The 57,326-nt window shown below is 59.9% G+C and carries 52 protein-coding genes and 1 riboswitch; of the genes, 41 read left to right on the forward strand and 11 right to left on the reverse strand.

Annotated elements, in window-relative coordinates; translation table 11 throughout:
- Window positions 1-24: 24 nt before the first annotated feature.
- The 30 genes from arcA (at window position 25) to DXA43_RS04885 (ending at window position 33,498) form a co-directional block, all read left to right on the forward strand.
- Window positions 25-1,266 carry an arginine deiminase gene (gene arcA / locus DXA43_RS04740; protein ID WP_117806415.1) on the forward strand — a complete coding sequence of 414 codons (1,242 nt, stop codon included), beginning with the start codon at window positions 25-27 and terminating at the stop codon, window positions 1,264-1,266.
- Window positions 1,267-1,376: 110 nt separating this feature from the next.
- The gene (gene argF / locus DXA43_RS04745) at window positions 1,377-2,372 is read left to right on the forward strand and encodes an ornithine carbamoyltransferase (RefSeq protein WP_117584234.1); all 996 of its coding nucleotides are present in this window, start codon (window positions 1,377-1,379) and stop codon (window positions 2,370-2,372) included.
- A 138-nt stretch (window positions 2,373-2,510) separates the two neighbouring features.
- Window positions 2,511-3,998, forward strand: coding sequence for a YfcC family protein (locus tag DXA43_RS04750; protein WP_369832560.1), 1,488 nt, complete (start codon window positions 2,511-2,513; stop codon window positions 3,996-3,998).
- Between the two features lie 557 nt (window positions 3,999-4,555).
- Window positions 4,556-6,037, forward strand: a complete 1,482-nt coding sequence (locus tag DXA43_RS04755) for a DUF1846 domain-containing protein (protein WP_006234276.1) — start codon at window positions 4,556-4,558, stop codon at window positions 6,035-6,037.
- A 256-nt stretch (window positions 6,038-6,293) separates the two neighbouring features.
- Window positions 6,294-6,632 (forward strand): hypothetical protein, encoded by a 339-nt coding sequence (locus DXA43_RS04760; protein ID WP_040358312.1) that lies wholly within the window; start codon window positions 6,294-6,296, stop codon window positions 6,630-6,632.
- Window positions 6,633-6,810: 178 nt separating this feature from the next.
- Complete coding sequence (locus DXA43_RS04765) at window positions 6,811-8,472, forward strand: CTP synthase (protein WP_117635384.1); 1,662 nt, start codon at window positions 6,811-6,813, stop codon at window positions 8,470-8,472.
- Window positions 8,473-8,474: 2 nt separating this feature from the next.
- The gene (xerD, locus tag DXA43_RS04770; protein WP_199407928.1) at window positions 8,475-9,416 is read left to right on the forward strand and encodes a site-specific tyrosine recombinase XerD; all 942 of its coding nucleotides are present in this window, start codon (window positions 8,475-8,477) and stop codon (window positions 9,414-9,416) included.
- Between the two features lie 462 nt (window positions 9,417-9,878).
- Window positions 9,879-10,313, forward strand: a complete 435-nt coding sequence (locus tag DXA43_RS04775) for a division/cell wall cluster transcriptional repressor MraZ (protein ID WP_006234269.1) — start codon at window positions 9,879-9,881, stop codon at window positions 10,311-10,313.
- Between the two features lie 20 nt (window positions 10,314-10,333).
- On the forward strand, window positions 10,334-11,299 hold the full coding sequence (gene rsmH, locus DXA43_RS04780) for a 16S rRNA (cytosine(1402)-N(4))-methyltransferase RsmH (protein ID WP_117584231.1): 966 nt from the start codon (window positions 10,334-10,336) through the stop codon (window positions 11,297-11,299).
- A 90-nt stretch (window positions 11,300-11,389) separates the two neighbouring features.
- Window positions 11,390-11,860 (forward strand): hypothetical protein, encoded by a 471-nt coding sequence (locus DXA43_RS04785; RefSeq protein WP_117584230.1) that lies wholly within the window; start codon window positions 11,390-11,392, stop codon window positions 11,858-11,860.
- A gap of 182 nt (window positions 11,861-12,042) precedes the next feature.
- Window positions 12,043-13,743, forward strand: a complete 1,701-nt coding sequence (locus DXA43_RS04790) for a peptidoglycan D,D-transpeptidase FtsI family protein (protein ID WP_370448004.1) — start codon at window positions 12,043-12,045, stop codon at window positions 13,741-13,743.
- 127 nt (window positions 13,744-13,870) lie between these two features.
- On the forward strand, window positions 13,871-15,295 hold the full coding sequence (gene murF, locus DXA43_RS04795; RefSeq protein ID WP_117806416.1) for a UDP-N-acetylmuramoyl-tripeptide--D-alanyl-D-alanine ligase: 1,425 nt from the start codon (window positions 13,871-13,873) through the stop codon (window positions 15,293-15,295).
- Between the two features lie 3 nt (window positions 15,296-15,298).
- Entirely contained in the window at window positions 15,299-16,318 is a 1,020-nt protein-coding gene (mraY, locus tag DXA43_RS04800; RefSeq protein ID WP_117806417.1) for a phospho-N-acetylmuramoyl-pentapeptide-transferase, read from the forward strand.
- A gap of 9 nt (window positions 16,319-16,327) precedes the next feature.
- Window positions 16,328-17,734, forward strand: a complete 1,407-nt coding sequence (gene murD / locus DXA43_RS04805) for a UDP-N-acetylmuramoyl-L-alanine--D-glutamate ligase (RefSeq protein WP_117806418.1) — start codon at window positions 16,328-16,330, stop codon at window positions 17,732-17,734.
- A 36-nt stretch (window positions 17,735-17,770) separates the two neighbouring features.
- The gene (ftsW, locus tag DXA43_RS04810) at window positions 17,771-19,264 is read left to right on the forward strand and encodes a putative lipid II flippase FtsW (RefSeq protein ID WP_117806419.1); all 1,494 of its coding nucleotides are present in this window, start codon (window positions 17,771-17,773) and stop codon (window positions 19,262-19,264) included.
- Window positions 19,254-20,369: an undecaprenyldiphospho-muramoylpentapeptide beta-N-acetylglucosaminyltransferase gene (gene murG / locus DXA43_RS04815; RefSeq protein WP_117806420.1), complete on the forward strand. Its 1,116-nt coding sequence runs from the start codon at window positions 19,254-19,256 to the stop codon at window positions 20,367-20,369. Before ftsW ends, murG begins: the two co-directional genes overlap by 11 nt.
- Before the next feature lie 97 nt (window positions 20,370-20,466).
- Window positions 20,467-21,885, forward strand: a complete 1,419-nt coding sequence (murC, locus tag DXA43_RS04820; RefSeq protein WP_117636008.1) for a UDP-N-acetylmuramate--L-alanine ligase — start codon at window positions 20,467-20,469, stop codon at window positions 21,883-21,885.
- Window positions 21,886-21,890: 5 nt separating this feature from the next.
- A complete protein-coding gene (gene murB / locus DXA43_RS04825) occupies window positions 21,891-22,802 on the forward strand; it encodes a UDP-N-acetylmuramate dehydrogenase (protein WP_117640323.1) in 912 nt (303 codons plus the stop codon).
- A gap of 424 nt (window positions 22,803-23,226) precedes the next feature.
- Window positions 23,227-24,015, forward strand: coding sequence for a cell division protein FtsQ/DivIB (locus DXA43_RS04830; RefSeq protein WP_226812441.1), 789 nt, complete (start codon window positions 23,227-23,229; stop codon window positions 24,013-24,015).
- A gap of 199 nt (window positions 24,016-24,214) precedes the next feature.
- Window positions 24,215-25,369 (forward strand): cell division protein FtsZ, encoded by a 1,155-nt coding sequence (gene ftsZ, locus DXA43_RS04835; RefSeq protein ID WP_055251674.1) that lies wholly within the window; start codon window positions 24,215-24,217, stop codon window positions 25,367-25,369.
- Window positions 25,370-25,579: 210 nt separating this feature from the next.
- Window positions 25,580-26,380 carry a polyphenol oxidase family protein gene (locus DXA43_RS04840; protein WP_117806422.1) on the forward strand — a complete coding sequence of 267 codons (801 nt, stop codon included), beginning with the start codon at window positions 25,580-25,582 and terminating at the stop codon, window positions 26,378-26,380.
- A complete protein-coding gene (locus DXA43_RS04845) occupies window positions 26,377-27,213 on the forward strand; it encodes a phosphate ABC transporter substrate-binding protein (RefSeq protein ID WP_055251678.1) in 837 nt (278 codons plus the stop codon). Before DXA43_RS04840 ends, DXA43_RS04845 begins: the two co-directional genes overlap by 4 nt.
- A 1-nt stretch (window position 27,214) precedes the next feature.
- Window positions 27,215-28,141 carry a phosphate ABC transporter permease subunit PstC gene (pstC, locus tag DXA43_RS04850; protein ID WP_117776690.1) on the forward strand — a complete coding sequence of 309 codons (927 nt, stop codon included), beginning with the start codon at window positions 27,215-27,217 and terminating at the stop codon, window positions 28,139-28,141.
- A gap of 3 nt (window positions 28,142-28,144) precedes the next feature.
- On the forward strand, window positions 28,145-29,050 hold the full coding sequence (pstA, locus tag DXA43_RS04855; protein ID WP_006234250.1) for a phosphate ABC transporter permease PstA: 906 nt from the start codon (window positions 28,145-28,147) through the stop codon (window positions 29,048-29,050).
- Window positions 29,051-29,062: 12 nt separating this feature from the next.
- Window positions 29,063-29,866 carry a phosphate ABC transporter ATP-binding protein PstB gene (gene pstB, locus DXA43_RS04860; protein ID WP_117806423.1) on the forward strand — a complete coding sequence of 268 codons (804 nt, stop codon included), beginning with the start codon at window positions 29,063-29,065 and terminating at the stop codon, window positions 29,864-29,866.
- A 92-nt stretch (window positions 29,867-29,958) separates the two neighbouring features.
- Window positions 29,959-30,816, forward strand: a complete 858-nt coding sequence (locus DXA43_RS04865; RefSeq protein WP_117800724.1) for a PhoU domain-containing protein — start codon at window positions 29,959-29,961, stop codon at window positions 30,814-30,816.
- Between the two features lie 119 nt (window positions 30,817-30,935).
- On the forward strand, window positions 30,936-31,673 hold the full coding sequence (locus DXA43_RS04870) for a YggS family pyridoxal phosphate-dependent enzyme (protein WP_117806424.1): 738 nt from the start codon (window positions 30,936-30,938) through the stop codon (window positions 31,671-31,673).
- Between the two features lie 60 nt (window positions 31,674-31,733).
- A complete protein-coding gene (locus DXA43_RS04875; protein ID WP_055251691.1) occupies window positions 31,734-32,456 on the forward strand; it encodes a cell division protein SepF in 723 nt (240 codons plus the stop codon).
- A gap of 57 nt (window positions 32,457-32,513) precedes the next feature.
- Window positions 32,514-32,759, forward strand: coding sequence for a YggT family protein (locus DXA43_RS04880; RefSeq protein WP_227790178.1), 246 nt, complete (start codon window positions 32,514-32,516; stop codon window positions 32,757-32,759).
- A 61-nt stretch (window positions 32,760-32,820) separates the two neighbouring features.
- Window positions 32,821-33,498 carry a DivIVA domain-containing protein gene (locus DXA43_RS04885; RefSeq protein ID WP_117806425.1) on the forward strand — a complete coding sequence of 226 codons (678 nt, stop codon included), beginning with the start codon at window positions 32,821-32,823 and terminating at the stop codon, window positions 33,496-33,498.
- A gap of 165 nt (window positions 33,499-33,663) precedes the next feature.
- Here the strand turns inward: DXA43_RS04885 and DXA43_RS04890 are convergent, their stop codons facing one another.
- The 3 genes from DXA43_RS04890 to DXA43_RS04900 all read right to left on the reverse strand — a co-directional run bounded on the left by DXA43_RS04890 (window position 33,664) and on the right by DXA43_RS04900 (window position 36,221).
- Window positions 33,664-34,194 (reverse strand): nitroreductase family protein, encoded by a 531-nt coding sequence (locus DXA43_RS04890; protein ID WP_117806426.1) that lies wholly within the window; start codon window positions 34,192-34,194, stop codon window positions 33,664-33,666.
- Between the two features lie 286 nt (window positions 34,195-34,480).
- Window positions 34,481-35,104, reverse strand: coding sequence for a DUF47 domain-containing protein (locus DXA43_RS04895; protein ID WP_055251695.1), 624 nt, complete (start codon window positions 35,102-35,104; stop codon window positions 34,481-34,483).
- Window positions 35,105-35,171: 67 nt separating this feature from the next.
- Window positions 35,172-36,221, reverse strand: a complete 1,050-nt coding sequence (locus tag DXA43_RS04900) for an inorganic phosphate transporter (RefSeq protein ID WP_117779351.1) — start codon at window positions 36,219-36,221, stop codon at window positions 35,172-35,174.
- 250 nt (window positions 36,222-36,471) lie between these two features.
- On the opposite strand from DXA43_RS04900, the gene DXA43_RS04905 reads away from it, so the two are divergent.
- From DXA43_RS04905 to DXA43_RS04925, 5 genes are all read left to right on the forward strand, one after another.
- Window positions 36,472-36,810, forward strand: a complete 339-nt coding sequence (locus tag DXA43_RS04905) for a hypothetical protein (RefSeq protein ID WP_117854961.1) — start codon at window positions 36,472-36,474, stop codon at window positions 36,808-36,810.
- Window positions 36,811-36,890: 80 nt separating this feature from the next.
- Entirely contained in the window at window positions 36,891-37,586 is a 696-nt protein-coding gene (locus DXA43_RS04910) for a Bax inhibitor-1 family protein (protein WP_117806427.1), read from the forward strand.
- Window positions 37,587-37,726: 140 nt separating this feature from the next.
- Window positions 37,727-38,860, forward strand: coding sequence for a TIGR02452 family protein (locus DXA43_RS04915; RefSeq protein ID WP_117779349.1), 1,134 nt, complete (start codon window positions 37,727-37,729; stop codon window positions 38,858-38,860).
- 78 nt (window positions 38,861-38,938) lie between these two features.
- Window positions 38,939-39,598 carry an SGNH/GDSL hydrolase family protein gene (locus DXA43_RS04920; RefSeq protein ID WP_117584214.1) on the forward strand — a complete coding sequence of 220 codons (660 nt, stop codon included), beginning with the start codon at window positions 38,939-38,941 and terminating at the stop codon, window positions 39,596-39,598.
- Between the two features lie 79 nt (window positions 39,599-39,677).
- Window positions 39,678-40,289 (forward strand): pentapeptide repeat-containing protein, encoded by a 612-nt coding sequence (locus DXA43_RS04925; protein ID WP_117779347.1) that lies wholly within the window; start codon window positions 39,678-39,680, stop codon window positions 40,287-40,289.
- Window positions 40,290-40,434: 145 nt separating this feature from the next.
- Here DXA43_RS04925 and thiD read toward each other — a convergent pair whose 3' ends face one another.
- Complete coding sequence (thiD, locus tag DXA43_RS04930; RefSeq protein WP_117806429.1) at window positions 40,435-41,265, reverse strand: bifunctional hydroxymethylpyrimidine kinase/phosphomethylpyrimidine kinase; 831 nt, start codon at window positions 41,263-41,265, stop codon at window positions 40,435-40,437.
- A 177-nt stretch (window positions 41,266-41,442) separates the two neighbouring features.
- Window positions 41,443-42,777, reverse strand: a complete 1,335-nt coding sequence (gene thiC / locus DXA43_RS04935; RefSeq protein WP_099431544.1) for a phosphomethylpyrimidine synthase ThiC — start codon at window positions 42,775-42,777, stop codon at window positions 41,443-41,445.
- Window positions 42,770-42,885: riboswitch (TPP riboswitch) on the reverse strand. It overlaps the preceding gene by 8 nt.
- Window positions 42,886-42,948: 63 nt before the next feature.
- On the opposite strand from thiC, the gene DXA43_RS04940 reads away from it, so the two are divergent.
- Complete coding sequence (locus DXA43_RS04940; protein WP_117736398.1) at window positions 42,949-43,464, forward strand: hypothetical protein; 516 nt, start codon at window positions 42,949-42,951, stop codon at window positions 43,462-43,464.
- A gap of 40 nt (window positions 43,465-43,504) precedes the next feature.
- Here DXA43_RS04940 and DXA43_RS04945 read toward each other — a convergent pair whose 3' ends face one another.
- Window positions 43,505-44,314, reverse strand: a complete 810-nt coding sequence (locus DXA43_RS04945) for a YaaA family protein (RefSeq protein WP_117806430.1) — start codon at window positions 44,312-44,314, stop codon at window positions 43,505-43,507.
- Window positions 44,315-44,418: 104 nt separating this feature from the next.
- Window positions 44,419-45,816: an aminopeptidase gene (locus tag DXA43_RS04950; RefSeq protein WP_117806431.1), complete on the reverse strand. Its 1,398-nt coding sequence runs from the start codon at window positions 45,814-45,816 to the stop codon at window positions 44,419-44,421.
- A gap of 166 nt (window positions 45,817-45,982) precedes the next feature.
- Here DXA43_RS04950 and polA point away from each other — a divergent pair, with 166 nt between their 5' ends.
- On the forward strand, window positions 45,983-48,727 hold the full coding sequence (gene polA, locus DXA43_RS04955; RefSeq protein ID WP_117806432.1) for a DNA polymerase I: 2,745 nt from the start codon (window positions 45,983-45,985) through the stop codon (window positions 48,725-48,727).
- Between the two features lie 345 nt (window positions 48,728-49,072).
- Here the strand turns inward: polA and DXA43_RS04960 are convergent, their stop codons facing one another.
- Window positions 49,073-49,900, reverse strand: coding sequence for a Cof-type HAD-IIB family hydrolase (locus DXA43_RS04960; protein ID WP_117806433.1), 828 nt, complete (start codon window positions 49,898-49,900; stop codon window positions 49,073-49,075).
- On the reverse strand, window positions 49,860-50,294 hold the full coding sequence (locus DXA43_RS10365; protein ID WP_147344721.1) for a hypothetical protein: 435 nt from the start codon (window positions 50,292-50,294) through the stop codon (window positions 49,860-49,862). The genes DXA43_RS04960 and DXA43_RS10365 overlap by 41 nt, the downstream gene beginning before the upstream one ends.
- 160 nt (window positions 50,295-50,454) lie before the next feature.
- Between DXA43_RS10365 and DXA43_RS04965 the strand changes: the two genes are divergently transcribed.
- The 3 genes from DXA43_RS04965 to ndk all read left to right on the forward strand — a co-directional run bounded on the left by DXA43_RS04965 (window position 50,455) and on the right by ndk (window position 54,322).
- Window positions 50,455-51,681: an argininosuccinate synthase gene (locus DXA43_RS04965; protein ID WP_035138001.1), complete on the forward strand. Its 1,227-nt coding sequence runs from the start codon at window positions 50,455-50,457 to the stop codon at window positions 51,679-51,681.
- A 421-nt stretch (window positions 51,682-52,102) separates the two neighbouring features.
- Window positions 52,103-53,533 carry an argininosuccinate lyase gene (gene argH, locus DXA43_RS04970; protein WP_117806434.1) on the forward strand — a complete coding sequence of 477 codons (1,431 nt, stop codon included), beginning with the start codon at window positions 52,103-52,105 and terminating at the stop codon, window positions 53,531-53,533.
- A 384-nt stretch (window positions 53,534-53,917) separates the two neighbouring features.
- On the forward strand, window positions 53,918-54,322 hold the full coding sequence (ndk, locus tag DXA43_RS04975) for a nucleoside-diphosphate kinase (RefSeq protein ID WP_055251725.1): 405 nt from the start codon (window positions 53,918-53,920) through the stop codon (window positions 54,320-54,322).
- A gap of 176 nt (window positions 54,323-54,498) precedes the next feature.
- Here ndk and rpiB read toward each other — a convergent pair whose 3' ends face one another.
- On the reverse strand, window positions 54,499-54,966 hold the full coding sequence (gene rpiB, locus DXA43_RS04980; protein WP_035138007.1) for a ribose 5-phosphate isomerase B: 468 nt from the start codon (window positions 54,964-54,966) through the stop codon (window positions 54,499-54,501).
- A gap of 271 nt (window positions 54,967-55,237) precedes the next feature.
- Here rpiB and DXA43_RS04985 point away from each other — a divergent pair, with 271 nt between their 5' ends.
- On the forward strand, window positions 55,238-56,557 hold the full coding sequence (locus tag DXA43_RS04985) for a serine dehydratase subunit alpha family protein (RefSeq protein ID WP_117806435.1): 1,320 nt from the start codon (window positions 55,238-55,240) through the stop codon (window positions 56,555-56,557).
- Here DXA43_RS04985 and DXA43_RS04990 read toward each other — a convergent pair.
- Window positions 56,554-57,312: an HAD family hydrolase gene (locus tag DXA43_RS04990; protein WP_117806436.1), complete on the reverse strand. Its 759-nt coding sequence runs from the start codon at window positions 57,310-57,312 to the stop codon at window positions 56,554-56,556. The two genes, DXA43_RS04985 and DXA43_RS04990, sit on opposite strands and share 4 nt — an antisense overlap.
- Window positions 57,313-57,326: the final 14 nt, after the last annotated feature.

Consider the following 57,326-nt stretch of genomic DNA (forward strand, 5'->3'; position numbering starts at 1 on the left):
GGCCCGAAAGAAAGGTAGGAGGCCATGACGAAAGGTCTGCACGTGCCTTCCGAGATCGGCAAGCTCAGGAAGGTCTGCCTGCACCGTCCCGGCGACGAGCTCCTCAACCTGCCGCCCGACGAGCTCGAGCGACTCCTGTTCGACGACGTCCCGTTCCTGGAGGTCGCGCAGCAGGAGCACGACACCTTCGCCCAGATCCTTAAGGACCAGGGCGTGGAGGTGCTCTACCTCGAGAACCTCGTCGCAGAGGTGTTCGACCAGGTCCCCGGCGCCCGCGCCGAGTTCACCGACCAGTACATCGCCGAGGCAGGCATCCGCGGCCAGCAGATGCCGCAGATCGTCCGCGAGAAGCTGGACTCCATCGAGGACAACCTCGAGTTCGTCAAGAAGACCATGGCCGGCATGACCAAGGCCGAGATCGACATGCCCCTCACGGCGTCCACGACCCTCGACTCCCTGGTCAACTCCGAGTCCGAGTCCGACCTGATCATCGACCCGATGCCCAACCTCTACTTCACCCGCGACCCGTTCGCGGTCGTCGGCGAGGGCGTCAACCTCAACCGCATGTACTCGGTCACCCGCAACCGCGAGACCCTGTACGGCAAGTACGTCTTCAAGTACCACCCCGACTACAAGGACGTCTCCCTGTACTTCCGCCGCGACTGCCAGTTCCACACCGAGGGCGGCGACGTGCTGAACATCAACGAGAAGACCCTCGCCGTCGGCATCTCCCAGCGCACCCAGGCGGCCGCCATCGACGTCATGGCCCAGAACATCTTCTGGAACTCCGACTCCAAGGTCGAGCGCATCCTGGCCTTCGACATCCCCGTCTCGCGCGCCTTCATGCACCTCGACACGGTCTTCACCCAGATCGACGTCGATAAGTTCACGATCCACCCCGCCATCATGGGCACCCTGCGCGTCTACGAGCTGACCGCCGGCAAGAACCCGGGCGAGGTCAACATCCGCCTGATCGAGGACACCCTCGAGCACGTCCTGGAGGACGCCACCGGCGTCGACCAGGTCAAGCTGATCCCCTGCGGCGGCGGCGACCCGATCGCGGCCTCCCGCGAGCAGTGGAACGACGGCTCCAACACCCTGTGCGTCGAGCCCGGCAAGATCTGCGTCTACGCCCGCAACACCGTCACCAACGACGTGCTGTACAAGGAGGGCCTGGACCTTCTCGTCGTGCCCTCCGCCGAGCTCTCCCGCGGCCGTGGCGGCCCGCGCTGCATGAGCATGCCCTTCTGGCGCGAGGACCTCTAAGGTTTTCAGTTTCCGGTGCGGTTTCCCTACAACCGCACCGGTTTTCGCCCGTCAAACGGGCAGACTTATTACGTAATTAAGGAATTCATTTCTTCGAAAGGAAACGAACCATGGGTGTTAACCTTTCCGGCCGTAGCTTCCTCAAGCTTCTCGACCTCACCACCGAGGAGATCGAGTATCTGCTCAAGCTCTCCAAGAACTTCAAGGACATGAAGCGCGCTGGCGTTCCGCACCGTTATCTCGAGGGCAAGAACATCGTTCTGCTCTTCCAGAAGACCTCCACTCGTACCCGCTGCGCCTTCGAGGTCGGCGGCATGGATCTGGGCATGGGCGTTACCTACCTCGATCCGGGTTCGTCGCAGATGGGCAAGAAGGAGTCCATCGAGGACACCGCTCGCGTTCTCGGCCGCATGTATGACGGCATCGAGTTCCGTGGCTTTGCCCAGGACGACGTCGAGGAGCTTGCCGCTAAGTCCGGCGTGCCCGTCTGGAACGGTCTGACCACCGAGTGGCACCCCACCCAGATGCTCGCCGACATCCTGACCGTCCAGGAGAACTTCAACTACGACATCAAGGGCAAGACCCTCGTCTTCATGGGCGACTGCAAGAACAACGTCGCTCGCTCCCTCATGGTCGTCTGCTCCAAGCTCGGCATGAACTTCGTGGCCTGCGGCCCCGAGGAGTGCATGCCCGCTGACGACGTCATCGAGGCCTGCAAGCCCATCGCTGAGGCCAACGGCTGCACCATCAAGCTGACCACCGACGTCAAGGACGGCGTCACCGGTGCCGACGTTCTCTACACCGACGTGTGGGTCTCCATGGGCGAGCCCGACGAGGTCTGGGCCGAGCGCATCGCTCAGCTCACCCCGTATCGCGTTACCTCCGAGGTCATGGCTATGGCCAACCCGGGTGCCATCTTCCTGCACTGCCTGCCCAGCTTCCACGACACCAACACCACGATTGGCGCCGAGAAGTGCGAGCAGTTCGGCATCACCGAGCAGGAGGTCACCGACGAGGTCTTCGAGAGCCCCGCTTCCAAGGTCTTCGACGAGGCCGAGAACCGCATGCACACCATCAAGGCTGTCATGTACGCTACGCTCAAGTAAGAGCATCTAGCATCTCGCTCGGGGTGCATTGCTGCGCACCCCGAGCGCTTTTGTCTGGTAAAAATCTCGCACCGAGCGACATGCACGGCACGGAAGAGCCGCTTCGGGCGAGATCAGTAATTGATTTATGAAGGGGGGATGAGAACTATGACTGAGACCGCTAAGAAAAAGCGCGGTATGCCTTCATCGTTCACCATTCTTCTTGCTCTGCTGGCAATCGTCGCGGTTGTTACCGTTATCGTCTCCGGTACGTCCGGTGGCGCGGTTACCGCTGCCCGCCTGAGCGATTTCTGCACCGCCCCGGTCAAGGGCTTCGCTGACGCTCTGCCCGTCTGCCTCTTCGTTATGATCCTCGGTGGCTTCCTCGGCATGATGACCGAGACCGGCGCCCTGGACAACGGCATTGCCGTTCTGGTGCAGAAGCTTAAGGGCAATGAGATCATGCTCATTCCCGTGCTAATGTTCATCTTCTCCCTCGGTGGTACCACCTATGGTATGTGCGAGGAGACCGTTCCCTTCTACGCCCTGCTCGCCGCCACCATGATGGCTGCTGGCTTCGACCCTATGGTCGGCGCTGCCACCGTCCTGCTCGGCGCTGGCTGCGGCTGCCTCGGCTCCACGGTTAACCCGTTCGCCGTCGGTGCTGCCGTCGATGCTCTGACCGGCGTTGGCATTGAGGTCAACCAGTCCATCATCATCGGCCTCGGTGCCGTCCTGTGGATTGTTACCACTGTTATGTCCATCCTCTTCGTCATGAGCTATGCCAAGAAGGTCAAGGCTGACAAGGGTTCCACCATCCTTTCGATGCAGGAGCTCAAGGACGCCGAAGAGGCTCACGGCAAGGCTGCTTCCGAGGTTCACAAGGAGGTCAAGCTCACCGGTCGTCAGAAGGGTGTTCTGATCGCCTTTGCCTTCACCTTCGTCGTCATGATCGTCGGCTTCATCCCGCTGGCCGACCTCAACGAGGGCGTCGCCAACTTCTTCGATGCTGGCGCTGTCTATGACGCCGACGGTAACGCCATCGTTCAGGGCTGGTCTGCCCTGATCACCGGCCTGCCCATTGGCCAGTGGTACTTCGACGAGGCTTCCACCTGGTTCTTCCTCATGGCTGTCCTGATCGGTATCATCGGTGGCCTCTCCGAGAAGCAGATCGTCAACACCTTCATCACCGGCGCTGCCGACATGATGTCCGTTGTCCTCGTCATCGCTCTTGCCCGTGGTATCTCCGTCCTCATGGCTAGCACCGGCCTCGACGTCTACGTCCTCGACGCTGCCGCCAATGCTCTGGCTGGCCTGTCCGGCGTGATCTTCGCTCCCATGAGCTTCCTGGTCTACTTTGGCCTGTCCTTCCTGATCCCCTCGACCTCCGGTATGGCTACTGTCTCCATGCCCATCATGGGACCGCTGGCTGTTAAGCTCGGCTTCTCGCCCGAGGTCATGGTCATGATCTTCTCCGCCGCCATCGGCGTCGTGAATCTGTTCACCCCGACCTCTGGTGCCATCATGGGCGGTCTCGCTCTGGCTAAGATCGAGTGGACGACCTGGCTCAAGTTTGCTCTTAAGCTCATCGTCGCTCTCTCCGTCGTCTGCGCCATCATCCTGACCATCGCTTGCGTGATGATCTAAGTACCCCCTGGGTACCCCACGGAAACCATGACGATCCTATAACGGATCACCTGGTCATCGTCTGTCCGGTGGGGTAACCCCACCGGTAGACTCCTACCTTTGGCCCCCTCCCGTTCCGTGCGCGGGAGGGGGCGCACTTATGTTCCGCGGTTTTACCAAACCGCGGAACCACTCGACGCTGCGCGCCGCCCAGAACTACAATTTGTCATTCAAAAGGCAAGGCATGACCAAAAGGTCTATGCCTTGCCTTTTTCATGCCAACTTGTACGTTCTGGACGGCGCTCGCTGTCCGTCCTCTGCCTGCGGCGCTTTCCATTGTTGGTGCAGGGGCGCTTTGCCTACTCTGGCGGGCTTTCGCTGGCTTATGCTTAACCTGCGACGTTTTCATTGTTGGTGCTGAGTGCCTTGTTTCCCGTTCCAAATGAGCCACCCCGGGTCCCCGGCGGTTGCGGTGGGCGTGTTTGGTTGGTGCCTGTTGATGGCCTGGGCATCGGGGAGGGCAGGCTCCGTTATAATCGCGTAGGAACTTAATTTACGAAACGGGACGGGAGCCATACATGCGCCAGGGTTTCGACAACGCGAAGTATATCGAGCTGCAGGCTGCTCACATTAAGGAGCGCATCTCGCAGTTTGGCGGCAAGCTGTATTTGGAGTTTGGCGGCAAGCTGTTCGATGACTATCATGCCAGCCGCGTGCTACCGGGTTTTGAGCCGGACAGCAAGTTCCGCATGCTCAAAAGCATCGCCGACGATGTCGAGGTTATCATCGCGATCAACGCGAACCACATCGAGAAAAACAAGGCTCGTGGTGACCTTGGCATTACCTATGACGAGGATGTGCTGCGCCTGGTTGACCTGTTCCGCGGCAACGGCTTTGCTGTCGCGGCCGTGGTCATCACCCAGTACGCTGGACAGCCCGCTGCCGATGTGTTCCGCAACCGCCTGAACGCGCTCGGTATTCCCGCCAAGCTGCACTATCCCATCGAGGGGTATCCGCACGATGTCGATCTGATCGTGTCCGACGACGGCTATGGCAAGAACGAGTTTGTCGAGACCACCCGACCGCTCGTTGTCGTGACGGCGCCCGGCCCTGGCTCGGGCAAGCTCGCCACTTGCCTGTCTCAGCTCTATCACGAGCACAAGCATGGCACGGCCGCCGGCTATGCCAAATTCGAGACCTTCCCGGTTTGGAATCTGCCCCTTACGCATCCGGTCAATATTGCCTACGAGGCCGCCACGGCAGACCTCGATGACGCCAACATCATCGACTCCTTCCACCTGGAGGCCTACAACAAGACCACGGTCAACTACAACCGCGACGTCGAGGCCTTCCCGGTAGTCCGTGCCCTGATGGAAAAGATCCTGGGCAAGAGCCCCTACCAGAGCCCTACGGACATGGGCGTCAATATGGTCGGTTTTGCCATCACCGATGACGATGCCTGCCGCGACGCTTCCAAGATGGAGATCGTCCGCCGCTACTTTACCGCGGTCGAAAATGTGCGCCGTACCGGCGTGGGCGATGAGCAAGTCGACCGTCTCAAGATTATTATGAAGAAAGCCGGCATCGATAAGAACTACTCACCGGCGCGCTCGGCGGCCCTCACCAGGGAGCAGCTGACGGGTGGTCCCGTGGGTGCCATGGTCATGCCCGATGGCTCCGTGGTGACCGGTAAGACCTCCACGCGCCTGGGCGCCGCAAGTTCGCTCATTATGAACGCCCTCAAGCATGTCTCGGGCGTCGACCTTGAGCTCGAGGTCATTAGCGATGAGGCGATCGAGCCCATCAGCAAGCTCAAGACGCATTTCCTGGGCAGCAAAAACCCGCGCCTCCACACCGACGAGACGCTTATGGCGCTGTCGATCACCTCGGCCACGAGTGAGACGGCCGCTCGCGTCCTTTCGGGCCTGGAGCAGCTGCGCGGTTGCGATGCCTTCTTTAGCGTGATTATCTCGCCGACGGACGAGACGGTACTGCGCAAGTTGGGCATCAACGTGTGCTGCGAGCCCAAGTTTGAGCGCCGCGGTTTCTTCCATCGCTAAGTTTGAAGCACCGCGGTAATTGCATTGCATTTTGGCCGTATCGGGTTAGCGCCCGGTACGGCTTTTTGATCAATAAAGCGTCTATTTCGGCGAAAAATAGCTGTTTACCTGCCTAGAAACAATTTGAGCGGTATACAATAACCGTAACTGTTTCATCCTTAGCGGGATGCCGCATGATGGATATTACCTGCCATCGTGAGGTGTGTCGGTCGCGCACGGCGCGTTAGATGCTCGTGCTCGGTTTGAGGAGGCTGCTATGGCGGGCAAGGGTCGTGCGAGTGTCAACGATATGAAGCGTGTCGAGGTGCTGGTGTTGATGGAGATCGACCAGCAAACCGAAGACAATGGCGGGCCGTATGGTTTCTCGCGCAAAACGCTTGCCGAGCGCGTGGGGGTTTCGCCGTATCGTGCCCGCGCCGCAATCGATCGCTTGGATTCCGAAGGTATGATTGATGTCGTCTCGCGTTATAGCGACGACGGCGGTCAGCTTGCAAATGGCATTTGCCTCACCGAACGTGGTGAGTGGTATCTTGAGGGCGTCCGTACCGGCATGCTCGTTCAAGAAATGCTTGAGGACGAGGTTGCTGATCGATAGCAGCATGTAACCCTTGCCATAGTGACGCCGCCTGGGAAACCGGGCGGCGTTTTGTTTCAAGATTGAGAAATGCAATCGCACGCGAGAAAAATTGCGGACGGTCCGCGGCGCGAGTATTACAATGAAGACCCGTAAGATGTGGATAAACAACTTCTACGGGAAGCGCAGGTAACTCAATATGACCAAGCATGTGTTCGTAACCGGCGGCGTGGTTTCGTCCCTGGGCAAGGGTATCACCGCGGCCTCGCTGGGCCGTCTGCTCAAGTCGCGTGGCTACAAAGTAACGATGCAGAAGGCCGACCCGTATCTGAACGTCGACCCCGGTACCATGAGCCCGTTCCAGCATGGTGAGGTCTTCGTTACCGAGGATGGTTACGAGTCCGACCTGGACTTGGGTCATTACGAGCGCTTTATTGATGAGAACCTGACCCGCGATTCCAACTTTACGACCGGTGCCATCTACAAAAGCCTAATCGCCCGCGAGCGTCGCGGCGACTTTTTGGGCGGTACCGTGCAGGTGATTCCTCACGTCACCAATGCCATTAAGGACAAGTTTCGCCGCATCGAGGAGCAGACCGGCTCCGATGTAGTCATCACCGAGCTGGGCGGCACGATCGGCGACATCGAGTCCCAACCGTTTGTCGAGGCCATCCGTCAGTACCGCAAGGAGGCCGGCTCCGAGAACGTCTGCTACATCCACGTGTCGCTCGTTCCCTATATTGCCGCCGCCCACGAGGTCAAGACCAAGCCCACGCAGCATTCCGTCAAGGAGCTCCGCAGCTTTGGCATCCAGCCCGATATCATCGTGCTGCGCTCCGACCACCATATCGATGACGCTATCCGCGGAAAGATCGCAAGCTTCTGCGACGTCGACACCGATTGCGTCTTTACCAATGAGGACTGCGCGAGCATCTACGACGTGCCGCAGCTGCTTGCCGAGCAGGACTTTGACCTGCGTATTTGCGAGCGCCTGGGCCTGGACCCGCGTGAGCGCGACATGAGCGAGTGGAACGAGTTCCTGCGCAAACAGAATCACGCCAACCATCACGCCGACAAGGTGAAGATTGCCGTCGTTGGCAAGTACACGCAGCTGCCCGATGCGTACCTGTCGGTTATCGAGGCCCTGCACCATGCGGGCGTCTTCTACGATCGCCATGTGGACGTCCAGCTGGTCGACGGCGAGAGCCTCGACGAGCAGAATGTCTCCGAGGTTCTGGGCGACGCCTCGGGCATCCTGGTCCCCGGCGGCTTTGGCAAGCGCGCCCTGGAGGGCAAGATCCTCGCGGCCGAGTTTGCCCGTGAGCACAAGATTCCGTATCTGGGCATTTGCCTGGGTATGCAGGTCGCCGTGTGCGAGTTCGCCCGCAACGTCGTCGGCCTTGCCGGCGCCAGCTCCTCTGAGTTCGATCCGGACGGCCCGTTTAGCGTCATCGATCTGATGAGCTCGCAGGAGGACGTGACCGAGAAGGGCGGCACCATGCGCCTGGGCGCCTATCCGTGCAAGCTCGCCGCCGATACCCTTGCTCGCGAGGCATATGGCGAGGAACTCGTCTACGAGCGTCACCGTCACCGCTTTGAGTTCAACAACGCCTTCCGCGACCAGCTCGAGGATGCCGGCTTGGTTATCTCTGGCCTCTCGCCCGACGAGCGCCTGGTCGAGATGGTCGAGCTGCCGCGCGACGTGCATCCGTGGTATGTGGCAACCCAGGCTCACCCCGAGTTCAAGAGCCGTCCGACTAATCCGCAGCCGCTGTTCCGAGAGTTCGTGCGCGCTTCGATCGGCCAGCACGAGGGTGTCGACCGTCTGCAGGTGACGCCCATGAACCTCGCTACGGACTAAGGGTGCCGGCGAATAAGGAACATACCGAAGCTACTCCCTCGTCGCTCGCCGTGGCGGCGGGGGAGTATCTCGATTACCTCGCGGTCGAGCGGGGCTTGGCGCGCAACACGATTGTGGCCTATCGTCGTGACCTGACGACGTACTGCGCCTATCTGGAGCGGGCGGGTATTGTGTCTTTTGAAGAGGTGACCCGTCAGGTCGTGGAGGGCTTTGTCGCCGATCGCCGCGGCGGAGGCTATTCCGACGCCTCGGTGGAGCGCGCGCTTGCTGCCGTGAAGGGCCTGCATGCCTTTTTGGTGCGCGATGGGGCCGTGGCCCAAAACCCGACGGCGGCGTTGCGCCTGCCTAAAAAGGCTGAGCGTTTGCCGGAGTATCTATCGGTGGAGGATGTCTCGGCGCTGCTCGATCAAGACTTTCCCGAGGGCGAGATGGGACTGCGCGACCATGCCATCTTGGAAGTGCTCTACGGATGCGGTTTGCGTGTGAGTGAGCTGGTTGGGCTCGATGTGGGCGATATCCATATTGACGATGGCTTTGTACTCGTTCGCGGTAAGGGCTCAAAGGAACGCCTGTCCCCACTGGTGGGAAGCGCGGCGCGAGCTCTGACGCTCTATGTAACTGAGGGACGTTCTCGCTTGGCGGCCCATGCCCGCGGAACCGAGACCTCGGCGGTCTTTTTAAATAAGAACGGACGTCGCCTGTCGCGCCAGGCCGTGCATGCGATATGCGAGCGGTATGGGCGTCAGGTGGGGCTGGTGGGGCTCCATCCCCATACCTTGCGCCACTCCTTTGCCACCCACATGCTCGCGGGCGGTGCCGACCTGCGTGTGCTGCAGGAGATTTTGGGCCATGCCGATATTTCGACCACGCAGGTCTACACGCATGTCGACCGAACGCAACTGACCGAGGTCTATCTGGCGGCGCATCCGCTAGCACATCGCTAGCACCTCGCTGACCTGCATATTTATAAATACTAAATGGGACGGGCCCCAGATTGCCGAGACGCACTTTTGCGCGCATGGGCAATCTGGGGCCCGTCCCATTTTTCGCTAGACACCGATGCGGCGGTGGGCCGTGTGTACCGTGGGTGGGGGAGTTTGGGGGCGATGTGAACGGCGTGTAAAGGGACGTAAAAATCGCCTCAAGGTCAACTTGAAGGTTGAGGTTCGCGGGTGTGGTTCTACAGGTGGCATCCCGCCTTTGCTGCAAACACAACATATTGTGTTTTCGAACATATGCTCGGGGGTGTTTTACAACATATTGGGGGTGGAATGGTGGGGAGGGGTGGGGGAAGGGGTGGGGAAAGGTGTTGAAAAATGGGGCGGTTCCCCTTATTATTGATGACGTCGACAGGCGGGGTGGTTCCCCGCGTACGTGCCATCTGAGTAACCGAGGGGAGGGCGCACATGGGAATGACTGGTGCATACGAGCGCAATCTCGATGCAAAAGGTCGTCTGTCCCTGCCTGCACCCCTTCGCGAGGAGCTTGGAGAGCACGTTCGCGTGTTCAAAGCCCTGGATGTCGATGCTCTGTACGTGTTCTCTGCCGAGGCCTTCGATAAGTGGGTCGAAGGACTCTTCGCGGGTCGTGAGGGCCACGAGGGTTTTAACCCGCGTGACATTAACGACCAGAAGCTCATGAGGGCGATCAACAAGCGCACCACGTCGATGGATGTGGACAGCGCCGGTCGTATCGGTCTTTCCGAGTCTCTCCGCAAGCAGGCGAACCTCGACCGCGAGGTCACGGTTGTGGGCAACTACGACCACCTTGAGGTTTGGGATCGCGCCGCGGCCGATGAGGACGATGACGATGAGGCCCTGCTGGACCTCTTCTTCTCGTAAGGGCAAGGCACGGGTAACGGATGGAGCGTGGGATCTTGACACAAGAATATCGGCATGAACCTGTCATGCTCGGCGAAGTGCTTGAGTCGCTGCAGCTAAAGAGCGGCTCCGTTGTCTGCGATTGCACCCTTGGCGGTGCCGGCCATTCGGTAAAGATGGCCGCACAGGTGGGGGAGACGGGCCTTTTGCTCGGCGTCGATCAGGACGACATGGCCCTCGAGGCCGCTGGCGCCCGTCTGGACCGCGAGGTTCCCGGCGTTCCGCACCAGCTGCTGAAGGGCAACTTCGGCGACTTGGACGAGCTGCTTTGCTCGGCCGAGGTGCCCGGGGTCGATGGCTTCCTGTTCGATTTGGGCGTTTCGTCACCGCAACTCGATATCCCTGGCAGGGGCTTTTCGTATAACGAGGACGCCCCATTGGACATGCGGATGGATCCGGGCAATAACACCTTAAACGCAGCTGAGGTCATCAACACCTATAACGAACACGACCTCGCCCGGATTCTACGCGTCTACGGCGAAGAGAAGTTCGCCTCGCAGATCGCGCGCGAGATCGTGCGCCGCCGCGAGCAAGAACCGATCGAAACCACCGGCCAATTTGTCGAGATCATCAAGGCGGGTATCCCGGCTGCCGCTCGTCGGCATGGTGGACACCCGGCCAAGAAAAGTTTCCAGGCCATTCGCATCGAGGTCAATCACGAGCTCGATGTGCTCGAACGAGGGCTTGATGCCGCCACCAGGTGGCTCAACCCGGGCGGACGTATCTGCGTCATTTCGTATCACTCGCTCGAGGACCGTATCGTAAAGAACCACTTTAAGGAGATGAGCCAGGGGTGCACGTGTCCGCCGGAGATTCCGGTGTGCGTGTGCGGCAACGTGCCGATACTCAAGGTCATCACCCGCAAACCCCTGGTTGCCCAGCCTGATGAGGTTGAGCGCAACCCTCGGGCGAGATCAGCCAAAATCCGCGTGGCGCAGCGTCTGTAGGCGCGACCGCGCGATATTGGACCTCCCGCTCGCACCATAAACGAAGCTTAAACACACTACCAACGTACTCGGGATGGGAGGCGGCATATCATGGGCTACAACACTTCAAACGCAGCACTCGCCTATGATATGAACGCCATGCCCGCCTATCGTGAGACGCCGCAGGCCCCCGTTGCTCCCCGTGAGCAGCGCACGCCGCGCTTTGATGTCTACACGGGCGCGGGCCGTCAGGCAAACCAGGCGGTAAGCCCGGTTTTCATGAGCGTTCTTAAAACGTTTTGCATCATTGCGGCTATCTTCATGACGATCGGCGTCGCCCGCGTGGCGCTCGCCGGCGTTACGGCCCAGGTGCTCAACAGCAACGCCGAGCTTACCAACACGCTCGAAAAGGCGACCGATGAGAGCTCCGACCTGGAGGTCATGCATTCGGTCTATGGCGCCGACACGCGCATTCGCGACCTTGCGGGCGCTTATGGCATGGTGGAGCCCAGCGAGAGCGTTACACTTGACTTTTCGCAGGATGCAGCCGCGGGCGCCAACGCGACCGCGACCGCTCAGTAGCAAGACGGTAGCTGAGTATGACAAATGACTATCGCCGCGGTTCCGATGGGGGCCGCGGTTCTGGACGTCCCTCGTCGCGGGGACGTTCTGGTTATCAAGGAACGGGTCGGCAATCTTACAACGCCGGGCGGTCCCGTGGCAACGACCCGGCGTCGCGACTTCGCGGCTCGGGTGGCCCTCAAGTGCATAACACCAGGTCGCGCAAGAGTTCGTCGACCGAATGGCTCACGGGCACGCCGCTGCCTCGCCGCAAAGCCGTCATGGGATTCATCGGGCTTGGCTTGGGCTTGGGCGTCTTTCGCCTTGCCGACTATCAAATTGTCGAAGCCGATAAACTGCGCGAGCGTACCGATGCGCGTCGCCTGCTTACGCAGACCCTCTATGCCAAACGCGGCACCATCTACGACCGCAACGGTAACGTGCTGGCGTCGTCGGTCGAATGTCGCAACATCGCCGTGAACCCGCAGCTTGTCGAGGACGTTGACAAGACGGTGTCGGCGCTGGTCAAGGCAACTGGAATCGATAAAAAGACCTGCCGCAAGCTCGTCGAGTCCGATGGAACCTGGGTGTATATCAAGCGCCAGGTGGACGAAGACGATGCTGTGGCGCTGGAGAAGAAGAGCCTGCCCGGCGTGCTTTTTGAGCAGGCCATGAAGCGCGTATATCCATACGGCAATCTGGCACCGCAGGTGCTGGGTGTAGTGAATGTAGACAACGACGGCTTGACTGGTCTCGAAAAGCAATACAACAAGCTTCTGACCGGCACGAACGGTTCTCTCGTACGCGAGCGCGCGAGGGACGGCAGCTATATCGCGGGCGGTGCCTATAAAAAGGTGGCTGCGGTCGACGGCGTTGATATCGTGACGACGCTCGACGTCAATATCCAGCGTGCGGCCGAGGATGCCCTGGCAGAGGCAGTTGAGAAGACTAAGGCCAAGAACGGCTCGGCGCTGGTCACCGATCCTACGACAGGAGAGATCTTGGCAGCCTGCTCGTATCCGACCTACGACCAGACCGATTTGGAAAACGCCAAGACCGAGGATATGAACCTGCGCCTGGTTACCGACGCCTACGAGCCCGGCTCGGTCTTTAAGACACTCGTGGCGGGCGCCGGCTTCGACTTGGGCGTCGTGCGATCGAGTACGTCGTTTGAGGTGCCGGCGAGCATCAAGGTGGGCGACGATACCGTCACCGATGCCGACAAGCGCGACTATGCCATGACCATGGATGTGCGCGAGATGATGCGCCGTTCGTCCAACGTGGGCTTTGTCCTGGTGGGGCGCAAGATCGGTGCCGACGACTTTGCCGCCTATGTGGACAAGTGGGGCATCGGTCACAGCTCTGGTGTAGATTTTCCGGGCGAGAGCCTGGGCATCGTCAAGGAGCGTGACCAGTATGACGGCGCCACGCTGGGCTCAATGAGCTTTGGACAGGCGCTGTCTGTCTCGCCGATTGAGATCGCACGTGCCGTGGGCGGCATCGCTAACGGCGGCGTGATGATGACCCCGCACTTCTATAAGTCCAGCAAAGGCGACGAGAAGGACTGGGGCGAAGGCGAGCGTGCGATTTCTGAGGATGCAGCATCCCAGGTGACATCGTGCATGCAGACGGTCGTGTCTGAAGGCACGGGCGTTGGCGGCGCAGTTGACGGCTATGACGTGGCGGGCAAGACCGGCACGGCCGAACGTGCCGACGAGAACGGCGGCTACCTCAAGGAGAACTACATGTCGTCCTTTATGGGCTTTGCGCCGGCACAATCACCCAAGGTGCTGTGCTATATCACGCTCGACGGAACGCCGAGCGGCTCAGATGCCGCTGCGGTGCCGTTCCAGTCCATTATGGCCAACGCGCTCGACGTGCTGGGCATCCCGCGCACGAAGTAGGGGGTTACAATCTTTGGGGCGTGGTTTGTTGTCCCATATGAGGGGTGTTCACATGCCCTGCACCACGCATGCGCGGCGCTGGGATACAATACGCCGATAGCATTATTAGGTTTACAGGGGAGCTGCAATGATAGAGATCGCCGTCAACAACCTCGCGGCCGCAACAGGGGCCCGAACCGTGACGGGAGAAGTCGATCGGGTATGCCGCGGGTGCGTTATCGACTCGCGCCAGGTCGAGGAAGGGACGATTTTCGTCGCCTTTCCCGGTGAAAACGTCGACGGCAATGATTTTGCTTCCCGTGCCGTCCAGTCGGGTGCCGGCGCCGTCGTGATGACGCGTGAGCCCGATGCCGAGTTGGTCTCGCTGGCGCAGGACAAGGGATGCGCCATCCTGCTGACCGATGATCCCGAGGAGTTTCTGCTTCGTTTGGCGCACGCGTATCGCCTGGAGCTTGGCTGCCTGGTCGTTGGCATTACCGGTTCCATCGGCAAGACGACGACCAAGGACGTGCTCGCCGCTGTACTCGCCAAGCGCTATCGTGTCTGGGCCACCAAGGGCAATTTCAATAACCTGATCGGCATGCCGCTCACGGTGCTTTCCGCCCCGGCCGGTACCGAGGTCCTGGTGCTCGAGATGGGCATGAACCATTTCCACGAGATCGAGCGCCTGTCCCAGTCCGCCAATCCCAACCTTGCCATCGTGAGCAAGATCGGCACCTCTCACATCGGCATTTTGGGCAGCCGCGAGAACATCGCCCGCGCTAAGGCCGAGATTGTCCAGGGTATGTGCGCCGCCGGCGACTTCTTGCCGCTGCTGGTTTTGGGCGGTGAGGACGACTTTACGCCGTTCATTCGCGATACGTTCGCCCAGCCTGCTGGTATCGATGTGATGCTGGCCGGCGTCTCGGACGATGATGAGGTCCGCGCCCGCGAAGTTCGTGTTGATGACGAGGGCCGTCCGGTCTTTACGCTCGATTTTGGTCAGGGCGAGACAATCGATACCATGCTTGCTATCCCCGGCGTGCAGTCCGTTCCAAATGCCGTTAAGGCCGCCGCGGTTGCCTATCGCCTGGGCGTGACGCCCGAGCAGATCGATGCTGCCTTTAGGGGCCTCACAATCACCGGTCACCGCCAGGAGATCAAGCGCGCCAAGAGCGGTGCACGCATCATCGATGACTCCTATAACGCCAGCGCCGAATCGATGGCAGCCGGTCTCGATCTGCTGTGCTCGCTTTCGTGCACGGGGTCTCGCATGGCGATCCTGGGCGAGATGGGCGAGATGGGCGATGAGGCTCCTCGCATGCATGAGCTCGTGGGCGCCTATGCCGCCGCCAAGAAGCTCGACATGCTGGCGTGCGTGGGTGGTGAGCTGGCCCAGCTTATGGCCGATGCCGCGCGCATGATGGGCATGGACGAGGACCGCATCCAGGTGTTCTCCGATTATCAGCAGGTGCTCGACCGCATGGGCGGCGCGCTTGAAAAACATGATGTTGTACTGGTCAAGGGTTCCCGCTTTGTTGAGCTCGACCGCTTTGTGGAAGGTGTGTGCTAGCCCATGTTCGGCAATCCCTCGTATCCAACGTATCAGGCTTTTTTGGGGCTTGGCATCGCCGCCGCCATTGCGCTGCTGCTCATGCCGTGGTGGATCAAGCTGCTCAAGGTCGAGGGTATCGGCCAGCAGGTTCGTGCCGACGGCCCCAAGCGTCATTTGGTTAAGCAGGGAACGCCCACCATGGGTGGCGTTGTCATCCTCATCGCGATCTCGCTGACCTGCCTGCTGATGGGCAAGCTCACCACCGAGCTCGTGCTCGTGCTGCTCGCCACGCTGGCGACCGGCGTGCTGGGTCTGATCGACGACCTGACCTCCGTTACGCATGGGCGCTCGCTCGGTCTGACGCCTCATGCCAAGATGATCGGCCTAACCATTATCTGTGTCACCTTTACGGTGCTTGCCGTCAACTGGTGCGGCGTCGCCCCCGAGATTCGTTTTCCCGGCGGCCTGACGATCGACCTTGGCGTGCTTTCGACCACCATCTGCGGCCTTTCGTTCCCGTGGCTCTACATTGTCTTTTGCTGGCTGATGATCGCCGGTCTTTCTAATGCCGTGAACCTGACCGATGGCCTTGACGGTCTTGCTGGTGGCACCTCCATGATCGCCATGCTCGCCATGGCTGCCATGGCGTTTTTGCACGGAGACGTGAACCTGTCCATCTTCTGCACCGCGTGTGCCGGTGCCTGCTTGGGCTTTCTGTGGTTCAACTGCTATCCGGCGAGCATCTTTATGGGCGATACCGGCTCGCTTGCCCTGGGCGCCGCGTTTGCCTGCACGTCCATCATGACCAACACCGAGGTCGTCTCCCTTATCATCGGCGGCCTGTTTATCGTTGAGACCCTGTCGGTCATGATTCAGGTTGTCTACTTCCACTTTACGCACAAGCGCGTCTTCCTTATGGCGCCCATCCATCATCATTTCGAAAAGAAGGGTTGGGCCGAGACCAAGGTCGTCATCCGTTTTTGGATTATCGCTGCGGCCTTTGGTGCCGTTGGCCTTGCTTTGTTCTTCCAGTTGGGATAGTGGTCTTTCATGCCTCTTGCTGATGTCTTTAGCCTGCTCGTTTTGGGTCAGGGCAAATCCGGTCTCGATGTCGCCCGCTGGGCGCTGGCACATCCCGAGCGCGTAAGTGCCGTTACCGTGTATGGCGGCGGCACCTCTGAGCCCAATGACGCCACGCGAGCGCTCGAGGCTGCTGGTGCGTCGTTTGTCTATGGCACCGAACAGGTCGAAGGCGCCTATGACGTATGCGTGACGTGCCCGGGCATCTCGGAGTTCTCGGGCTTCTTTAAGGCCGGGCGCGAGCATGCCGCCCAGATTATGGGTGAGCCCGAGTTTGCCTATCGCCTGTCGCCCGATAACTGGATTGCCATCACGGGCACCAACGGCAAGACGACCACCACGTCGCTGACTGATTATCTGCTCAAGGCTGCCGGCGAGGCCAGCGTAGCTGTCGGCAACATCGGCGAGCCGCCGGTCAACGAGATTGACGGCCGAGCCCGCAACGAGTGGTTTGTGGCTGAGCTCTCGAGCTATCAGATTGCTACGACCACCGAGCTCCACCCCCGCGTGGCGGTGCTGCTCAACATCACTCCCGACCACTTGGGCTGGCATAAGAGCCATAAGAACTACGCGCTTGCCAAGGTCAAACTGTTTGACAATATGGTCGATGACGATCTGGCGGTTGTCGACGTCGAAGACGCCGGCATTCACGAGTTCGATGAGTACATCTACACGCCGGGTCGTCGCATCTGCAGAGTCGCTTTTGACGAGCCCGAGGGCGAGGATGCCGCCTTTGTGCGCGACGGCAAGATGGTCGTGCGCCTGAAGGGCGTCGAGACCCCGCTCATCGCTGCATCCGAGCTCAAGATCTCGGGCCATCACAATGTTATCAATGCCCTGTGCGCTGCCACGGCTGCCCTGGCAGTCGGTGCCGATGTCGATGGCGTCTGCCGCGGTCTGGCCTCGTTCCAGCCGCTCGAGCACCGCGTGGAGCCGTGTGGCGAGATTGACGGCGTGCGCTACGTCAACGATTCCAAGGCGACCAACACCGATGCGGTCGAGAAGGCGCTGACGGCATTTCCCGATGACGATGTGATCTTGCTGCTCGGCGGCCACGATAAGGGCACGCCGCTCACGGACTTCGCGCGCGTCGTTATGGATAACGTACGCTCGGTCGTCTGCTTTGGCGATGCACGCGAGCGCTTCACCGCCGCTATGGACGAGGCCGATGTCGATGGCGATGTGGATATCGCCCAGGCGGATGACCTACGCGACGCCGTGGACGTCGCCCGTTCGCTGTCGAGCCGTGGCGACGTGATCTTACTTTCTCCTGCCTGCTCTTCGTTCGATGAGTTCTCGGGCTATGAGGAGCGCGGCCGCGTGTTTAAGGACTATGTGGCGCAGCTTGCCGCTGCGGCGAAATCGCAAATGGAATAGGGGTTGCCGGTGAGAGAGGAGAGCCCCCGACAAGGTATGAGGAGGCCCGACTCGGACCGTGCTTCCTCGCGGCGCAGCACACCGCGTTCCGGTCGCGGCGGGCAGACGTTTAGCGAACGCTATATTGCCGGCGTTCCCGCCCGTATCATGCGCCCCCGTCTGATATTCATGGCCTGCCTGTTTACCTTGGTGTGCTTTGGCCTGCTGATGGTGTACTCGGCGTCTTCGGTCGAGGCGCTGCACGAGAATGGCTCGGCGACGTTTTTTCTGTTTCGACAGGCCTCGTTTGCCGGAGTTGGCGTGCTGGCTATGGTTGCCATCGTGCGCATCTTGCCGGACAGTTGGTTTGGGGAAGACGTGCTCAGGATCTTCCTTATCGGCATGATAGGACTACTGCTTCTGGTGTTCTTGGTGGGTAGCGGCAGCCGTGGCGCCACGCGCTGGCTCAACATCGCCGGCATCCAGTTCCAGCCTTCCGAGTTTTTAAAGCCATTTGCCATCGCGTATTCGGCCATCATGCTTGATCGCTTCTTTTCGCCCGGTGGCAACATCAACGAATTCCTTCGCAAGATGGGCATCTACCTGGGCATTTCGCTCTTTCTGATCTTTATCCAGCCCGATTTCGGTACTGTCCTGATCATCCTGTTGACCCTCATGTGCATGGCGTTGTTTGCGGGTCTCGACCCCAGATTTATCATCGGCGTGCTAATCTTCGGCATTCTCGTGATCGTGATTGCGCTTGTCGCAGAGCCGTACCGTATGGTGCGTATTCAGGTTGCCTTGAACCCTTGGGCCGACGAGTATGGTGACGGCTATCAGGCCACGCTTGCCATCATGGCCTTTGCCTCGGGCGGTCTGTTCGGCCGCGGCATCGGCAACTCAACCATGAAGTACTCGTATCTGCCCGAGGCGCACAATGACTACATCCTGGCCATCATTGGCGAGGAAGTCGGTTTTGTCGGAACCGTGCTGTTCTTCTTGGTGTTTGCGATGCTGATCTACTCGGCGTTTCGCATTGCCGAGCAGGCGACCGATCGTCGGGGCGCGCTTATGGCGTCTGGCTCCGCGGTCATTCTCGCGGTACAGTTTTTGATTAACGCGCTGGGCATCCTCAACGTGTTTCCCATGACGGGCAAACCGTTGCCGTTTATTAGCTACGGCGGTTCGTCGATTATTGTGTCGCTTATGCTTGCCGGGTTGATCCTGCGCGTTTCATACGAGAGCGCCCGCCGCGATGAGTATGACCGCCGCCGTGAGAGCTTTGCCGTTATGGATGAGAGTACCGCCGGCGTGCCCCATGTGCGCGGTGAACGACCTTCGCGTAGTGGCTTTACCGTTCTGGATGGTTCTGCATCCGAGCCGGCAGCTCGTCCACGCCCGCGAACGGCTCCGCAAGGTCGTCCGCAGCGCCCCAGCTCTCGCAACGCGGGCGGCGGATATAATCGAATCGATTTGAACTCGGACCCGTCGGCGCGTCTGCGCACCGACGACCAGGGACCGCGTGTACGAAGGGACTACCATGACCGATAAGATGACCGTTGCTATTGCAGCCGGCGGCACGGCAGGGCACATCAACCCCGCGCTTGCCTTGGCCGAAGAGCTGCGTGACCGTGGCCACCACGTTGTGTTCGTGGGCCAGTCGCGCAAGCTCGAGGGTCGTCTGGTCCCCGAGGCTGGGTTTGATTTTGTGCCCATTACGGTCACGGGCTTCGACCGCTCCCGTCCTTGGACGGCGTTGACCTCGCTGTGGCGTGTCAACAAGGCCAAGCGTGCGCTCGCCAGTCATTTCTCAAAGGTCGGCAAGCCCGATGCCGCCATCGGTTTTGGTGCATATGTCGAGGTTCCGCTGCTGGGGTGGTGCAAGGGCGCGGGCGTTCCGTATCTGCTGCATGAGCAGAACTCTGTTCCGGGCCTGGCCAACAAGATGATGAGCTCCCATGCCGCCCGCGTGTGCATCTCGGTGCCGGCAGCGCGCTCGGTCTTTGAGCGCGAAGGTGACCCTGACCATGTGCTCATGACCGGCAACCCCGTACGTCGCTCGGTAATCGAGGGCGATCGCGCTCGCGGCCGCAAGGCACTTAGCGTTCCCGAGGACGCTACGCTGTTGCTCGTCTTTGGCGGTTCACTTGGCGCCCAGCACCTCAACGAGCGCGTGGTTTCGCTCAAAAACGAGCTGCTTTCGCGCAAGAACCTCTATGTGTTGCATTCGACGGGTGCCGACGGCTTTGAGGAGACCGAGCGCGCTTTGGCGCTGACGCCCGAGGAAGCGAAGCGTTACCGCGTTCAGCCTTACATCGACAACATGGGCGATATGCTGGCTGCTGCCGATTTGGCGCTCTCGCGTTCGGGCGCATCGAGCGTGGCCGAGATCGCTGCGCTCGCCGTGCCCTCGGTGCTCGTGCCGTATCCGCATGCGACGGCCGACCACCAAACCACCAATGCTCGTTATCTGGTCGACGCCGGGGCCGGCGTGCTCTGCGCCGATGCCGATATCGACGGTTCTGCCTTTGCCGATGAGCTGCTGCACCTGGTCGATGACGCGGCGGCGCGCGACGCCATGCGTCAGGCGGCGCGTGGTCTGGCTCAGGATAGAGCCGCCGCTCTTCTGGCGGATGCGGTAGAGGGTTTGCGTTAGTTAGACGGGATATCTTCGGTCGCCCTCGCGCTGATGCGGTAGGTGCGGTACAGTTAACGGGTTACAGGCAGTGTTTACGCAAGGAGTACACGAGCACATGGCTGATTCCCAGACTGCAACCTCCGCGCCCGAGTTTAAGAGCGCCCACTTTATCGGTATCGGCGGCGCCGGCATGAGCGGCATCGCCCTCGTTCTGCACGAGCGCGGTTATGCCGTTACCGGCTCCGACCTTAAGACGTCACGTTATATCCGCCAGCTTACCCGCGCTGGTGTGAAGGTGCATGTGGGCCATGAGGCCGCCACGATCGACGAGGTCAAGCCCGACGTGGTTGTTGTCTCCACCGCTATTCCGGAGTCCAACCCTGAACTCGTGCGCGCTCGCGAGCTTGGTATTCCCGTGTGGCCCCGTGCCAAGATGCTCTCTGCTTTGGGCCACGGCTACACCACCGTCGCTGTTGCCGGCACGCATGGCAAGACCACCACGTCTTCGATGTGTGCCACCATGCTCGACCGCATGGGTCTGGATCCGAGCTTCCTGATCGGTGGCATCGTCGAGGGCTATGACACGAACGGCAAGAACGGCTCGGGCGACTACTTTGTCGCCGAGGCCGACGAGTCCGACAGCTCCTTCCTGTTCCTGAACCCCAACGTAGTCATTGTGACCAACGTCGAGGCCGACCACCTCGATCACTACTCGGGTATCGAGGAGATCGAGGCAACTTTCGCCAAATTCATGAGCCTGGTGGGCGAGGACGGCACCGTCATCGTCTGCGGTGAGGACCCGCATCTGGTCGAGCTCGCCAAGTCGACGGGCCGCCACGTGCTTTCCTACGGCTTTGCCGAGAGCAACGACATCGTCTGCATGCACCCGGATGTCAAGGGCATCCAGAGTGACTTTATCGTTCGCTTTGAGGACGGCACTGAGCGCGCTGTGGAGATCAAGAGCAATCCCGGTCGCCACAACATGCTCAACGCCACGGCGGTGCTCACCGTCGCCCATGTCCTGGGCCTTGACATCGACGCCGCCGCCAAGGCGCTCTCGAGCTTTGAGGGCGTCCGCCGTCGCTTTACCCACGTGGGCGATATCGATGGCATCACCGTGGTCGATGATTACGGCCATCACCCCACCGAGATCAAGGCGACGCTTGCTGCCGCTTCGTCGCTGGGTTACAAGCACGTCGACGTCGTGTTCCAGCCGCACCGCTATTCGCGCCTGCAGGCCCTGTGCGACGACTTTGCCGATGCATTTGCCAATGCCGATAAACTGCTGCTGATTGATGTGTTCTCGGCTGGCGAGATGCCCATTCCGGGTGTCACCTCTAAGATGCTCGCCGATACCGTGCGCGCCAAGCATCCTGGCAAGGAGGTCGTGTACTGCTCCAGCCGTCTTGAGCTCAATCAGGAGCTCGAGCAGATGGTGGGCGAGGGCGACCTGCTGCTCACCATGGGTGCCGGCGACGTTACGACCGTCGGTCCCGAGTTCATTGAGTATCTGACTGCCAAGAAAGACGCTTAAGTCTAATGGGTCTGTTTAACGCCGTCATGGCGCTCTCGGGCATGATCGACACGGATGTGATCGAGGACGAGCGCCTTGCGCGTCATACGAGCTATCGTATCGGCGGCAAGGCCGACCTCTTTGTGACGTGCCATAGCTATCATGCCCTCCGCCGCGCCGTGGCGGTGCTCGATCGCGAGCAGGTGCCGTGGGTCATCATCGGCAAGGGCTCCAATCTGCTGGTTGCCGATGGCGGTTATCGCGGTGCCGTCATTTCGCTCGGACGTGAGTTTCAGCGCACGGTTGTTGCCGATGACGGTTGTACGCTGACGGTCGGTGCGGGCGTGATGTTTGCGCGCCTGGTCAACGATGCCCTGTCGCGTAGCCTCTCGGGCCTTGAGTTTGCCGTTGGCATTCCTGGTTCGGTCGGCGGTGCGATATCCATGAATGCCGGCACACGGACCGAGTGGATTGGCTCGCTGGTTGAGGATGTCGTAACGTTTGACCCGGCATCCGGTATCAAGCATTATGCGGGGTCCGAGATCACTTGGGACTACCGCGAATGTAGCCTTCCCCGCAATGAGATCATCCTCGAGTGCGTGTTCAAGCTTAAACCGGCGCCCAAGGCCGACATTCGCGAGCGCATGGAGCGGTACCTTACAAGGCGCAAGCGTACGCAGCCCATGGGTCGCGCATCCTGCGGGTCGGTCTTTCGTAACCCGCCCGATGCGAGTGTGGGCAAGCTTATCGAGGATTGTGGATTAAAGGGTTTTTCGATTGGCGGCGCGGAAGTTTCGCCCGTTCACGCTAATTTTATCGTTAATAACGGAACTGCCTCGGCCGATGACGTTGCCGCGGTTATTAGACATGTGCACGGAAAGGTGAGGGAGGCGTATGGCATCGAGCTCAGACCGGAAGTTAAATTCCTCGGCTTCTAGAGCATCGAAACCCACCTTCCGCCGCGCCGGAGGGCGTTCCGGCGCGCCTGCCAAACCTCAACGCAATACCGTCGCGCACTCTAAGTCTGTCGGGTATGCTCGACAGACCAGTCGTCCGGTCGTCGGCTCGCAGCTCGGTAATCGTCCGGCCGCAAAAAAGTCCTCGCGTCCCTCGATGACGTCAGAGCCTGTTATGGGCGCCAAGCCTGCCCGTCCCATGGCGGCTCCCAAGCCCTCGACGGGAACTAAAGCGGCGCGTCCAGGTCGCACGCTGGGCGCATCGAAACCGCGCTCGCTGACATCGGTGCCGGCTACCGCCAAGAAGCCTTCGAGTAAAAAAGGTTTCAACCCGTTATCTTCACTTGGGGCAATGGTAAATAAAACATCAGATGCCGCTTCTGTCGTTACAGGCAAAGGCAAAATCGTGGGCGGCGTTCTGGCCGTCTTGGCTGTGCTCGTCGTCGTTGCCATCGTGGTGATTAACTCTGGATTGTTTACCGCCACTGATATTCAGATTCAAGGCAGCGAGCATGTGACGAAGCACGATGCTATCCAGCTGATCGATTTGCCCGAGGGAACGTCGCTTTTTAACGTCGATCCCGACCAGATTACCGAGGACCTCAAGCAGAACCCGTGGGTCTCGGGCGTGGATGTCCAGCGTCAGTTCCCGCATACGCTCATCATTACGCCGATGGAGCGCAAGGTCATCGCAATTGCCTATATCAGCTCCGATGACCTTGCCTGGGCCATCGGGGATGATGACACCTGGATCGCCCCACTGTCGACGTCGGTCGAAGTGGACGACCAGGGCAACGTCATCACGACAGGGCAGGGTTCAAATACCTTGACCGGAATCGATGCCGCGCTGGCGCTCGCTAAGCATTATGGCGCGGTGTTGTTGACTGATGTCTCGGCGGATGTCGCTCCGGTTTCCGGCCAGGCAGTGAGCTCCAAGGCCGTTAAGGCCGGCTTGGATTATGTGCGTGGTTTTTCGAGCGAGTTCTTGGGACAAGTCAAGGACATTTCCACGCCTTCGGTCGAAGCCATCTCGGCAAACCTCAATAACGGCATTGAGGTGTCGCTGGGCGATTCGGACGATATCGCCAAGAAGGAACGCGTAGTCACCAAGTTGCTTTCGCAGGTAGAGGGCGTAACGTATATCAATGTGCGCTCTCCGGGCAACTACACATTTAGGAATGCTCCGACCTCGTAGCGCTGGTTGATGCTTTGTTGAGGGGCCATACCACGCCGTTTATCTGGTTTGTTTGGTTTTCACGGTCAATTATTTGACTGATACGTTCATAATGTGCAAACATAATACGGTTTACCTTTGCATTTACTTTCAACCTGAAGGTTAATGTGCGCAGGGGTCGACCCATGCTATGGCTATAACCTTTGTTCGGAGGACCGACATGCACGAGACAGAGATCAACAACTACCTTGCCGTCATTAAGGTGGTCGGCGTCGGCGGCGGCGGTACCAACGCGGTCAATCGAATGATCGAAGAGGGCATCCGCGGCGTCGAGTTTGTTGCCATCAACACCGATGCTCAGGCACTCGCGATCTCTGATGCCGATATCAAGGTGCACATCGGCACCGACCTTACCCGCGGCCTGGGTGCCGGCGCCAACCCCGAGGTTGGCCGTAAGGCTGCCGATGAGTCCCGCGACGACATTGCCGAGGCGCTCGCTGGCGCCGACATGGTGTTTATCACCTGCGGCGAGGGCGGTGGCACCGGTACCGGCGCCGCTCCCATCGTTGCCGATATCGCGATGAACGAGGTCGGTGCGCTGACCGTCGCCGTCGTGACCAAGCCCTTCACCTTCGAGGGCCGCAAGCGCAAGAAGAGCGCCGAGGAGGGCATCAAGACCCTCTCCGATTGCGTCGACACCATGATCGTCATCCCTAACGATAAGCTGCTCGACATCGCCGAGAAGAAGACCACCATGCTCGAGGCCTTCGCGATTGCCGATGGCGTCCTTTCCCAGGGCACCCAGGGCATCACCGACCTCATCACCGTCCCCGGTATCATCAACCTGGACTTCGCCGATGTTAAGACCATCATGAAGCAGGCCGGTACCGCCATGATGGGTATCGGTACCTCTTCTGGGGACACCCGTGCCGTCGATGCTGCCCAGCAGGCCATCTCCAGCCCGCTGCTCGAGAGCTCCATCGATGGCGCCACGCGCGTGCTGCTCTCCATCGCCGGTTCCAAGGACCTGGGCATCCAGGAGATCAGCGACGCCGCCGACGTTGTCGCCAACGCCGTCGACCCCGAGGCCAACATCATCTTCGGTACCGTTGTCGACGAGTCCCTGGGCGATCAGGTGCGTATCACCGTCATCGCTACGGGCTTCTCCGACTCCAACGTCAACCGTCAGGATGAGCTCTTTGCTGCTCAGCAGTCTCAGAGCAAGGCCGCTGCCTCCGCTGAGCCGCAGCGCACCGCCCCGGCTGCCAGCCCGGCTCAGGCCGCTCCGACCCGCAACGTCGGTGGTACCGAGCTGCCCAACTTTGGCAACGACCAGTTCGAGCTTCCCGACTTCCTGAAGCGCGGTAGCTTCTAGTTCGTTTTTCTCAACGACCTGCACGGGGTGTGTCCATTTGGATGCACCCCGTTTTGTTTCTCGTTTGTAAACGAAAGCCTCCAATCTCCTTACGTTCCCTTTACGTTTGGTCCCTACCGCTGCGGGTATCCTTTTAAGGAAGTATGACAGCCGTATAAACGCGGACTGCGCGGCGACGCCGCGGTACTTGTGTTATTAGGAGGCTTTAGTATGGCAGCACGTGCGGACAACGTTTCGCGTGTCGACCATGATGGAGTTACGTTGGTGGAGGGCGCGACATCTGATGTCCGCTTTGCCTTTACCGAGCGCACCGGTGGCGTTTCTGAAGATGCGTACTCCTCGCTCAACCTGGGCTCGCATGTAGGCGATGACCCCTTTGCTGTTCAAGAAAATCGTCGTCGAGCGCTTGAAGCTATGGGCGCCACTGAGTGCGAGTATAATCTGCTCGTGCCCAATCAGGTACATGGTGACCATATCGTTACGGTGACTTCGAACGGCGCCGACGATCTTGAGGCTGTTCGCGAGCAGATTGCCGAGGGCTGCGATGCCATCGTCTGTACGGCCCATGACGTGCCCGTGCTGCTCTGCTTTGCCGACTGCGTTCCCGTGGTGCTGGTGGCCCCCGGCGGATTTGCCGTGGTGCACTCCGGTTGGAAGGGCACGATTGCACGTATTTCTGCCAAGGCGTGCCAGGCGCTTTGCGATGCTGCCGGCTGCGGTGCGAGCGACGTTTCCGCCTATATCGGCCCCCATATCTTGGCTGACGAATACGAGGTATCCCAGGAACTCATGGATCGCTTTACCGTCGAGTTCTCTTGCATCGATGCGAGTGCCTCTCGCATGCTCGATCTTTCCGCTGCCATTTGTGAGGCGCTGGTAGATGCCGGTGTGGACGCGGATAATATCGTGGATACCCAGCTTTCGACTGTGCGTCAGAACGACCGCTTTTATTCCTACCGTAACGAGGACGGCACCTGTGGGCGCCATGCTGCGATCGGCGTGATGCTATGAGAAAGATCGTATCGGTCCTGAGCGCCGCTGTGCTTACGCTTACGCTGTGCGCCTGTTCTTCGGGATCTTCTACCTCTTCCATTACCGTGGCCGGCTCTACGACCTGCCTTCCTATCGCCGAGATTGCGGCAGAGGGCTTTAAGGAGGAGACCGGCATCGACGTGCTCGTTTCCGGTTTGGGCTCTTCCGCTGGCATCGAAGCCGTCAGCGCTGGCACGGCCGATATTGCCAGCTCCTCCCGTGGACTCAATGCCGACGAACAGGATTTGGGCCTGACTCCCATCGTCATTGCCCACGACGGTATCGCGGTCATCGTGAACGACGATAACCCGGTCGATAACCTCTCGACCGAGCAGCTCCGCGATATCTATGCCGGCAAGATCACCAACTGGAAAGAAGTCGGTGGCGAGGACCTGAGGATTCAGGTTATCAACCGAGATGAGGCGTCTGGCACGCGTGAAGCCTTCCGCACCATCGTGATGGACGGCACCCCGTTCGATCGCCGCTCCGCCGTTCTTTCGGGCACGGGGCAGGTGCGCGACGTGGTATCTCGTTCGCGCGGGGCTATCGGCTACATTTCGCTGGGCTTCGTCGATAGCCTCAACGCCAAGACCTCGGTCAAGGCCGTCTCGGTCAATCATGTTGAGGCGTCCGAGAAGACGGTCGCGAGTGGCGGCTATCCCATCTCGCGCGACCTTTACTTCTTTGTGAAGGGTGCGCCTTCGCAGCAGGCGCAGGATTACATCGACTACGTGACGTCCGAAAAGATGGACAAGCAGATTCGCGAGGCGGGCTTTATTCCCGTCACCAACGACGAGAAGGGGAGTGAGTAGCATGGAAGCACAGGAAAACTCCCAGACTGAGCAGAATGCTCAGGCGCCCAAGAAGCGCGAGCTGGCGCTCGTATCGCGCAGCACCTATATCAAGGAGAAGGCGCTGCAGTGGATTTTCTTTGCCTGCGCGTTCTTGGCGGTTGTTACCGTCATCCTGATTTTTGTCTTTACCACGTACTCGGCGCTGCCCGTCTTTACCGACATCGGTCTGGCGGACTTCTTTAGCTTTACGTGGGCACCCTCTGAGGGCCACTACGGCATCGTGTCGCTGCTTGCCGGCTCGGGTCTGGTGACCGTCGGTGCGCTCGCCATGGGTGTGCCCCTAGGCGTGGGCACGGCCGTGTATCTGGTCGAGATCGCCAGCAAGCGCGTGCGCAAGCTCATCAGCCCTGCCGTTGACCTGTTGGCCGGCATCCCTTCTATCATCTATGGCTTCTTTGGCATGATCATCATCCGTCCGTTTATCGCGCAACTGACCGGTGGTCTTGGTTTTGGTGCGCTGACGGCGTGGTTCGTGCTTGCCATCATGATCGTCCCTACCATCACCACGCTCACCATCGATGCCCTCAATTCCATTCCCATGGGTATTCGCGAGGCATCGTATGCCATGGGTGCTACTAAGTGGCAGACCATCTATAAGGTCGTGCTACCTGCCGCCAAGCTGGGTATCGTGGATGCCATCGTGCTGGGTATGGGCCGTGCCATCGGCGAGACCATGGCCGTGCTCATGGTCGTGGGTAACGCCCCGGTTATTCCCGACAGCATTGCGAGCCCCATCTCGACGCTCACGAGCCAGATCGCGCTCGACATGAGCTATTCCTCGGGTCTGCACCGCTCGGCGCTGTTCGGCATGGGCGTGGTCCTGTTTATCATCTCCGCCACGCTGGTGGGCATCGTCCGTCTGATTTCCAAGAAGAAGAGGGGGTAGGCTATGTCCGATTCCGTTGACACGACGGTCGATACGACCTCGTCGCGCGAGCGCATCAAGCGTGCCCTTTCCCATGGCAAGAAGGGCCGCATCAACAAGGACCTGTCCAACAAGATCATGCTTGGCGTGTTCCGTGCCGCGGCATACATCACCACGCTGGTGCTTGTCGCTATCATTGCCTATGTGGTCATTAACGGCCTGCCGCATATCTCGCTCGACTTTATCTTCGGTTGGCCCCAGGGCGTCAACGCCGAGGGCGGAATTTGGCCCACGATCGTCTCGACCGTCTATGTGACGGCGCTCGCCATGCTTATCTGCACGCCGATTGCTGTGCTGGCAGCCGTCTATCTGGCCGAGTACGCCAAGCAGGGCAAGGTCGTCGAGCTCATTCGCTACGCTGCTGACGCTTTGGCCTCGGTGCCCTCCATCGTTATGGGCCTGTTTGGCTACGCCTTGTTTGTCGAGGCCATGGGCCTGGGCCTTTCGATGGTCTCGGCCGCTCTGGCGCTCGCGCTCTTGATGCTTCCCATCGTCATGCGCACCACCGAAGAGGCCATTCGCGCCGTCCCGCGCTATATCCGTTGGGGCGCGTACGGCCTGGGCGCCACCAAGTGGCAGGTTGTCTCCAAGATTGTGCTTCCTTCTGCCTTTGGCCGTATTGCCACGGGCATCGTCCTCGCCATCGGCCGCGCCATTGGCGAGACCGCGGTGGTGCTCTACACCATGGGCCAAGCCATCAATCTACCTATTTCGCCGCTCGATTCCGGCCGCCCCATGACGGTTCACCTGTACCTGCTTGCCAACGATGGCATCAACATGAACGCAGCCTACGGCACCGCGCTCTTGCTGATGGTGATCATTCTGGCCTTCAACCTGTTTGCGCGCTTCCTGTCGCGCAAGCGTCGCTAGTTAAGGAGTCCCATGTCCGTTTATCAGTCCGCTCCCACGCTGGAGCAAGCGGCCATCACGGCCAAGGATTTCAACTTTTGGTACGGTGACTTTCATGCGCTGACGGGGCTTGACCTCAACATCGCCAAAAACGCCATCACCGCCTTCATTGGCCCTTCGGGCTGCGGCAAGTCGACGTTTTTGCGCTGCATCAACCGCATGAATGATCTGATCGAGGGTACGCGCGTCGAGGGCACCATGACGCTCGACGGCAATGATATCTATGTCGAGGGCGTCGACCCGGTCGACCTCCGTCGTCGCGTGGGCATGATCTTTCAGCAGCCCAACCCGTTTCCTAAATCCATCTACGAGAATGTCGCCTTTGGCCCTCGTCTGCAGGGCGTGACTAGCAAAAGCGACCTCGATGACATCGTGGAAGAATCGCTCAAGCGCGCCAACCTCTGGAAAGAGGTATCCAATCAGCTCAACAAGGATGGTTTGGCGCTCTCGGGCGGTCAGCAGCAGCGTCTGTGCATCGCGCGCGTGCTTGCGGTGCAGCCCGATGTCCTTCTGATGGACGAGCCCTGCTCCGCCATCGACCCCACGTCCGTCTCTAAGGTCGAGGATCTGATGGCCGAGCTGGCGCCCGAGATGACGATCATCATCGTCACGCATTCAATGCAGCAGGCAGCTCGTATCAGCGACTACACCGCATTCTTCTTGCAAGAAGTTGCCGGCGAGCCCGCCACGCTCATCGAGTATGGTCAAACCGACGCGATCTTCACCAGCCCGGTGGACTCGCGGACGGAAGACTATATCACCGGCCGCTTTGGCTGATCGGTGCGACTAGTCCCAAGCCGATCGGACCTAGTCCGGTGCGTATTCACTGTGCGGGCGGCATGACCGCACCCAACTGATTGGAGTGAACCATGCGCAAACTGTTTTCCCGTCAGCTCGTCGAGGCCCGTCACGAGATGCTGAGCATCTATGAGGCCGTCGATCTGGCCCTCCACGATGCCGTGAAGGCCTATGTGACCGACGACCGCAAGCTCGCCACCAAGACCAAGAAGCGCACGCTTTCGATTGACGCGCGCTGCGCCAACCTGGAGGCCGTCTGCTACAACCTGATCGCCACGCAGTCACCGGTCGCCTCCGACTTCCGCCTGCTTCAGACGATCATCTATGTCGACTTTAACCTGCAGCGCATGACCGATAAGGTCCGTCAGATCTGCCGTGCCACGCGTCATATGATCAAGGCCGACATCTCGCTGCCCAAGGAGCTTGTCGGCACGGTTGAGGCCGAGGCTGAGGCCGTCTACCAGGTGCTGGGCTCTTCGCTTTCTGCGCTCGTCACCAATGATATGTCCATCATCTGCAACCTGGCCGTCGAGGACGAGCCAGTGCACGCTGCCTACGAGAAGTTCTTCCGCACCTTTAACCGTATGGATACGGGCGACTTTATGGACGACGACAGCAACTATGACGACCTGCGCCGCGCCATCATGGTTTCGCGCTACCTCGATCGCATCGCTTCCATTTCCATCGATGCCGCTTGCCGTCTGACCTTCCTGTTGACTGGTCAGCGTATGAACGCCGGCGATATCGCCCGTGTGGACGAGGATGAGCTCGAGAGCATGCGCGTGCCTTCGGGCGAGGGTGTTATCATGAGGCCCGCCGTCGACGCGCGTTACGTTGCCAAGGTGCCCGCCAACGAGGTCAGCGAGGGTCTTCGCTACCTGCTCGATCATCTTGAGGACGAGGACGATGGCGAGGACGACGAGGAGTAAGTGACCCCGTTCGTCGAAAGATTGTAAATACCTAAGTGAGCGCGGCCTTGCACATGCGGGACCGCGCTCTTGCGTTAGCATGGGACTACTTGTTTGGCTGTCAGCGGAGGCGATTAGCAATGGATAACTATTTGGACTTGATGCGCGCTCGCCGCGAGCAGATTCTGGAACGTTTTTATGCGGCGCTCGATCGCGCGGGCCGCCCCCACGACGCCGCGGGCCTCATTGCCGTGTCCAAGACCGTTGGTGTCGATGAGACCGTTGCCGCCATCCAAGCGGGGTATCGCCATTTTGCCGAGAACCGCCCGCAGGAGCTGGTTCGCAAGCTCACGGGTCTGGCGGAGCATCCGGAGCTGCCCGAGGTGCGCTTCGATATGATCGGCAACCTGCAGACCAATAAGATCAATGCGGTGCTGAGCTCAGCCGAGCTGATTCACTCGGTGGGTTCGCTGCATCTGGCACAGGCGATCTCGAGCCGTGCTGTCCGCAAGATTGAGGCAGGCGAGCTCGCCGGCCCCCAGCGTGTGCTCATCGAGGTCAATGTGAGTGGTGAGGAGTCGAAGGGAGGCTTTTCGCCCGATGAGATTCGCGCCGCCGCGGGTGAGCTTGCGGAACTTGAGGGAATTTGCGTACAGGGGCTTATGACTATGGCGCCCCGGGGGAATAAGGATGTGGCACGCCGCACCTTTGCGGGGCTTCGTGAGCTGAGGGATGAGCTGGAGGCGGCGCATCCCGATTTGAACCTGCCTGAGCTTTCCTGCGGCATGAGCGAGGACTTTGAGCCTGCCCTTGAGGAGGGCTCTACGCTCGTTCGCCTGGGCAGGGTAGTATTTAGCCCGGAGTTTGCAGTAAAATAAGGCTCTGAAGTGCGCACTGATTATCGGGGCGCCTGCACTAAACCGCGAGAGGACACAACCATGGGCTTCCTTGACGAGATTAAAAATAAGATGCACCTGGGCGGCCAGCAGGGTTACGACCAGGGTTATGGCCAGGACGACGACTACGGCTACGATGACGGCTATGACGATAGTTATCAGGGCAACGGCTACAGCGGTGCTTCGGGCGAGGGCTTCTACACCCAAGACGAGCCGAGCAACGGCCTGCTTGGTCAGACGCGCCGCGGTGAAGCTGAGTCGGTTGCCGTGTATACGCGCTCCGGTCAGCTGGTCGGCGATGACTCCCGCCATGCCACGACGTATAACCCGCCTTCGCGCTCGCAGGACAGCGTTGCGAGCGGTTATCGTCCTGGTGCCTATGACACGCCGTCGAGCTACGCCGAGAACACCCGCGCCCGTGCCGCCGCTGCACCCGCGCCTGCACCGAGCGATGCCTCGGCCTATGCGAGCAATATCATCAACGCCACGCCGCAGCTGCCGGCCTATGTCCTGCGCCCCGAGAGCTATGACGACGTGGAGACCGTGGTGCGCCGCGTTCGCACCAAGCAGCCTGTCGCACTGATTTTTGTGGGCGTACGCACCGAAGTTGCCAAGCGCGTCTTGGACTTCTCTTACGGCTTTGCCTGCGGTCTGGGCGCCACGGTCAAGGAGGTAGGCGACCGCGTGTTCATGGTGCTGCCCGCCGGTTGCGAGGTCAAAGATTCCGATCTCAAGAAGCTTCGTGCCGACGGCTACCTTAAGTAAAGACAAGACGAGGAGATTCCCATCAACATCTACACTATCGTCCAGCTGGTCAACACGCTGTTCAACTTCTATTCCACGCTCATTGTCGTCTACTGCTTTATGACGTGGATTCCCATGAAGCAGGGTGGTTTACTTCAGGATATTGCTGCGGTGCTCGATAGCGTGTGCGGTCCGTGGCTCAACCTGTTCCGTCGTTTCATTCCGCCGATGGGCGGTATCGATTTTTCGCCGGTCGTTGCGATTATTGCGTTGCAGTTGGTGCAGAGGCTGGTTCTGCAGCTTCTTATAGGTATACTCGTGTAGAACTGACTTAGTAACTTACGTCGGGCGTGTAGCGCCGAGGCGATGAAAAAGGAGACTTGTTATGGCTATTACCCCTGCAGACATCCAGGCTCAGACTTTCTCTGAGGCCAAGCGTGGCTACGATCCTGCCGAGGTCGACGTCTTCTTGGAGACACTGTCCTCCGAGGTTGACGCTATGCTCGCTAAGATCGTCGACCTTAAGGGTCGTCTGACTGCTACCGAGCAGCAGCTTGCCGATGCGCAGGCTCAGCTTGCCCAGGCTCAGGATGCCACCGCCCAAGCCGTTCCTGCCGCCCCCGTGGCTGCTCCCGCCCCTGACTTCTCCGCTCAGGAGCGCCAGATTTCCGCTGCCCTGATCGCTGCCCAGCAGACCGCTGAGACCATCGTCAACGATGCCAACGAGAATGCTGAGCGTATCCGCAACGAGGCTGACGCCAAGGCCCGCGAGGTCATCCGCCAGGCTCTGACCGAAAAGCAGGCCGAGCTCGAGGAAATCGACCGTCTGAAGGCTTCCCGCGAGGAGTTCAAGGCCGAGTATCTCAAGCTCATCCAGCACTTTATGGACGACGCCCAGAACTCCTTCCCGGCCGACCTCATGGCCTCCACGCCGGTCGGTTCTGCCGCTTCTCCCGCGGTGACCGTTCCCGCCGCCGAGCCGCTGCCCGTCGCCGATCCGGTTGTCCCCGTGGCCGATCCCTTCGCCCCGATCGACAACTTTGCCGCCGACGACCTGGACTAGCACCAGAACTACAATCTAGTGTCCGTAAGAGGAGCTCGCACCTGCGGGCTCCTTTTTTGTGGCTGTATAAGGGTTGGGAAACAAAACGCCGAGCTCTGCATGCGATAGGGCAGAACTCGGCGAAGGGCGCGTGGTAAAAGGTAGATTTTAAGGTATGTCTAAAAACTACTTGAGGAGGAAGTTGGAGAGGGGAATGGTGCGGGCCTCGCGATGCTCGGGATCGGCGATGTGGTCGGCGGGATAGCCACAGACGAGCATGTGATAGGGATAGACGCCCTTGGGCAGATTGAACTGCTCCTCTGCCACCTCAGGCTTAAAATGGCATACCCAGCACGTTCCCAGGCCCTGCTCGGTGGCCTCCATCATCATCTGATCACACACGATGGACGTATCGATTTCACTGGAATTCATCTGGTCATACGGGCGTACCCAAGCATCATCGGTAACGCTGCAAATAAGGAAGACAAGCGGAGCTCCAAAGATAGACCCATCACGAGCAAACCGAGGCTGACAAGCAGCAGCCTTCTCCAGAAGCTCAGACGTATCCAGCACCATCACACGGGTTGGATGATTATTACAAGCAGAAGGAGCAATGCGCCCAGCCTCAACAATGGCATCCACCACAGCTTGCTCAACAGAACGATTCTCAAACTCGCGACAAGAATACCGAGACCGAGCCAGATCCAAATAAGACATACAAGCCCTCCAACAATTAAAAATCAAACAAACCCAAAGTAACCCAAACAATACCCAAAGCAGCAATCAGCCAAACGCTCATCAAGGGCCAAAGTGTCCGAACGGGTACCATAGGTCCCTTCAGCCAAACCCCCATCGCGCTAAATCTATCAGCCAAAGTTCCCAATGGTGGTGCATAAGGGAGCGGGCCCGGCCACTAATAACCTTTTGAACGACTCTGCTTGCAGCCGGAGTGAAAAAGGTTATTAGTGGCCGGGCCCGCGACAGGTGGGACATGTACCCCCAATTAACTGTTCTTCATGACGATCGAATCCACGACATCGGCCACATTCTCGCAGCAGTCGGCGCAGTACTCCAGGAAGGCGTACACGTCACGCCAGGCGATAACCTCGAGCGGGTCCTTGCCGTTAACGTGCAGGTTACGCATGGCGTTGATATAGAGCTCGTCGGCCTCGGACTCGATGGTGTTGATCTGGATGACGAGCTCGCGCAGCGTCTTGGACTTGCGGTAGTTGGGCAGCTCGACCATCAGGTCCTTCATGGCGCGGCAGGCGTCGGTCACCTTGTGGGCGATGACGATGGCGTCGGGATGGATGCTCTGGATGTTGGTGAAGTAGACGCGCTGCACGACGCCCTCGATACGGTCGAGCACGGTGTCGAGCGAGCAGCTCATCAGATCCAGGTCCTCGCGCTCAAGCGGGGTGATAAAGGCCGTGAGCAGGGCGTCCTCAAGCTCATGGTGCTTCTTGTCGGCCGCATGCTCGATCGCGTGCATCTTGTCGAGCATATCGTGAATCTTCGCGGGATCGAAGTTCTCGAAAATCTTGGTAAGCAGCTCGGCGGCCTGGACGGCAAGGTCGGCGCAGGCGACGTAGTTGTCAAAGTAGAATGAATCGGGTTTCTTTGCCATGAGTGGGTCCTTTCGAGGCGAAGACGGGTGGGCGAAGTTTTGCGGTCCGGATGGACGCTCGGTGTGGCTAGAGGAACATCATGAACAGCTTGGCCATGACAAAGCTGATGAGTCCGCAGGCGGGGAAGGTGAAGAACCAGGTGAACATCATGTCCTTGACGACGCCGAAGTTGATGGCCGAGAGGCGTTTGACGGCACCGACGCCCATGATGGCGCAGGTCTTGATGTGCGTGGAGGACACGGGGATGCCGGTAAGGGTGGCAAGCAGCAGGTTCGCGGCGCCCGCCAGGTCGGCGGAGAAGCCCTGGTACTTTTCGAGCTTGACCATGCTCTGGCCGACGGACTTGATGATGCGCTCGCCGCCCACACTGGTGCCGATGCCCATGGTGGCCGAGCACAGCAGCATGATCCAGATGGGGATGCCGGCGTCGCCGACGCTAGTCTGGCCGTTGGCGAAGGCGACACCTAAAAAGAGCACGCCGATGAACTTCTGTCCATCCTGCGCGCCGTGCATAAAGCTCATGGCCGCGGCACTCGCAATCTGAGCATATTTAAAGAAAACGTTGGCGCGTCGCCTGTTGGCGGCGGCGAAAAGAATCGAGACGAGCTTGCACAGGATCCAGCCCATGACAAAGCCCAGGCCAATGGAGAGCGCCAGGCCGTAGATAACCTTCATCCACTCGTGAATGTTGACGCTGTTGGCACCACCGAGGGCGATAGCAGCTCCGGTCAGGCCGGCGATGAGGCTGTGGCTTTGCGAAGTGGGGATACCAAAACGCGATGCCGTAGCACCGTAGACGACGATGGAGAACAGCGCCGCACAGAGGCACGCGAGTGCCATGGTGCTGTTTCCGCCAAAGTCGACGATATGTGAGATGGTGTTGGCGACGCTCGCGTTAAAGTGCGTCATGATGAGCACGCCCAAGAAGTTGAATGCGGCGCTCATGAGGATGGCGGCGCGGGCGGGCATGCAGCGCGTGGTGACGCAGGTCGCGATGGCGTTGGGCGCGTCGGTCCATCCGTTGACGAAGATGGCGCCGAGCGCGAGGATCACGGTGACGGCAAGGACTGGGTTCGACACAAGCTGGCCGAGGAAGGTTGAGAACGTTACGTCCATATATGGGCTTTCTCGATATTTGCAGACTCGTTACAAAAACATGATAAATCGTATCACCTCCTGCGGGTTTCTTTACGGAGTTCTGATGGGAGAAGTGAATTTTTTGGTACTAAAATTGAATATTAGCCCTGTTGACCGCGGTCGTTCTTTTTGCTAACACGCCATGCGGACGCGTGCGTTTGCTCCGACACTCCAAAACCACAGTCTGTTCGCTTTACAACATGCAAACATGCGTTCGATAATAGGGGCCATGGAATATCGACAGACAGACGGCAAAACTCGGCGCGTGCACAAGCAGTATGTGGACGTCGTGGCTCGCATTCTCGCGGGCGGACAGGTTGTGCCGGTTACCGTCTGCTGGGTTGACGGTCGCTGCTTTACGATTGACGAGATTGTCTCGTCCACCGGTTTTGGCCTGACGGTTCACGGCATTCGTACGGCAACCTATAAGGTACGTTTTGGCGGACATGCGACCGAGTTGTATCTAGAGGACCAAACGCGTGAGCGGGCGGACGGCTCGCAGGCGCACGTGATGCGTTGGTGGGTCTGGGCTTTTGATCGTACGCTCGAGGGCGAGCGCCGCAGGTAAGAACGCGTGGCGTTCGGGTACAATGGCAGGAAACTTGTCAGCTACGGCGCCGTCGCGGTGCTTTTTGAAAGGACGAAAGTATGAACGATATCCAGGGCTATCAGAATGGCCCCATCGAGACCGGCACAAGCCGTGCCAAGGAGATGTCGCCGCGCGCGTACAACCTTGTCATGTCTGCTCTGATCTTTTTGGGCTTTTGCGCCATGGGCGCCGGTGCTTACTTTACGAGCACCATGTCATTTGCGCGCATGATGATGAGCGGCGCCGCTTTGCCGCTGGTCTTTGGCTCATTTATTTTGACCATCGTTGGCATGGTCATGATGTCGGCTGCTGCCAGCAAACAGTCCGTGGGCCTGTCGCTCGTGGGCTACGTGGTCTTTGCGAGCACCTTTGGCCTGACGGCGTCGTTTGGTCTTGCCAACTACGACCTGCCTACCATTAACACCGCCTTTATCGCCACGGCCGCCATCACCTTTGTCTTTGGTGCGCTGGGCGTGACCTTCCCCAAGTTCTTCCAGCGTGTGTATGGCATTGGTTTTGGCATCTTGCTTGCCACGATTCTGGTCGAGATCGTGCTGATGTTCATGGGCGTTTCGCAGTCCATCACCGACCTGATCGTGATTGTGGTGTTTGCCGGCTTTATTGGCTACGACACCTATGTGGCCACGACGGTGCCGCCTACGCTGCCCAATGCGGTGCTCATGGCGTCCAATCTGTTCGTGGACATTATCAACGTGTTCCTACGCATCCTGAACATCCTCGGCCGTCGCGATTAAAACGCGGCATTGCGATGCTTCCTGCCGGACACGGTAAAACGACGCGAAAGGCGGTCCTTCGGGGCCGTCTTTTTTGTGCGCGGCGGGGTATCATGGATGGGAAAAGCCGATAGCGGCAGCGACAGGAAAGGTGGCCATGTATGGCAGACGTCGACAACAGGAACCGTAACCGCAGGTCCAACCGAGCGGGTCAGCCCAATCCCAAGCGCGAGGCCCGTGCCAAGGCCGCCGAGCGCCATGTGATGACTGTGTCCGAGGCCTGCGCCAAGGATATCGAGCGTTCGCTTGCTGGTGTTCGCGAGTTTGACGGCATGCCCGCCGGCTTTGTCGCGGCGATGAAGGCCAAGGTTCAGACTGCTGTGGCCCCCGAAGAGCAGGTCGCCGAGGACGTCGAGAACGCGGAGACTGCCGAGGTCGAGGCGGCGCCCGAGACCGAGGCGGCGCCCGAGCCCGTCGAGGAGCCTGCCGAGGAAATCGCCGAAGCTGAGTCCGCGCCTGCTGAGGAGCCCGCTCCGGTCCTGCCCGAGGTCACTGTGCTTGATGCCTCCGCCACGCAGGCAATCCTCGATAACGGTCGCGGCTATGCGCAGTTCTGCGACATGGCCGTGCTCGCCTTTGCCTCGTTTACCAATCCGGGCGGTGGATATATTCAGGGTTATCTGGGCCAGGAGGCCACGCTGTGCGCCGATTCGTATCTGTACAACGTCCTCGATAAGCAGCGTAAATGGTACGGTGAGAACCGTCGCCGCAACATCAACTGTGAGCTGTACCGCAACCGTGCGCTGGTGGTGCCCGCGGTGCGCTTCGAGCGCAAGCATGTGCACGCCTATGCCGACGTGATCGTCGCCGCTGCACCCAACGCCAAGCGTGCTCGCCAGGAGTACCGCGTGAGCGACGATGCCTTGCTTGACGCCCTGCGCGACCGCATTCGCTTTGTGCTTGCTATCTGCGATGAGCTTGGCCGCGAGAAGCTCGTACTGGGTGCTTGGGGCTGCGAGAACAACGGCTTTGACGCAGAGGCCGTGGCCGAGCTCTTCCGCAAGGAGCTCGCATCGGGCGACTTCAAGGTCAAGCAGGTCTTCTTTGCCGTGCCCTCTACGCGCTGGGACGAGGACTTCGCCAAATTCGAGCACGTGCTGGCAAACTTCCCCGAGCAAAACGAGGAGTCCTATGCTCAGGTTGCCGCCCGCGCCGCAGCCGCCCGTGCCGCCGAGCAGGCTCAGACCGCTGCCGAGGATGACGAGGATGACGACGACTGGCGCAAGTATCTGTAAACGGTGCTCGTGATGCGATATACCGAGCCGACGGGAGAGGCTGCTCCTGTCGGCTTTTTATTGAGTGGGGAGCTTACGATGAAAAACGTTCTGTGCTTTGGTGACAGCAACACCTATGGTTACGATCCGGCGGGCATGCGCGACGGTACCGCGGTGCGCTATGCGCAGGATGTGCGCTGGTGTGGCGTGGTCCAACGTGACTTAGGCGAGGGCTGGCATGTAATTGAAGAAGGCCTCAACGGCCGCACGACGGTACGCGACGACATGTGCCATCTGGACACTAACCTCAACGGCATTCGCGCGCTTCCGATGCTGCTCGAGGCTCATAAGCCGCTGGACGCCATTGTGATCATGCTGGGCACCAACGACTGTAAGACGGTCTTTAACGTGACAGCTTCCGATATCGCCCGTGGCGCCATGGCGCTGATTCGCGCCGTCCGCGCGTTTCCGTGGACCGACGCTGCGCCTTGCCCGCGCATCCTGCTGATGGCTCCTATCAAGATCAAGCCGCAGATCGCCGATGTATATATGACCGATTTTGACGAGCGTTCCGTCGAGGCATCTGAACATTTTGGCGAGTACTATGCGCACGTGGCCGAGCAGTTTGGCTGCGACTTTTTGAATGCCGCCGAGTTTGCCGAGCCGGGCGATATCGACTATCTGCATATGATGCCCGAAAGCCACGAGAGCTTGGGACATGCCGTGGCAGCCAAGCTCCAAGAGATGCTCGGTGAGTAGCGCGACCCCAAGCCACCGCAAAGGGGGCAGGCACCTTTGTGGTGGTTTTGCCCGGGTAAACGAACGGATTGGCTGCCATATGGGCATGGACGAGCTCATCGACCTCTTTGCCGAGGGCGATGAGCTCGTCTCCAATACCGCTTTTGAGGATTTGGATCTTGCCTGCGACGTGGCGAACGGCGCGACCTTCGATGGCGTCGTGTTCCGATCTTGCGAGTTCGATAGCGTTGACTGGAGCGGCTCGACGTTTCGCGACGTGGTGTTTCGCGGTTGCCGCTTTATCCGCTGCAACATGGAAGGCTGCTGGCTCAACCGCTGCGACTTCGTTGACTGCTCGGCGCCGGGGCTCAACTTGCTCAGGGCGCGTCTGTCGAGCGTGTCGTTTACATCGTGCGATTTGAGCTATGCGAACCTTTCGGAGGGACGCATTGGCCCCATGGCTGCGCATGACACGCGTTTGACCGAGGCCGCGTTTCAGGGTGCCAAGCTGGGTCAGATACGCCTGGATGGCTGTGACCTGACGCGTATGGATGTGTTTAAGACGTCGCTTTCCGGCGTGGATGTATCGCGTTGTACATTCGCGGCGCCCGTTGTTTCGGGCGATTACCATGAGTTGCGTGGCTTGACGGTCAATGCCGAGCAGGCGCTGGCACTCTCGGGTTTGTTGGGAATTCAACTCGCCGACGAATAGGCGCTCTGGTCCTTTGCTCGACCGCTATCTAAAATCAAACCGTCGCAACATTTAATGATTTTTCGCGTTTGCACGATTTTCATCGAATGTTGCGACGGTTTTTGGTGCAAGGTAGCCTGTCTTTTTTTGGCAGGTTACTGGCTATTTAGTACTGCCACATGTGGTTGACAGGGCCGGAGCCTTTGCCCATGTCAAAGCCGGCGGCGAGAGCGCCCGTTAGGTAGGCCTTGCCGGCGTTGACGGCGTCGGCAAGATCCATGCCCTGCGCCAATGCGCAGGCGATGGCGGATGAAAGCGTGCAGCCGGTGCCATGCGTGTTGCCGGTCTCGATGCGCTTGTGGCGGAACCACGTGGTGAGCGGATCGCCCATATGGTTGCCTTCGTTATCGAGTGGCGCGGGTTCGGCCAATACATCGTTGGCCTCGTTGACAAGATGCCCACCCTTAACGAGGGATGCGCAACCAAAGCGGCGGGTGAGGAGCATGGCGGCGTTTTGCTGCGTGCGCTCGGAATCGACCTCGTAGTCGAGCAGCGCCATGGCCTCGGGAATATTGGGCGTGATAACGGTCGCCAACGGGAACAGGCAGTGGGTGAGCGCCTCGGCAGCATCCTCGGCGATGAGGCGAGCGCCCGAGGTGGCAACCATGACGGGGTCGACGACGATATTCTGCGCATCCCAGGCGCTCAAGCGCTCGGCGATAACCTCGATAATCTCGGCAGAGGAGACCATGCCGATTTTGACGGCGTTGGGGCGGATATCGTCAAAGACGGCATCGATCTGCGCCGCGACAATATCGGGGGAGATGTCCTGCACGGCGGTGACGCCCAGGGTGTTCTGTGCGGTGATGGCCGTGATGGCCGTCTCGGCATACAGACGGTGCGCCGTGATAGTCTTGATATCGGCCTGAATGCCGGCGCCGCCGCTGGAATCGGATCCTGCGATGGACAGGACGGCAGGTACCTTGCTGCGATCCATGTTCGCTCCCTTGTTCGATCGGATTCAAATGGGTCTTCAATCCGCATTATAAAGATGCCCGGGCCGGCTGTATGCCGATCCCGGGCGGGCGGTGCAATCTTTACGTAAATATAAGCAAATGTTCACACGTCAACAATTGACGAGCACCTTGTGTTCGATTGCGGCTCCGATGACGCGTTAGTCCTCCATGCCGAGGTCGATTGTCGTGCCTTCGAACACCTTGTTGACGGTGCGAACGGCGCACATCTTGCCGCACATGGTGCAGGTGCCCTCGGTGGCGGCGGGGGATTCCTCGTAGCGCTTCTTACCGGTGACCGGATCGAGAGCACACTTCCACATGGCATCCCAGTCGAGCTTGCGGCGTGCCTGGCCCATCTTGTCGTCCATGTCGCGGGCGTGCGGCACCTTCTTGGCGATATCGGCGGCGTGCGCGGCAATCTTGGTGGCCATGAGGCCATCGAGCACGTCCTGGGCGTTGGGCAGGCACAGGTGCTCGGCCGGCGTCACGTAGCACAGGAAGTCGGCGCCGGAGCTGGCGGAGATGGCGCCGCCGATGGCAGCGGTGATGTGGTCGTAGCCCACGCCGATATCGGTCACCAGCGGCCCGAGCACATAGAACGGGGCGTTGTGGCACAGACGCTTCTGCAGTTTCATGTTGGCGGCAATCTCGTCGAGCGCCATGTGACCCGGGCCCTCGACCATGACCTGGACGCCGGCAGCCCAAGCGCGCTTGCACAACTTGCCCAGCTCGATCATCTCAGCGGTCTCGGTGGCGTCGTTGGAGTCGTAGAGGCAGCCCGGGCGGCAGGAGTCGCCGAGCGAAATCGTCACGTCGTACTCGTGGCAGATCTCGAGCAGCTCGTCAAAGTACTCGTAGAAGGGGTTTTCGTTGCCGGTGACCTCCATCCAGCCAAACAGCAGCGAGCCGCCGCGGCTCACGATGTTCATCAAGCGGCCGGTCTCCTTAAAGGTCTTGGTGACCGACTTGTTGATGCCGCAGTGGATGGTCATAAAGTCCACGCCGTCCTCGGCGTGCGCGCGCACGACCTCGAACAGGTCATCCTTGGTAAGCTTGACCAGCGGCTTTTCCATGTAGCCGATGGCGTCGTACATGGGGACGGTGCCCACCATGAGCGGCGTCTCGTCGATGAGCTGCTGGCGGAACTGGCGCGTCTTGCCCGAGTTGGAAAGGTCCATGATGGCGTCGGCGCCAAAGTCCTCGGCGATCTTGACCTTCTTCCATTCCTCGGCGGCATCGGCTTTATCGCCCGAGATGCCCAGGTTGACGTTGACCTTAGTAGACAGGCCCTCGCCGACACCAAAGGCGCGCATGCCCTTTTTGATGTGCACGATGTTGGCGGGAATGGCGATGCGGCCGTCGGCCACGCGCTCGCGGATGTACTCGGGGTCGCGATGCTCGCGCTCGGCGACTTCCTTCATCTGCGGCGTGATCTGCCCGGCGCGGGCGAAGTCGATTTGCGTGACGAGCTTGGGCTCGGTCTGTGTGCTCATTGGCACGGCTCCCTTCGTTGGCATTACCCATATCAGGTTTGCGGGTCAGGGCGGGCGCGCCCAGTCTCAGCCTGCCGTCTTGTCCTGCAAGCTCCCCGTTTATGTAATGGGCTCAAGTATAGCTCGAATGGGTACGATTGGCCTAACGAGCGTGCCTGTGGGGAGGCGAACATGGAAGACAAGCATCTATATCGAGAGACGCAATGGGATGTATCGGCCGAGGAAAGCCGTGCGCACCATGGCCTTGTCGCGATTGGTTTTGCGGTGCTTGCTGTGCTGGTGATTGCCGTTTGTATCTGGACGTTTGGTGGTCGCGGCGGCGCTGCATGGGAGTTCGAGGCTGATGATAGCCTACCGATAATGACGGTGAAGGTCGCGGGTGGCAATACCGTTGCCGCGCCGGGCGACTATTGGTATCCGCGCGATGGATTTGTCCAGCTGCAGCTGAGCGGCGGTTCCATTCCTGGTGAAGAGATCGAGCGCGTGACCTTCGATGCGTCGCTTAAGACGCTGTCGGTCGAGCTCAAAGATCAAGGGGATGTGCCCACGACGATGGATATCGCGCTGACGGAATGGCGCTTGGAGCCCCCATCGGGTGTTGCGGTGTCCGAGGTAGAGCACGTTAAGATTACCTACCAAGATGGCTCGACAAACGAAGTTGCCAAAGCCGACGGCTTGGCGGAATAGACGCCGTGCCTAGGCAGCACATTCAAAAGTAGCGGTGGTCCTACAAGGTCTGTTCGTTCAGGAAGACCAAAGTGTTCTTATTTGAAAGCTCGGGAAAGTGACGATAACCAACATCAAACGCGGTGAGCCCGCTTACATCCTCGAGCTTGTTTTCTGCCATCCACCGCACCATGGAGCCGCGCGCCTTTTTGCTGGCGGTCGACCGTTGGATGGGCTTGCCGTTGCGGATACCCTCGCCAAAGAGGCATGTGACGGCCGTGGCGTCGCCCGCGAGGTGGGGCAGAACGGCTTTGGCATACTCTACGCTGGCGAGGTTGACGATCGTGGTGTTTGAACCTGCCGGGGCGATAGCCCGTGCGAGCTTGTCGCCCCAAAACGCGTAGAGGTCTCGGGTATCGTCGACGGCAAGCTTTGCGCCCATCTCCAGCCGATACGGTTCGACGGCATGAAAGGGGCGAACGCACCCGTAGAGGCCGGAGAGGATCCATAGATGGTCTTGCAGCCATGTGAGCTGCGCGGAATCCATCACCTCGGGCGCCATGCTCTGGTACTGAATGCCGTGATAGGACATGATGGCAGGGGAGATGCGGCGGGCGAGTGCGGGATTGTCGAGATCGCCGTTATTCAGGATGGGCCGGAACTCACGCAGGGTGTTGAGGCAAGGCCCCAGCAGTTTGTCACTCACGTTCCACAGCGCCTGCAGGCCGCCGCTGCCTTCATTCCGCTCGATATCTAGCAATGCGCGGTGGAGGCGAGCCGTCTCGTGCGCAAAGGGTGGAATGCCCTGGACTTCAAAAGCATCTTGGGCCGCGCGCATTTGCTTGGCGGGCGAAATGATGACCTGCAGCATGGACTCTCCTCTGCCAAAAAAAGAAGTTGCGGTGGAATACGGTCTGTTTTGGCCGTTTATGGGCCAGTCTAGTCCGTATTTCACCGCAACTGATGAAGGGTTGGTTAGGCGCGCTCGATGAAGGCCTTGTAGCCGCGATAGGCCTCGTAGATGTCGGCCTTGTTGGCGACCTCCCACAGGGCGTGCATGGACAGGACGGCAACGCCGGAGTCGATGACGTTCATGCCATACTTGGCCATGATGTAGGCGATGGTGCCGCCGCCGCCCGCGTTGACGCGGCCGAGCTCACAAGTCTGGAAGTCCACGCCCGCCTCGTCCATGATGTCGCGGACGAGGGCCACGTACTCGGCGTCGGCGTCGTTGGAGCCACCCTTGCCGCGGCTGCCCGTGTACTTGTTGAAGCACAGGCCGCGACCCATGAAGGCGGCGTTCTTGGTCTCGAACTTGCCGGCGTAGCCCGGGTCAAAGCCGGCGGACACGTCAGAGGAGAGCATGCGGCTGCGGGCGAGTGCGCGGCGCAGGGCCAGCGGGCTGCTCTCGCCGGCGAGCGTCATGATCTCGGCGACGGTGTTCTCGAAGAAGCGGCTCGTCATGCCGGTGGCACCTACGGAACCGATCTCCTCCTTGTCGACGATGAGTGTGATGCTCGTGCGCTCCACGTTGGCGACGTTGATCTGGGCGAGCATGGACGGATAGGCGCAGACACGGTCGTCGTGGCCATAGCCCAGAATCATGGAGCGGTCGAGGCCCATGTCACGGGCGGGGCCGGCGGGCACGACCTCGATCTCGGCGGAGAGGAAGTCCTCCTCCTCGACGTCGTACTGCTCCTTGAGGATATCCAGGAACATCTGCTTGACGGGCTCCTTGGGAGCGTCCTTGTCGTCCTCGTCAAACTTGACGGGGCGGCCGCCCACGATCACGTCGAGGATCTCGGCGTCGACGGCGTCCTTGGCGGGCTTGGCCATCTGCTCGCTCGAGAGGTGGATCAGCAGGTCGGAGATGGTAAAGACCGGGTCGTCGGCCTTGTCACCGATGTTGATGTCGACGGTGGTGCCGTCCTTTTTGCAGATGACGCCCACGAGTGCGAGCGGGGAAGCGACCCAGTGGTAGCTCTTGACGCCGCCATAGTAGTGCGTGTCGAGATAAGCCATGTCGCCGGCCTCGAAGGCGGGGTTCTGCTTGAGGTCCAGGCGCGGCGAGTCCACGTGGGCGCCCAGGATGTTAAAGCCCTGCTCGAGCGGGGCGGTGCCCAGGTTGACGAGCATGAGGTCCTTGCCGTGGTTGGCGGCGTACACCTTGTCGCCGGCCTTGAGCGCGCGGCCCTCGGCGATCACGGTCTCCAGATTGACGTAGCCCGCCTCCTCGGCCATCTTGATACCGGCCTTGACGCACAGGCGCTCGGTCTTGTTCTCACTCAAAAACTGCTTATAGCCGCGGCAAAGCTCCTCGAGCTCCTCGATCTGCTGTGGCGTGTACTTTTTCCATGCGCTGGGACGCTCCATGACGCAGGCTCCTTTCGGATCGATCGTGCTGGTTGATGTACCGTGAGCCATCGTATCACGCGCGGGCCCGCGGCGGCAGGGAAGCCTGATGTGCGGTGGCCGCGGGGCGGGGAGCGTGTAAACTGGTGTGAGCAAACCGTGCCCAGCCCAAAGCGAGGTATTCAATATGTCTGAAAAGCGCCGTACCTTTGCCGTCATCGACGGCAACTCGCTCATGCATCGCGCCTTCCACGCCGTGCCGCCGACCATGAACGCGCCGGACGGTCGCCCCACCAACGCGATCTTTGGTTTTCTGAACATGTTCCTCAAGATGATCGATGCCTTTAATCCCGACGGCGTTGTCGTGGCGTTTGACAAGGGCAAGCCGCGCGTGCGTATGGAGATGCTGCCGCAGTACAAGGCGCAGCGCCCGCCCATGGACCCCGACCTGCACGCGCAGTTCCCCATGATCAAGGAGCTGCTCGCCGCGCTCAACGTGCCCATTTTGCAGTCCGAGGGCTGGGAAGGCGACGATATCCTGGGAACCATGGCGCGCCTGGGCGAGGAGGCCGGCTGCGACATGCTGCTGGTGACCGGCGACCGCGACATGTATCAGCTCGTGACCGAGCACGTCAACGTGGTCTCGACTCGCAAGGGCCTGTCCGACGTGGCGATCATGACGCCCGAGAGCGTGGACGACCTGTATCACGGCATCACGCCGGCGCTCGTGCCCGATTTTTACGGTCTGAAGGGCGATACGTCGGACAACATTCCCGGCGTACCGGGCATCGGCCCCAAAAAGGCGAGTGCGCTCATCGCGCAGTACGGCAGCCTTGACGAGGTCATCGCGCATGCTGACGAGGTCAAGGGCAAGATGGGAGAAAACCTGCGCGCACACATCGACGACGCGCTGCTGAGCCGTAAGGTGGCGACCATCCGCACCGATGCACCCGTTGAGCTCGATTTTGAGGCGACGTCCTTCCCGGCGTTTTCCGCCGATGAGGTTTCCGCGGCGCTGGGCACGCTTGGTATCACCGCCATGCAGAACCGTTTCTTGGCGCTGATCGGCGGCGAGGGCGGGGCAGCTGCCAGCACGTTTGAGATTCCCGCCGTTTTGCGCGCAGCCGCCGGCGATGCTGGCGCGCTTGGTGCCGTTGCGGCTGAGGTCTCCCGCGTGATTGATGCCGGCGAGTGGGTCGCCGCCGTGGTGGACGATGACAAGGAAGAGGGCGCGCTCTTTGGGCTGACGCGCACGCTGTGGTTGGCGACGTCCAAGGGCCTGTTTGCGCTCGAGGAGGGCGACAGCGGTGCGGCGGCTGAGGTTGAGGGCTTCAACTTCGCCCACGGCGTGATTGCCGGCGTGCTCGCGCGTCTGTTTATGGAAGGCCGTGTGGCGAGCCCGGATATGAAGGCGCTTTTGCATGAGCTTTCGCCCATCGATTCTTCTGAGCTCGAGCTCATGGATCCGCTGGCAGTCGATTCCACGCGCATCTTCGATACCGTTGTTGCCGCCTACCTGTTGGATTCCGACCGCTCCGAGTTTGACGAGGTGTATCTGGCCGATACCTATCTGCAGATGGCGCTGCCTGCGGCGCGCGGCGCAGAGGGTGCTGGCGAGGACGCTCCTGCGCCCGCCGCTCGCACGGCGGCCTTGACGCTGGCGCTGGTTGCACCGCTGCGTGACCGCATGGCCCGCGAGAACGCCGCCAACGTGTTCGATGGGATCGAGATGCCGCTCGTGCCGGTGCTTGCCAAGATGGAGCGCGCGGGCATGCTCGTGGACCCCGACCGCCTGCACAGTCTGTCCGAGGGCCTGGCGACCCAGATTGCCGATGTCGAGCGCAGCATTCGCGACCTGGCCGGCGACGAGACCTTTAACATCGGCAGCCCCATGCAACTCTCGCACGTGCTGTTTGATGTTATGGGACTTCCGACCAAGGGCCTCAAAAAGACCAAGCGCGGCTACTATTCGACCAACGCCAAGGTGCTGAGCGACCTTGCCCGCGACCACGAGATCGTGCGCCTGATTTTGGACTGGCGTGAGAAGTCCAAGATTAAGTCGACCTATCTGGACACGCTGGGCCCGCTGCGCCGTGGTGACGGGCGTGTGCACACCACGTACAACCAGACCATCACCGCGACGGGGCGTTTGTCTTCGAGCGACCCCAATCTGCAAAACATTCCGACGCGCTCGGAGCTGGGGCGTACCGTCAAGACGGCGTTCTCGGCGGGCGAGGGCAGCGTCTTTTTGGCGGTGGACTACTCGCAGATCGAGCTGCGCCTGCTCGCGCATCTTTCGGGTGACGAGCACCTGGTGCGCGCCTTCAACGAGGGCGAGGACTTCCATGCCGAGACGGCCGCGCGCGTATTTGGCGTGCCGGTGTCCGAGGTGACACCCGACCTGCGTAGCCGCGCCAAGGCCGTGAACTTTGGCATCGTGTACGGCCAGCAGGCCTATGGACTGTCGCAGTCGCTGCACATCTCGATGGCCGAGGCGCGCGATATGATCGATCGCTACTACGAGGCCTACCCGGGCGTGCGCACGTTCCTCGACAATGTGGTGGCGCGAGCCAAGCAGACGGGCTATGCCGAGACCATGTATGGCCGCAGACGCCATATTCCCGAGCTCAAGGCCAAAAACCCACAGCTCCGCGGCTTTGGTGAGCGTACGGCCATGAACCACCCCATGCAGGGCACCGCCGCCGACATCATCAAGATCGCCATGGCCCGCGTAAGCCGTCGCTTGGAAGAAGAAGGCTTTGCCGCCCACATGATCCTGCAGGTACACGACGAACTGGACTTTGAGTGCCCCGTCGACGAAGTCGAGCGCCTCACCGCCATGGTCCGCGACGTCATGGAACACGTAGTAGACCTCCGCGTACCGTTGATCGCCGAAGCCAGCACCGGCATAACCTGGGCCGACGCGAAATAGGGAAGCACTCCGTAAGGCAAGCTCGCCCAAGACGCAAGCCCCCACATACTTAAGATTTGGGACAAACACTACTGATTAATTTGTCCCACAGTAACCAAAACAGAGGGGAGCCCCTTCCAACAAGGGGCTCCCCTCTGCTCAAATCATTTCAGCTAAGTATCTAGACACTCAAGACGCCATCTTGGCGGCAGGAAAGTAAACCTAGGACCTGGCCGGGCGGCGCGGATTAGTTTTTCGTAGATTCCGCACGAGCCGGAAAGCACTTAATGTGCTTTCCGAGCGAGCCCAGGACCTGACCGAACGAAAAACTAATCCGCGCCGCCCGGCCAGGTCCGACGAGCCACGTTACCGAGCCGCCAGGATGGCGTCGATGAGCGTCAGTACGCCCCCGTCGTTGTTGCTCGGAATGCGCCACTTGGCATGCGCGTTCATGTGCTCCTCGGCATTGTCCACGATAAAGCTATGCCCGACGCGCTCGAGCATGGGAATATCGTTGTAGGTGTCGCCCACGGCGGCGGCGTCGGCGATATCGATGCCCAGGTGGTCGCACAGGTGCGCGACGCCCGACCCCTTGTCGACGCCCAGGTTCATGAAGTCGATCCACTCGCGCCCGGCGTTGGTGACGTAGAGCTTGTCCGAGAACTCGGGGCTGTAGTCCTCGCGAAACGCTGGCTCGGCATCGTAGGCGGGGAAGAAGATCGAAATCTTGTTGGACTCGATATCAAGGCCCTCAAAGCTATCGACGTAGTTGATCGTGTTGTAGTACACGCTGATCTCGTCGTGGTACTGATGGTCGCGGGCGAGCACATAGAACTCGTCGTAGCAGCACAAGACGGGAACGGCACGCGGGTCCTCCGAGGCACGGGCGAGCACCTGCTGATACAGCGCCACGTCGATAGTGCTCTTATAGATATAGTTGCCGCGGTAGATAACGCACGCGCCGTTATCGGGGCAAAAAGCGATGCGGCTCTTGATGTCCTCAAACATCTCCTCGAGTTTGGGGGCGGGGCGTCCGCTGGCGGGGCAGAACACGATGCCAGCCTCGGCGAGCTTGTCCAGGCGCTCGTCGAGGCCCTGAGGCAGCACGCGCTCGTCGGTCAGTAACGTCTTGTCCATATCGACAGCGAGAATCTTAATGTTGCCGATGTTGGCGTCTGATTCGTAAGTCTGCATAAAACGCGCCTTTCGGTTTCCAGAATGTTTCGGGTGATTGACCCTCTACTTGATAGTCGGGCGTATTTTCGCAGGATTGGCGCATATTTGCATCATCATTCACAAAGTAATGAAAAAACTTTTCAGAAATTTGAATTTGTCGCTTGTACTGCGGGCACTTTAGCGTAATATAGCGACCATCGAAAACGGAGACGGAAATACAACCGCTTACCGAAGAAAAGGTACCGTTTACGATATTAGAATTGCGCCCGGCGATAGGTGAAAGGAGAGGCAGATGCAGTTCGTAAAGATCATCACCACTGCAGATAATGCCATCCGACGCCAGCGCGCAATTTCCCGACGACGATAACAATCGTCTCTGTTCGTATGGGGTGAAATGCCCCAACAGAGTCATTTTGAGGTCGTTGGGTTTTAGCACGATATAAACACATGTTTCTAGGGCATGCTGTGCTGCTTTTTGCTATTTAACCTGATATTGCACGGTTTTTTGACCTCGAAATGACTTGCAACTGACCGATGTTCTAACTAGCTACCAAGGGCGAAAGGAAACAGCCATGAGCAAGGAAAAAGTCGTTCTCGCATATTCCGGTGGTCTTGATACATCCGTATGTGTCAAGTGGCTCCAGGACGAGAAGAATCTCGATGTCGTTTGCGTCTGCGGCAACGTGGGCCAGGAGGAGACCGGCTTGGATGCCAAGAAGCAGAAGGCGCTTGACCTGGGCGTTCTCGATTGCCAGGTGCTCGACCTGCGCGACGAGTTCTCCGATGAGTTCCTGACTAAGGCCATCGCCGCAAACTCCATGTACGAGAACAAGTACCCGCTGCTCTCCGCGCTGTCTCGCCCGCTGCTCGCCAAGAAGCTTGTCGAGGTCGCTCACGAGTTTGGCGCGACCTACGTCGCCCACGGCTGCACCGGCAAGGGTAACGACCAGGTTCGTTTTGAGGCTGCCGTCAAGGCCCTCGACCCCGAGCTTAAGGTTATCGCCCCGGTTCGCGAGTGGGATCTGAAGTGCCGTCCCGATGAGGTTGCCTATGCTCACGCCCACAACGTGCCGGTTCCCGAGGGCGCCAACGACAACCCCTATTCCATCGACGACAACCTGTGGGGTCGCGCCATCGAGTGCGGTCACCTGGAGGATCCCTGGAACGAGCCGCTCGACGACGCCTGGGTTATGACCAAGAACCCCGAGGACACGCCGGACACCCCGACCTACACCGAGATTGAGTTTGAGGCGGGCAAGCCCGTCGCCGTCGATGGCAAGAAGATGAAACTCTCCGAGATCGTCATCGCCCTCAACAAGATTTCGGGTGACAACGGCTTTGGCCGTCTCGACCTGGTCGAGGATCGTCTGGTGGGCCTCAAGAGTCGCGAGTGCTACGAGGTTCCTGGCGCCCTGACGCTCATCACCGCCCACAAGGCGCTCGAGGACATCTGCGTCGAGGGCGACCTGCTCAAGACCAAGATTAAGCTCGAGCAGGATTGGGCCACCGCCGTGTACAACGGCCAGTGGTACAGCCCGCTCAAAAACGCGCTCGATGCCTTTATGGCCGACACCCAGAAGTTCGTGACCGGCACCGTCCGTCTGAAGTTCTTTAAGGGCAACTGCCATGTCGTCGGCCGCAAGAGCCCGTTTAGCCTGTATGACTACGGTCTGGCCACCTACGACCGCGACACTACGTTTGACGAGAAGGCCAGCGCCGGCTTTATCGAGATCGACACGCTGTCGCTCAAGACGTGGGCTAAGGTCCAGGGTCCCAGCTCTGCTGCAGCCCAGGCCTAAGGCTTCTCTTCCTTGGTATCCGCGCGGCCCATCCGCGTGATACATAACGGGCGCATGGGGTCCCTACCTTTCGTTATGCTTGCTGACACTTCTTAACATCGGTGGCCCCTACGTTCCGCCCGAATATATGACGCCGCGCCTGCGGCTGAGTCCGAGCCCCGCCGGGGTTGTCCGGCGGGGCTCTTTCTATCAATTTGAGGGCTTTACACTTTTATATAACCGAGGAGTATCCATTATGTTCAATGCGGTTGGCGGGAGTCGAAGGGCGCCAAGTGCCAGGTGCGTCACTTCTTTGCAAATTAGCTGCATGTTCCCGTGCACGGTGGGGAATGTGTAAGACTAGCGGTTGATAAATCGCTTTAGCGACAGGGTGCCTTGCTTTGGGCGCTTGTTTTGGGATTTGATGAAAGGGGACGGTTCCATGGCTCTTTGGGGCGGTCGTTTTGAGGCGGGAGTGGCCGAGGTCACGCAGGAGTTTGGCGCGTCGTTGCCGGTTGACAAACATCTCTATAAGCAGGATATCGCCGGATCTAAGGCACATGCCAAGATGCTGGCGGCCCAGGGCATTATCAGCGCCGAGGACGAGCAGGCGATTGCCGAGGGCCTGACCGGAATCGAACAGGATATCGATGCCGGCAACTTCACCTTTGATATCAACGACGAGGACATTCATATGTCCATCGAAAGCGAGCTGACGCGTCGTATCGGCGAGGCTGGCAAGCGCTTGCATACTGGGCGTTCGCGCAACGACCAGGTGGCGACCGATACGCGCCTGGGCGTCAAGGCGCTGGCCAAGGAGCTCATGGAGGCCAATCTTGAGCTGCGCCATGTGCTGGTGGATGCGGCCAAGAAGTACGACAAGGTGATTCTTCCGGGCTACACGCATATGCAGCACGCTCAGCCCGTGCTGCTCTCGCATCATCTGCTGGCGTATTCCTGGATGTTCGCGCGCGACTTTACGCGCCTGAAGGCCGCCTTTGATGCCGCTGACAACTGCCCGCTGGGTGCTGCCGCGCTTGCCGGTACGAGCTATCCGCTCGATCGCCAGATGACGGCTGCCGAACTTGGCTTTGCGGGCGTGATTCCCAACTCGCTCGATGCGGTTTCCGACCGTGATTTCCTGCTCGATCTGCATTACGCCGGATCCGTCATGGCGATGCACCTGTCGCGTCTTTCCGAGGAGATCGTGCTGTGGTCGAGCTCCGAATTTGGCTTTATCACGCTTTCAGACTCCTACTCCACCGGCTCGTCTATCATGCCGCAGAAGAAGAATCCCGACTTTGCCGAGCTTATCCGCGGTAAGAGCGGTCGCGTGTACGGCAACCTGGTGCAGCTGCTGGTAACCATGAAGGGCCTGCCGCTCGCTTATAACAAGGACTTGCAGGAGGACAAGGAGGGCGCGCTCGATACCGCTCACACGCTCATGCAGTGCCTGTCCGTTATGGCCGGAATGATTTCGACCTGGACCGTCAACGAGGATGCCATGGCGCGCGAGTGCGGCGTGGGGCACCTTGCCGCCACCGATGTTGCCGATTACCTGGCAAAGCGCGGTCTACCGTTCCGCGAGGCACATGCCGTGGTGGGGCACCTGGTCCTGATGTGTGAGAAGCGCGGCTGCAATCTTGAGGACCTGCCGTTTGAGGTGTTCCAGGAGGCAAGCCCGCTCTTTGAGCGCGATATTACCGAGGCGCTCGATATCCCGTCGATTGTCGCCGCGCGCACGACCGAGGGCGGTACCGCCCCTGCCGCCGTTGCCGTGCAGCTGCAGCGTGCCGAGGCGCAGCTCGTGGCCGACGAAGGCGTGTTTGGATCGCTAACCAAGGTTGTCGAGATGGGTCACGGGGCAAAGTAGAGGTTTGGCTGAAGACGTATTGTCCATTTATTGATAAATCGTTTTAGCTTTACGGGCGTCTGCTGATGCGGGCGCCCCTATTTTGCTGCTATGGGGGAGGGGCTTGTCGAGAACTTCTGTAGGACCTTTGGGCAGGTTGTGAAGGGGGTACGTTCGCGGGTGGCAACCGACCGCCCGCTCTGTTCCATGTGGTTGATGAGCGGTCGGATGGTACTCTAATCGGGCTTCGAAACAGAAGTGACACATATGGAGCGCTTTAATAAATTGCAGCGTTTCAATAAACAGCTTTTTGTTTAACTGCAGCTAAAACTCTGTTACGATGCAGTCCAGGCGGGTGCCGGAATGGGACTTGGGCACGCGCGAACCTACTTGAAAGGCTACCTTATGGCTATCGAGAAGACCTTCATCATGATTAAGCCCGACGCGGTGCGCGATCGCAAGATCGGCGAGATCGTTGCTCGTATTGAGCGCAGCGGCCTTGTCATCGAGCGCATGGAGATGACCACGCTCGAGCGCGCTACCGTCGAGGAGCACTACGCCCATCTGGCCGACAAGCCCTTCTTTGGCGGTCTCTGCGACTTTATGACGAGCGGTCCGGTCGTCAAGATGGTCGTTTCTGGTCTCTCCGCTGTTTCCAAGATGCGCACCCTTATGGGCGCTACCAACCCGCTTGATGCTGCGCCCGGCACCATTCGCGGCGACTTCGCTGTCGATGTCAACGCCAACGTGATCCACGGCTCCGACTGCCTGGAGAACGCCGAGATCGAGATCAAGCGCTTCTTTGGCTAAACCAGCTTTGACTCCTTAAAGCTGTTAGCGTGTGGCTTGGGCGCCGCGGAATTCCAACCGCGGCGCCCTTTTATTCCGGTAGATTTTTGGTAAACGCATAGAAAACTACTAAAGAGCCCCCGTCCGGATGTTTCTTCCGGGCGGGGGCTGGCGCTAGCGTATGGCTTTGTAAGTCTTTAGGCCTCGTCGACGATCTTAAGGCCGCGCGTGTGGTCGATCTCGTTGAGGAGGTTAACGCGACGCTCGTGACGGCCGCCCTCAAACTCGGCGTCGAGCCACTCGTCGACGATCATCTTGGCGAGCTCGGAGCCAACGACGCGGGCGCCAAAGGCGAGCACGTTGGTGTTGTTGTGCATGCGCGAGAGCTTGGCGCTGAAGGGCTCGGAGCACACGACGGCGCGTACGCCCTCGACCTTGTTGGCGGCCAGGCTGATCCCGACGCCGGTGCCGCAGATCAGGATACCCAGGTCAACGTCGCCGTTGGCAACGGCCTTGCCCACTTTGTAACCGGCGATGGGGTAGTCGAAGCTCTCGGAGGTGTCGGTGCCAAAATTCACGACCTCGCAGCCGCGCTCCTTCAGGTGCTCGGAAATGATGTTCTTGAGCTCGACGGCGGCGTGGTCGTTACCGATACCGATCTTCATGGATGGTTCCTCTCTGGTCTGTGCGGCGCAAATGCTAAAGGTGTTTACCGCGTTCGACTGCATGATAGCGCGACTTTTGCGTAAACGCTCGGGCGTTTTTTGGTCAAACGCTTTAGCAGGCAACAAGACTAGCTTTTCATGAATGAATGCCGTCAGATTGCGCTTGAACGCCGTCCGCCGGAACCGTGGTTGCGGTTTTTGATGCATTGTTATCAAATAAAGGAGCCAACTTTTTTGAGAGTCCAGCCCGTTATGCAAGCAGGAGATACCTATGCCTACCGATTCCATCCGTGATGCCGCGTTTTGCGATGTTTTGAACCGCGAGCTTGTCTGTGCACTCGGCTGCACCGAGCCCATTGCCGTTGCCTATGCAGCGGCGCTGGCGAGCCAGACGCTCGGTTGCGAACCCGATCATATGGATGTTGCCTGCTCGGGCAACATTATCAAGAACGTTAAGAGCGTGACCGTGCCCAACTCGGGCGGTATGCACGGTATTGAGGCCGCGGCCGTGCTGGGTGCCGTGGGCGGCGACGCTAAGAGCGCGCTCGAGGTGCTCGAGAGCGTTAACGATGAAGACCGCGCTCGCGTGGCCGAGCTCCTCGCCGACGCTGGCTACTGCGATGTGTCGCTTGTCGAGGGTGTGCCCAACCTCTACATCAAGGTGACTGCGACGGCCGGGGGCCATACCGCGGTCGTCGAGATTACCGATCACCACACTAATGTCACGTGCCATACGCTCGATGGTATTCCGGTATGCGGCAAGTCGGCGGGGGAGTGCGCCGCCTGCGCCGAGCGCGTGGTGGCCGAGCGTGCGGCAGATAACGCCGATACGCCCATGTCCATTGATTCCATCATCGACTTTATCGAGGACGGTGACATTGAGGGCGCCCGCGCTGCCGTTGAGCGTCAGATTGAGCTGAATGGCGCAATCAGTGCCGAGGGCCTTGCGCACGCTTGGGGCGCCGAGGTGGGTCGTACGCTGCTGGGTGCTCGTGCCGATGACGTCGCCTGCCGTGCCCGTGCCCGTGCGGCCGCCGGGTCCGACGCCCGCATGAACGGTTGCGCGCTGCCGGTCGCCATTGTGTGCGGCTCGGGCAATCAGGGCATTACCTGCGCACTGCCCGTCATGGAATATGCCGACTACCTGCGCTGCGACCACGAGCGTCTGGTGCGCGCCGTGATACTGTCCGACCTTATTGCCGTGCACATCAAGAGCTATATTGGTGCGCTCTCGGCGTTTTGCGGTGCAATTTGCGCCGCGTGCGGTGCCGGTGCCGCAATTACCTGGCTGTGTGGTGGCACGCGCGAGCAGATTGGTGCTACGGTCTCCAATACGCTCGGTAACGTGGGCGGCATCGTGTGCGATGGCGCCAAGGCAAGTTGCGCCGCCAAGATTTCGGCTGCCGTCGATGCGGCGATCCTGGGCCATGATATGGCCATGCAGGGTCGCGGCTTCCGCGCCGGCGAGGGCCTGATCCAAGATACCGTTGAGCAGACAATCGCCAGTATGGGCTACGTAGGCCGCGTGGGCATGAAGGACACCGACGTCGAGATCCTCAACATCATGATCGGCAAGACTCGAGTCTGTTAGGACAATTCTTCCGCTACTTGGTGTTCGTAGAAGGCTTCTACTACGGCGTTAAAGTCGCGGGCGAAGCCTTCCATGGTTCCGCGCCAGGTGACTCGGTTGGGCTTGCCCTGGCCTACATAGGCAGTCTGAATGCCGCAGGCGGGGCTAGGGAAGTCGCGTTTGGGATCGTTGCCCACCATAAGGACCTCGTGCGGTTCGAGCCCCATCACCTGAAGCTGCTCTAGATAGTAGGTGGCATCAGGCTTGCAGCGGGTGGCGTTTCCCATGTGCGTGACGAGCTCAAAGGGGGCGTCGGCCAGGTCGCCCCAACCCATGCGGCACTCGATGGCCCCCTGCGGAAAGCTGGGGTTGGTAAAGAGCGCGCAGCGCAGCCCTGCGTCCTGTACGGCCTGGAGCGCGGCGTGTGCGCCCGGCATGGCATGGGCGTTGATGAGTTCGTCATTCTTGTACGGAAGAACTTCGCGGTCGTAGTAGGTAAACGCCTCGTAGATAAGTGGGTCCGAGAGGCAAATCCCGCATCGGCGCTCGACCTCTTCTTGGTAAAACTCAAGATTGGTGCGGTTGTCCGTGCCGCTGCGGCGATTGGCGTTGAGGTCGACCAGGATGGTGCCGAGGCGTGCCATCGTGCCACCGCGGCTGCGGCGCCCGATATCCGCGAGCATCGAAGAGACATCCTTAAAATAGCGAAGGATGAACGCGTTGAGGTTGATGCTAAGAAGCGTTTCGTCCATATCGAAAACGACTGCTTTGAGCACGCGGGCACCTTTCT

This window comes from Collinsella sp. OF02-10, from assembly GCF_003463445.1.
Taxonomy (GTDB): Bacteria; Actinomycetota; Coriobacteriia; order Coriobacteriales; family Coriobacteriaceae; genus Collinsella.

What these genes read in the sequence shown, in the direction of transcription:
- thiD (WP_117806429.1), bottom strand. Translation starts at nt 41,265, where the DNA reads ATGGATCGCAGCAAGGTACCTGCCGTCCTGTCCATCGCAGGATCCGAT.
- rsmH (WP_117584231.1), top strand. Translation starts at nt 10,334, where the DNA reads ATGGAGCGTGGGATCTTGACACAAGAATATCGGCATGAACCTGTCATG.
- DXA43_RS04890 (WP_117806426.1), bottom strand. Translation starts at nt 34,194, where the DNA reads ATGTCTTATTTGGATCTGGCTCGGTCTCGGTATTCTTGTCGCGAGTTT.
- DXA43_RS04895 (WP_055251695.1), bottom strand. Translation starts at nt 35,104, where the DNA reads ATGGCAAAGAAACCCGATTCATTCTACTTTGACAACTACGTCGCCTGC.
- murC (WP_117636008.1), top strand. Translation starts at nt 20,467, where the DNA reads ATGGCTGATTCCCAGACTGCAACCTCCGCGCCCGAGTTTAAGAGCGCC.
- DXA43_RS04940 (WP_117736398.1), top strand. Translation starts at nt 42,949, where the DNA reads ATGGAAGACAAGCATCTATATCGAGAGACGCAATGGGATGTATCGGCC.
- argF (WP_117584234.1), top strand. Translation starts at nt 1,377, where the DNA reads ATGGGTGTTAACCTTTCCGGCCGTAGCTTCCTCAAGCTTCTCGACCTC.
- DXA43_RS04845 (WP_055251678.1), top strand. Translation starts at nt 26,377, where the DNA reads ATGAGAAAGATCGTATCGGTCCTGAGCGCCGCTGTGCTTACGCTTACG.
- DXA43_RS04985 (WP_117806435.1), top strand. Translation starts at nt 55,238, where the DNA reads ATGCCTACCGATTCCATCCGTGATGCCGCGTTTTGCGATGTTTTGAAC.
- DXA43_RS04785 (WP_117584230.1), top strand. Translation starts at nt 11,390, where the DNA reads ATGGGCTACAACACTTCAAACGCAGCACTCGCCTATGATATGAACGCC.
- DXA43_RS04965 (WP_035138001.1), top strand. Translation starts at nt 50,455, where the DNA reads ATGAGCAAGGAAAAAGTCGTTCTCGCATATTCCGGTGGTCTTGATACA.
- polA (WP_117806432.1), top strand. Translation starts at nt 45,983, where the DNA reads ATGTCTGAAAAGCGCCGTACCTTTGCCGTCATCGACGGCAACTCGCTC.
- thiC (WP_099431544.1), bottom strand. Translation starts at nt 42,777, where the DNA reads ATGAGCACACAGACCGAGCCCAAGCTCGTCACGCAAATCGACTTCGCC.
- DXA43_RS04885 (WP_117806425.1), top strand. Translation starts at nt 32,821, where the DNA reads ATGGCTATTACCCCTGCAGACATCCAGGCTCAGACTTTCTCTGAGGCC.
- DXA43_RS04960 (WP_117806433.1), bottom strand. Translation starts at nt 49,900, where the DNA reads ATGCAGACTTACGAATCAGACGCCAACATCGGCAACATTAAGATTCTC.
- murF (WP_117806416.1), top strand. Translation starts at nt 13,871, where the DNA reads ATGATAGAGATCGCCGTCAACAACCTCGCGGCCGCAACAGGGGCCCGA.
- murB (WP_117640323.1), top strand. Translation starts at nt 21,891, where the DNA reads ATGGGTCTGTTTAACGCCGTCATGGCGCTCTCGGGCATGATCGACACG.
- ftsZ (WP_055251674.1), top strand. Translation starts at nt 24,215, where the DNA reads ATGCACGAGACAGAGATCAACAACTACCTTGCCGTCATTAAGGTGGTC.
- DXA43_RS04910 (WP_117806427.1), top strand. Translation starts at nt 36,891, where the DNA reads ATGAACGATATCCAGGGCTATCAGAATGGCCCCATCGAGACCGGCACA.
- argH (WP_117806434.1), top strand. Translation starts at nt 52,103, where the DNA reads ATGGCTCTTTGGGGCGGTCGTTTTGAGGCGGGAGTGGCCGAGGTCACG.
- DXA43_RS04775 (WP_006234269.1), top strand. Translation starts at nt 9,879, where the DNA reads ATGGGAATGACTGGTGCATACGAGCGCAATCTCGATGCAAAAGGTCGT.
- DXA43_RS04875 (WP_055251691.1), top strand. Translation starts at nt 31,734, where the DNA reads ATGGGCTTCCTTGACGAGATTAAAAATAAGATGCACCTGGGCGGCCAG.
- DXA43_RS04950 (WP_117806431.1), bottom strand. Translation starts at nt 45,816, where the DNA reads ATGGAGCGTCCCAGCGCATGGAAAAAGTACACGCCACAGCAGATCGAG.
- DXA43_RS04915 (WP_117779349.1), top strand. Translation starts at nt 37,727, where the DNA reads ATGGCAGACGTCGACAACAGGAACCGTAACCGCAGGTCCAACCGAGCG.
- arcA (WP_117806415.1), top strand. Translation starts at nt 25, where the DNA reads ATGACGAAAGGTCTGCACGTGCCTTCCGAGATCGGCAAGCTCAGGAAG.
- pstC (WP_117776690.1), top strand. Translation starts at nt 27,215, where the DNA reads ATGGAAGCACAGGAAAACTCCCAGACTGAGCAGAATGCTCAGGCGCCC.
- DXA43_RS04945 (WP_117806430.1), bottom strand. Translation starts at nt 44,314, where the DNA reads ATGCTGCAGGTCATCATTTCGCCCGCCAAGCAAATGCGCGCGGCCCAA.
- DXA43_RS04905 (WP_117854961.1), top strand. Translation starts at nt 36,472, where the DNA reads ATGGAATATCGACAGACAGACGGCAAAACTCGGCGCGTGCACAAGCAG.
- ndk (WP_055251725.1), top strand. Translation starts at nt 53,918, where the DNA reads ATGGCTATCGAGAAGACCTTCATCATGATTAAGCCCGACGCGGTGCGC.
- pstB (WP_117806423.1), top strand. Translation starts at nt 29,063, where the DNA reads ATGTCCGTTTATCAGTCCGCTCCCACGCTGGAGCAAGCGGCCATCACG.
- DXA43_RS04750 (WP_369832560.1), top strand. Translation starts at nt 2,511, where the DNA reads ATGAGAACTATGACTGAGACCGCTAAGAAAAAGCGCGGTATGCCTTCA.
- murD (WP_117806418.1), top strand. Translation starts at nt 16,328, where the DNA reads ATGCCTCTTGCTGATGTCTTTAGCCTGCTCGTTTTGGGTCAGGGCAAA.
- DXA43_RS04760 (WP_040358312.1), top strand. Translation starts at nt 6,294, where the DNA reads ATGGCGGGCAAGGGTCGTGCGAGTGTCAACGATATGAAGCGTGTCGAG.
- DXA43_RS04865 (WP_117800724.1), top strand. Translation starts at nt 29,959, where the DNA reads ATGCGCAAACTGTTTTCCCGTCAGCTCGTCGAGGCCCGTCACGAGATG.
- ftsW (WP_117806419.1), top strand. Translation starts at nt 17,771, where the DNA reads ATGAGGAGGCCCGACTCGGACCGTGCTTCCTCGCGGCGCAGCACACCG.
- DXA43_RS04755 (WP_006234276.1), top strand. Translation starts at nt 4,556, where the DNA reads ATGCGCCAGGGTTTCGACAACGCGAAGTATATCGAGCTGCAGGCTGCT.
- DXA43_RS04840 (WP_117806422.1), top strand. Translation starts at nt 25,580, where the DNA reads ATGGCAGCACGTGCGGACAACGTTTCGCGTGTCGACCATGATGGAGTT.
- murG (WP_117806420.1), top strand. Translation starts at nt 19,254, where the DNA reads ATGACCGATAAGATGACCGTTGCTATTGCAGCCGGCGGCACGGCAGGG.
- DXA43_RS04870 (WP_117806424.1), top strand. Translation starts at nt 30,936, where the DNA reads ATGGATAACTATTTGGACTTGATGCGCGCTCGCCGCGAGCAGATTCTG.
- rpiB (WP_035138007.1), bottom strand. Translation starts at nt 54,966, where the DNA reads ATGAAGATCGGTATCGGTAACGACCACGCCGCCGTCGAGCTCAAGAAC.
- DXA43_RS04925 (WP_117779347.1), top strand. Translation starts at nt 39,678, where the DNA reads ATGGGCATGGACGAGCTCATCGACCTCTTTGCCGAGGGCGATGAGCTC.
- pstA (WP_006234250.1), top strand. Translation starts at nt 28,145, where the DNA reads ATGTCCGATTCCGTTGACACGACGGTCGATACGACCTCGTCGCGCGAG.
- DXA43_RS10365 (WP_147344721.1), bottom strand. Translation starts at nt 50,294, where the DNA reads ATGACTCTGTTGGGGCATTTCACCCCATACGAACAGAGACGATTGTTA.
- DXA43_RS04765 (WP_117635384.1), top strand. Translation starts at nt 6,811, where the DNA reads ATGACCAAGCATGTGTTCGTAACCGGCGGCGTGGTTTCGTCCCTGGGC.
- DXA43_RS04900 (WP_117779351.1), bottom strand. Translation starts at nt 36,221, where the DNA reads ATGGACGTAACGTTCTCAACCTTCCTCGGCCAGCTTGTGTCGAACCCA.
- DXA43_RS04920 (WP_117584214.1), top strand. Translation starts at nt 38,939, where the DNA reads ATGAAAAACGTTCTGTGCTTTGGTGACAGCAACACCTATGGTTACGAT.
- mraY (WP_117806417.1), top strand. Translation starts at nt 15,299, where the DNA reads ATGTTCGGCAATCCCTCGTATCCAACGTATCAGGCTTTTTTGGGGCTT.